At 41.4% G+C, this 57671-nt stretch carries 39 protein-coding genes (1 of these 39 only partly in view); 15 read left to right on the top strand and 24 right to left on the bottom strand.

Annotation, left to right across the window (positions count from 1 at the left end; all coding sequences use genetic code 11):
- Positions 1 to 2: 2 nt before the first annotated feature.
- From ACSZOX_RS21005 to ACSZOX_RS20980, 6 genes are all read right to left on the bottom strand, one after another.
- A complete protein-coding gene (locus ACSZOX_RS21005) occupies positions 3 to 1376 on the bottom strand; it encodes a glycoside hydrolase family 88/105 protein (RefSeq protein ID WP_437922174.1) in 1374 nt (457 codons plus the stop codon).
- Positions 1366 to 2664 (bottom strand): DUF4861 domain-containing protein, encoded by a 1299-nt coding sequence (locus ACSZOX_RS21000; RefSeq protein ID WP_437922173.1) that lies wholly within the window; start codon positions 2662 to 2664, stop codon positions 1366 to 1368. Before ACSZOX_RS21000 ends, ACSZOX_RS21005 begins: the two co-directional genes overlap by 11 nt.
- Positions 2665 to 2687: 23 nt before the next feature.
- Positions 2688 to 4469 carry a hypothetical protein gene (locus ACSZOX_RS20995; protein WP_437922172.1) on the bottom strand — a complete coding sequence of 594 codons (1782 nt, stop codon included), beginning with the start codon at positions 4467 to 4469 and terminating at the stop codon, positions 2688 to 2690.
- A gap of 87 nt (positions 4470 to 4556) precedes the next feature.
- Positions 4557 to 5561 (bottom strand): purple acid phosphatase family protein, encoded by a 1005-nt coding sequence (locus tag ACSZOX_RS20990; RefSeq protein ID WP_437922171.1) that lies wholly within the window; start codon positions 5559 to 5561, stop codon positions 4557 to 4559.
- Positions 5561 to 7150: a RagB/SusD family nutrient uptake outer membrane protein gene (locus ACSZOX_RS20985; protein WP_437922170.1), complete on the bottom strand. Its 1590-nt coding sequence runs from the start codon at positions 7148 to 7150 to the stop codon at positions 5561 to 5563. The genes ACSZOX_RS20990 and ACSZOX_RS20985 overlap by 1 nt, the downstream gene beginning before the upstream one ends.
- 11 nt (positions 7151 to 7161) lie before the next feature.
- Positions 7162 to 10281, bottom strand: coding sequence for a SusC/RagA family TonB-linked outer membrane protein (locus ACSZOX_RS20980; protein ID WP_437922169.1), 3120 nt, complete (start codon positions 10279 to 10281; stop codon positions 7162 to 7164).
- Positions 10282 to 10521: 240 nt separating this feature from the next.
- Here ACSZOX_RS20980 and ACSZOX_RS20975 point away from each other — a divergent pair, with 240 nt between their 5' ends.
- From ACSZOX_RS20975 to ACSZOX_RS20915, 13 genes are all read left to right on the top strand, one after another.
- The gene (locus ACSZOX_RS20975; protein ID WP_437922168.1) at positions 10522 to 11562 is read left to right on the top strand and encodes a LacI family DNA-binding transcriptional regulator; all 1041 of its coding nucleotides are present in this window, start codon (positions 10522 to 10524) and stop codon (positions 11560 to 11562) included.
- Between the two features lie 171 nt (positions 11563 to 11733).
- Positions 11734 to 13032, top strand: coding sequence for a sugar porter family MFS transporter (locus tag ACSZOX_RS20970; protein WP_437922167.1), 1299 nt, complete (start codon positions 11734 to 11736; stop codon positions 13030 to 13032).
- 384 nt (positions 13033 to 13416) lie between these two features.
- Complete coding sequence (locus ACSZOX_RS20965; protein WP_437922166.1) at positions 13417 to 13911, top strand: RNA polymerase sigma-70 factor; 495 nt, start codon at positions 13417 to 13419, stop codon at positions 13909 to 13911.
- Positions 13912 to 14146: 235 nt separating this feature from the next.
- Entirely contained in the window at positions 14147 to 15127 is a 981-nt protein-coding gene (locus ACSZOX_RS20960) for a FecR family protein (protein ID WP_437922165.1), read from the top strand.
- A gap of 75 nt (positions 15128 to 15202) precedes the next feature.
- Positions 15203 to 17800: a TonB-dependent receptor plug domain-containing protein gene (locus ACSZOX_RS20955; RefSeq protein ID WP_437922164.1), complete on the top strand. Its 2598-nt coding sequence runs from the start codon at positions 15203 to 15205 to the stop codon at positions 17798 to 17800.
- 41 nt (positions 17801 to 17841) lie between these two features.
- Positions 17842 to 19569, top strand: coding sequence for a hypothetical protein (locus ACSZOX_RS20950; RefSeq protein ID WP_437922163.1), 1728 nt, complete (start codon positions 17842 to 17844; stop codon positions 19567 to 19569).
- Positions 19570 to 19615: 46 nt separating this feature from the next.
- A complete protein-coding gene (locus ACSZOX_RS20945; RefSeq protein ID WP_437922162.1) occupies positions 19616 to 20905 on the top strand; it encodes a hypothetical protein in 1290 nt (429 codons plus the stop codon).
- Between the two features lie 141 nt (positions 20906 to 21046).
- Positions 21047 to 23158, top strand: a complete 2112-nt coding sequence (locus ACSZOX_RS20940; protein WP_437922161.1) for a TonB-dependent receptor plug domain-containing protein — start codon at positions 21047 to 21049, stop codon at positions 23156 to 23158.
- Between the two features lie 55 nt (positions 23159 to 23213).
- A complete protein-coding gene (locus ACSZOX_RS20935; RefSeq protein ID WP_437922160.1) occupies positions 23214 to 24092 on the top strand; it encodes a ChaN family lipoprotein in 879 nt (292 codons plus the stop codon).
- 67 nt (positions 24093 to 24159) lie between these two features.
- The gene (locus ACSZOX_RS20930) at positions 24160 to 25032 is read left to right on the top strand and encodes a heme/hemin ABC transporter substrate-binding protein (RefSeq protein ID WP_437922159.1); all 873 of its coding nucleotides are present in this window, start codon (positions 24160 to 24162) and stop codon (positions 25030 to 25032) included.
- A 39-nt stretch (positions 25033 to 25071) separates the two neighbouring features.
- On the top strand, positions 25072 to 26088 hold the full coding sequence (locus tag ACSZOX_RS20925; RefSeq protein ID WP_437922158.1) for a FecCD family ABC transporter permease: 1017 nt from the start codon (positions 25072 to 25074) through the stop codon (positions 26086 to 26088).
- 10 nt (positions 26089 to 26098) lie between these two features.
- Positions 26099 to 26878: a heme ABC transporter ATP-binding protein gene (locus ACSZOX_RS20920; RefSeq protein ID WP_437922157.1), complete on the top strand. Its 780-nt coding sequence runs from the start codon at positions 26099 to 26101 to the stop codon at positions 26876 to 26878.
- 31 nt (positions 26879 to 26909) lie between these two features.
- A complete protein-coding gene (locus ACSZOX_RS20915; protein WP_437922156.1) occupies positions 26910 to 27929 on the top strand; it encodes a hemin-degrading factor in 1020 nt (339 codons plus the stop codon).
- A 169-nt stretch (positions 27930 to 28098) separates the two neighbouring features.
- Here ACSZOX_RS20915 and ACSZOX_RS20910 read toward each other — a convergent pair whose 3' ends face one another.
- From ACSZOX_RS20910 to ACSZOX_RS20860, 11 genes are all read right to left on the bottom strand, one after another.
- Positions 28099 to 30567, bottom strand: coding sequence for a DUF4982 domain-containing protein (locus tag ACSZOX_RS20910; protein WP_437922155.1), 2469 nt, complete (start codon positions 30565 to 30567; stop codon positions 28099 to 28101).
- A 79-nt stretch (positions 30568 to 30646) separates the two neighbouring features.
- Positions 30647 to 31669 carry a glycoside hydrolase family 53 protein gene (locus tag ACSZOX_RS20905; RefSeq protein ID WP_437922154.1) on the bottom strand — a complete coding sequence of 341 codons (1023 nt, stop codon included), beginning with the start codon at positions 31667 to 31669 and terminating at the stop codon, positions 30647 to 30649.
- Between the two features lie 43 nt (positions 31670 to 31712).
- Entirely contained in the window at positions 31713 to 32765 is a 1053-nt protein-coding gene (locus tag ACSZOX_RS20900; RefSeq protein WP_437922153.1) for a DUF5111 domain-containing protein, read from the bottom strand.
- Between the two features lie 31 nt (positions 32766 to 32796).
- Positions 32797 to 34362 carry a RagB/SusD family nutrient uptake outer membrane protein gene (locus tag ACSZOX_RS20895; RefSeq protein ID WP_437922152.1) on the bottom strand — a complete coding sequence of 522 codons (1566 nt, stop codon included), beginning with the start codon at positions 34360 to 34362 and terminating at the stop codon, positions 32797 to 32799.
- Positions 34363 to 34372: 10 nt separating this feature from the next.
- Entirely contained in the window at positions 34373 to 37357 is a 2985-nt protein-coding gene (locus ACSZOX_RS20890; RefSeq protein ID WP_437922151.1) for a SusC/RagA family TonB-linked outer membrane protein, read from the bottom strand.
- 58 nt (positions 37358 to 37415) lie between these two features.
- Positions 37416 to 39905, bottom strand: a complete 2490-nt coding sequence (locus ACSZOX_RS20885) for a hypothetical protein (protein ID WP_437922150.1) — start codon at positions 39903 to 39905, stop codon at positions 37416 to 37418.
- Positions 39906 to 40136: 231 nt separating this feature from the next.
- Positions 40137 to 43940, bottom strand: a complete 3804-nt coding sequence (locus ACSZOX_RS20880) for a hybrid sensor histidine kinase/response regulator transcription factor (RefSeq protein WP_437922149.1) — start codon at positions 43938 to 43940, stop codon at positions 40137 to 40139.
- A 218-nt stretch (positions 43941 to 44158) separates the two neighbouring features.
- Positions 44159 to 45475 carry a sugar MFS transporter gene (locus ACSZOX_RS20875; RefSeq protein WP_437922148.1) on the bottom strand — a complete coding sequence of 439 codons (1317 nt, stop codon included), beginning with the start codon at positions 45473 to 45475 and terminating at the stop codon, positions 44159 to 44161.
- Positions 45476 to 45558: 83 nt separating this feature from the next.
- Positions 45559 to 47118: a beta-N-acetylhexosaminidase gene (locus ACSZOX_RS20870; RefSeq protein WP_437922147.1), complete on the bottom strand. Its 1560-nt coding sequence runs from the start codon at positions 47116 to 47118 to the stop codon at positions 45559 to 45561.
- 6 nt (positions 47119 to 47124) lie between these two features.
- Positions 47125 to 48303, bottom strand: a complete 1179-nt coding sequence (nagA, locus tag ACSZOX_RS20865; protein WP_437922146.1) for an N-acetylglucosamine-6-phosphate deacetylase — start codon at positions 48301 to 48303, stop codon at positions 47125 to 47127.
- A 33-nt stretch (positions 48304 to 48336) separates the two neighbouring features.
- Positions 48337 to 49101, bottom strand: a complete 765-nt coding sequence (locus tag ACSZOX_RS20860; protein WP_437922145.1) for a 6-phosphogluconolactonase — start codon at positions 49099 to 49101, stop codon at positions 48337 to 48339.
- A gap of 393 nt (positions 49102 to 49494) precedes the next feature.
- On the opposite strand from ACSZOX_RS20860, the gene ACSZOX_RS20855 reads away from it, so the two are divergent.
- Positions 49495 to 50532 carry a LacI family DNA-binding transcriptional regulator gene (locus tag ACSZOX_RS20855; RefSeq protein WP_437922144.1) on the top strand — a complete coding sequence of 346 codons (1038 nt, stop codon included), beginning with the start codon at positions 49495 to 49497 and terminating at the stop codon, positions 50530 to 50532.
- 104 nt (positions 50533 to 50636) lie between these two features.
- Here the strand turns inward: ACSZOX_RS20855 and ACSZOX_RS20850 are convergent, their stop codons facing one another.
- Positions 50637 to 51557, bottom strand: a complete 921-nt coding sequence (locus ACSZOX_RS20850) for a ketopantoate reductase family protein (protein ID WP_437922143.1) — start codon at positions 51555 to 51557, stop codon at positions 50637 to 50639.
- A gap of 217 nt (positions 51558 to 51774) precedes the next feature.
- Here ACSZOX_RS20850 and ACSZOX_RS20845 point away from each other — a divergent pair, with 217 nt between their 5' ends.
- Complete coding sequence (locus ACSZOX_RS20845) at positions 51775 to 52476, top strand: LytR/AlgR family response regulator transcription factor (RefSeq protein WP_437922142.1); 702 nt, start codon at positions 51775 to 51777, stop codon at positions 52474 to 52476.
- Positions 52477 to 52532: 56 nt separating this feature from the next.
- Here ACSZOX_RS20845 and ACSZOX_RS20840 read toward each other — a convergent pair whose 3' ends face one another.
- The 6 genes from ACSZOX_RS20840 to ACSZOX_RS20815 form a co-directional block, all read right to left on the bottom strand.
- On the bottom strand, positions 52533 to 53501 hold the full coding sequence (locus ACSZOX_RS20840; protein WP_437922141.1) for a hypothetical protein: 969 nt from the start codon (positions 53499 to 53501) through the stop codon (positions 52533 to 52535).
- A gap of 120 nt (positions 53502 to 53621) precedes the next feature.
- Positions 53622 to 54443 carry a sensor histidine kinase gene (locus ACSZOX_RS20835; protein WP_437922140.1) on the bottom strand — a complete coding sequence of 274 codons (822 nt, stop codon included), beginning with the start codon at positions 54441 to 54443 and terminating at the stop codon, positions 53622 to 53624.
- A gap of 22 nt (positions 54444 to 54465) precedes the next feature.
- Entirely contained in the window at positions 54466 to 54708 is a 243-nt protein-coding gene (locus tag ACSZOX_RS20830) for a hypothetical protein (RefSeq protein ID WP_437922139.1), read from the bottom strand.
- A 161-nt stretch (positions 54709 to 54869) separates the two neighbouring features.
- Positions 54870 to 55127 carry a hypothetical protein gene (locus ACSZOX_RS20825; protein WP_437922138.1) on the bottom strand — a complete coding sequence of 86 codons (258 nt, stop codon included), beginning with the start codon at positions 55125 to 55127 and terminating at the stop codon, positions 54870 to 54872.
- Between the two features lie 418 nt (positions 55128 to 55545).
- Positions 55546 to 57123, bottom strand: a complete 1578-nt coding sequence (locus tag ACSZOX_RS20820) for a DUF4434 domain-containing protein (protein WP_437922137.1) — start codon at positions 57121 to 57123, stop codon at positions 55546 to 55548.
- Between the two features lie 6 nt (positions 57124 to 57129).
- Positions 57130 to 57671, bottom strand: the end of a protein-coding gene (locus ACSZOX_RS20815) for a hypothetical protein (RefSeq protein WP_437922136.1). It continues 823 nt past the right edge of the window; only the last 542 of its 1365 coding nucleotides appear in the window; the start codon falls outside the window, past its right edge — the gene reads right to left on this strand; its stop codon occupies positions 57130 to 57132.

The raw sequence follows: 57671 nt of genomic DNA, 5'->3' as shown, positions 1-57671 counted from the left end.
ATCTAAGGATTAAATTGTACGGCAGTTTCATCGATCCGATAAGCATGTTGCTTAAGGAGACCTATAACCTCCGCTCCCGCCAAAAGGAAAGGCCCGTAACTATGAGCTGCGAATACATTCACCGGTCTGTAATAGTAGAACGCAGGATCAAATCCCATTCCCGTTCCCACACAAGTTCCCATAATCTGGCCAGAAGGATTTACCTGTGATGCCAACGCATCCCAGGCCAATAAGGTCATTGGGCCAAAGGCTTTGTAATCCAACCAACCGTTATTCATACCTTTTGCCAAACAATACGTGAAGATTGCCGTCGCCGAAGTCTCCAGATAGGAATCATTCCGATCCAACAGCTGGTGCCAGAAACCTGTACCTGATTGCAAGGCAGCTATACCAGAAACATGCGCCTTATAATAAGCCATAACGGCAGGTCGATCTTTATGATCTTTCGGCAACACATCCAACAATTCCGTCATAGCCATGATGGCCCAGCCATTCGCCCTTCCCCAATGGTATTGCGGTTGCATATCCATTTCCGTTAACCAGCCATGTATAAAGATCTTTTTATTACGATCAAACATACGTTCGGCAAACTGAAGCACTTGCTTACAAGCTTCGTCGTAATATGCTTTATCGCCTGTCAACTTTCCCATATAGGCAATCGCAGGCACACTCATAAAGAGATCATCCAACCAAACTGTATTCTTTTGAGGCCTATTTCGTGCAAAAGTACCATCAGCCAAACGATGTTCTTTGTGCAATATAAAATCGATCAAATGATCAATAACGGGACGAAAAGATAGATCGTTGGCCTGCAAACTATATTTGATCATTGCCATACAGATCGCTCCAGCATCGTCCAATGCATGTGGTTCTAAAAGCGAGTGTATTGGAGAATCTGTCCAAGACGTGCGGGGTTGTTTTTGATAATAATTAAACAAATCGCGCAATAAGAAAAGTCGTTCTTGTGCATAAGAATGGTAACGGTTTAGAGTCGTTTTCTCGTACGTATCCAACATCGCTGCATAAGTCACTCCCCATTCATAGCTTGTTAAGCGAAATTGTCCCTTTGCAAAAGCCATGGGAGCTTTCAAACGATTAGTCGCTAGGTGCTCATTTGTTTTCTTATCCACAAGTTTCGCGGGCGTAACAGATTCCAAATACGATAACACCAAATCCAGCTTTTGTTCAATCTGTTTCTGGTTCGCCTCTCCATAAGGATGAGGGTAATCCGGCTTTAAGAGATGTAAAGGGGTGTTTGCATCCGTTAATACCTCCTGTGCTAACAGGAGATGCGTAGCGCTAAGTAAAAAACTAATCCCTAAAAAGCTCACGATATATTTCATACGATATCGCTGGTCGTAATTTTTATTTTTCATGAATGGAAATTGTTACGTTGGCTGAGATCTGCCCAACAAATTCACGGAGATACTCTTCAAAATATTTTTCACTTCGAAACTGTGGATCACGCAGTTCCCAACAGGCCAATGCATAGTAAGATAAAGGTTGGTTATCCTGCAATGATAATTTTGCAAGATAGCTTGTTGCAATACGTCCCTTCGCAGGCGCCTCTATATAGCCTTTATAAACAGACCGAGGTAGTACTAAAGCCAAGCCTAGATACCATTCTTTTTCATACGTTTGCATATCGTGTGTAGACAATATGACCCATTGATCATTGGCATAGAACTCTTTCAAGGGTTTATCTGTTCTTGAATTAACCAAACCAACAAGTAACTGTTCGTCACCTTGAAGCCCACGATATTCCACCGTATTTTTATAGCCGTACATCCCTGGCCAAATCTCCACTCTTTCGTTCGCATCATAACGCCGGCCATTTGGCAATTTCCATTTTTCATACGCAAAATCCACGATAGACCGAACGGGGCCCTCAGCATATACGTTGAAAGTTGTTTTATCGATAGGCCCTAAGGTATCTCCTTCAATACTCCCCATCCGATAAAGACTGTCATCGCCAATCACTAAAGAAATACCTCCTACCCCTAATGAATTTCCCACGGCGAGAATATCTCTGCCCCAGCTTTCCATCACATGGTAGTTATCTTCCGTCACACCGTCTTTATTGATACCGACATTCCTCGGTGCAAGATCGGCAACACGCTTACCAAAGACATCCTTGGAATTTCGCCCATCTAAATAATGACGGAAACCTACTTTATCGTTTTCCCAGGATGGACCATCTGTTTGAAAAGGCTGAAAGCCAGCAACCAATGGCAACTGATGTGGTAAAAACACCCCAGTATTCGACCGTCTTACCGTATCGGCCAAAGAAGTTCGGACACCGTGACGTACACGTGTCCGGAAAGGAAAAGCAATAGAATCACTTGACCAATGCAAGGTATATTTCTGTTGTTGATTCGCATCAAGATTCACGACAAAAAACAATTCATCCCACTTCCCATCGCCGTTTATGTCATCCAATTGAGCAGCTAGCGTATCTCCTTTTTCAGAAATAACAATAGGAAAAAACTTCTCCGATTTAGGGAACTTTAGTTTAGCAGCTTCAATCTTTATGGGGTAGTCTTTCAAGACAATATCTGATTTATTTTCCAATTGCAGCTCAAAAGATGGCGAAGCAGAATTTCCACATGCAGCAAGTAAAGCAGTTGTGCATACACACAAGATTCCTTTTTTTAAATAATGCATAATTTTTCGTTATATATCTAAATCTAGCTAAAAGAAAGCTTATAGGTGAATGGTGTATATCCTGTAATGAATACACGTTGTCCTTCGGAAGGATATTCACCAAAATGCACACTGTATTTCTCTCCATCCAGTCCTCGAATCCCCTCGTGCTTCTTCAGTCCGGGGCCGAAACTAATTTGATCTTTGCCCTTCTTAAAGGTTCCTGTTCCACTGGCCAAGAAATAATCATGCGTTGCTCCTTCAACTTTTTCCACTCCAACCAGCTCCCCACCAAATTCAAAGCACAATTCTACTGTAACAGCAACGCCCACTTGTCCAACTACTTCAAACTCCACAGACACATTTTCTTCCGCGTGACGAATGCGGATTGTATTATTTAAAGTTTTTACATTACTTACATCCCTTTTATTAAAATCCATCTTGCTGTAAAAACGATCATCCGTACTCGGCGTTAGTTGATAATCGCCAGCAGCATTACGATCTTCTTTTGCTAAGGGTTGAAAATAATAAGCTTCTTGCTTTTTGTGCAAAGTATATACATGATCCTTTACTTCCAATCCTTCACTTCGAAAATGTCCCATACTAAAAAAGCGAGAAGACATACGCATATGTTTTAAGATAGCCTCTCCCTTTCTATAGCTAAAAAAGTTTGGACTGACAGATCTTCCCGATGCAATAATCAATGGCCAATCCACGCCGCCAAAAATCGTGCTGCTATTATCTCCAGTCCGAATACGGGCAAGACTACTTGTGGAGAATACTTTTTCAAATGTTGTCGGTAATTTTTCAAAGGAAGGGAATGGTTTTGTTAGCGCAGGGTTCACCATAAACTGGTATAAAGAATCCTTCACAATATACTCTTCAAAATCAGGCAGCTGTTCAATAAATTGTGTCAAAGCGGCAAAGAAACCATTCTTCTGTTGTACTGCCAAAAATCGATAATGTAGATATTGTGTCGTTATACGGCGCTGATCATACTGATCCTGCCGTCTAGAATCTACCGTCACCAAGTCGCCGTTCGGTTCCATATAATAATAGGTCATGGTCAGGTTTTTGGCCACGGGCTCGTATAGTGCAGGTCGATTTAACAGACGTCCAATGGTTAAAAAAGCACGATTCTCCACATCCGAATAATTCATACTACGTTCCGGATAGTGTCCATCAGCATCGATAAAAATCCCCTCACCCAACCAATCATCAATGCGATCTACCCATGCCTCTTTCGGATACACCGCATTAATCCACGCCAATGCGGAACAGATTTCCCAGCGATGATTTGGTGTATGCACGCCTCCCGTACGCAGTGCCTCCCCTACTTTCAGTATAAAATCTTTAATTTCATTTTTTATCGGATCAAGTGCGACATCTTTATTTTGCAATAAAATATAGACACCGGCACACAATGGCTCCATAATAAAAGCCGTATCAGGGGGCGATTCCAAATTTCCAGCATTCAACGTTCCGTCGTCCTGCTGTAACGCCTTCAACCCTTTTGTAATATCTACTAACTTCGCTATAACCTCCTTACTGCCTTTGAAACGGGAATCAGGATGACTATAAGCTGCTGCCATTTTTGCAAAATTGTAACCTAGGCTTCGACCACCATGTCTATTGGCTTTATCTCCCAGTGTCAATAGTTGCTGTACATGTTCATTATTGGCTTCAACCAATCTTTTTATCATCTTATCTGCCGCTAACTCGTTTGGAGTAGTTCCTTCAAAAGCAAAGATTGATGAACTATTTAGCATGCTATAGCTTAATGCTGTTCCTATTCCTAATTGTTTAATAAATGTCGCTCTATCCATCTTATTCACTTATTTAGTATGATTGATTCACATAAGCTATCCATAATAGTTTTAGAACCTTGTTCCTATTATTTCCAACTCTTTTGCCTATTTACTTCCGTTTTTTTCTTTCTTGGTGATCGTTGTTTGATACAATATCTTTCCATCGTATCGTATAGCATGCACCACAATTTGATCTGCCGTTGCTGAAAATAGTAAAAAACCACTTTCAGCGGCTCCAAATTTGCTGATAGGCAAAGTTCCTACTTCTGTGTTTTCAGAAGCCGCTCCAGAAACAAAATGGTGTACCCCTCCTTCAGGCAATAAATGTTGTAAGCTGTGGTCGTGACCGCAAAGATACACATCGACGTTATTTTTCGTCAGCAGATTGTGCAAAGAACTTCTAATCCTTTTGGTGTCGTAGCCTTCCCGACGCGACTGGCTTGCCGTATATAAAGGATGGTGACCTACTACAATATTCCATCCTGTATCGGCACCGGTATCAGCAATACGTTCCGCTATCCATTTTTTTTGAGCCGTACTATCCTGCGTGCGTACGTTTGGACCGTACTCAGCATTCTCATAAAATTCAGGGATCAACGGATTTGTATCAATAAAAGTAAATTTAAGTTTTTTCTTAGATCCATCGCTCAGCGCAATCGATTGATCGAAGTATCGCGCAGGCATGTGCCAGCGGCGGCTGATCTTTGTATAGGCAACTTGTGCGTCAGGATTACCCATATAGTCGTGGTTTCCCAGTATACTATACCACTCACGTTGCAGCGAAAAATCTTTATAGATCTCTTCTAGAGAATAGGTCCAATGTGGATCTTGCACACTAGCAACTCCTTTTGGGTAAAAATTGTCACCGACATTGATAAAAAACCGGACATCCGCTTGTCGGGCTGTCTTAGCCATCTGTTGCGCCACCTGCAATTGGTGATCATCGCCAAATCTTCCCCAATCACCGAAAACAATAAAATTTATGGACTTGGGAGGCAAGCTTAAGCTTGCCTCCTGTGCCATAACATTCCCTGTTAATCCCCAGCTACAACATACAAACAAGTACCTTATAGCCCAACTTCCCCATCTTAACTTGTTTATAAGCTTCATTAATATTCAGGGTTTTGCGTTATACTACCTCCAGTTAAATCAATCTCCGTGTTCGGTATCGGTCTTAGCAAATGATAAGGCTTCAATGCGTTATTTAAAGCCGCATGCGGATTATGAGCCAATGTACGTTCGATTAATTTCCCTGTACGTTTCAAATCCAGCCATCGGCTAACCTCACCGGCAAGTTCTTTTGCACTCTCGTCCAACACGATATCAAGGGTAATTTCATTCGCAGCATACAAGCGTGTCAAGCCTGCTCTTTTTCTAAGTTCATTTACTAAAGCTGCTGCTTTAGCAGTATTACTACTTTTCAAATAAGCCTCAGCGCCCAAGATATAGGCCTCTCCAGCACGCATGATGACCGCATCACGCTCTCCATCTGGATTAATTCCTGGATTGGTATACGGAACTCCTGGGTCGTCAAATTTACGGAACATTGGGTAATGAACCTGTGTTAGGCCATCCGGAGTGTAATAATTTCCGGGATTTATCACAACATATTTCTTTGTCGCTATGACTTGCTGCGACCAAGCTGTTTTGGGAAAATAAATAGCTGTATCCCCAATGGCAATTCTTCCATCTGTACTATTCACCTCAGCTATCATTGTTCTACGTATAGTTGCTGCTTCACGCGCATCACCATCCTCAAACAGCGTGTAGAAAAATGGTGTTGGCGCTGTGCCCGAACCACGATGGTATAACGTAGATCTCGTCATCCCGGGATAGACGTCATATGTAAATTTAAACTGCAAATGTTTGTTATTTCCTACCCCACGCGACACAGGATCCGAGCCATACAAAATGGAAAAGATTACCTCTGCATCCCGTTGCCCTGCTTTAGAAAATAATGTTGCAATGTTGGTCGCTAGCGGATGTTGCGTGATGACAGACTCAAATAAACTAGCTGCTTCTGTAAAATCGCTAGAGACTGCGAAAGATTTATAGCCACGTGTTAGCAATACCTTTCCTTTTAGATGACGCACGGCACTTTTAGAGACGCGGCCAAACTCAGCAGGTGTTTCATCCACCGCAGCAAGTGCATCGTCAAGATCTGTCAATATCTGTTGATATACTTCTTGTTCAGAAGCTCTTGTAAAATTAGATTCAGCGGTACGTGCTTCTTTCAGAATTAACGGCACACCGCCAAATTGTTCAACCAGATTGAAATAGGAAAATGCGCGGAAGAATTTTGCCTCGCCAAGTCCTTTGTTCTTCGCGGCATCTGTCAATCCGGCAATCGTTCCAGAACGATCAATCGTGGTGTTCGCCGCTCCGATTACAAAATACCAATTTTGCCAATTTGACTGGAAAGACCAATTAAAAGGAAGCATATTCACATAATCGTTCAACTCACTAACACCTGCAACAATATCTCCTCTCGTAAAAATATCCGTGCCTTGATGGTCCAAATCATAGTTGGTAGTCGCTGTACGCATTTTGTCATAGATATTAGCCACCAGCTTGTCAAATGAGGCTGGATCGTTAAAACTAATCGCATCAGTCAATGCTTTTCTGTTTTCCTCTTCCAAGAAATCTTTACATCCGGAAAACGACAATCCAACTAACAGTAATAATATATATCTTTTCATAATTTCAGCAATTAAAAGTTAACATTTAAACCAGCCATAAATGTTCTTGTCAAGTGTGCGGCACCGTAACTGTTTCGTCCTGCAGTTTCTGGATCCGATCCCTTGTAGTCTGTGAAGATAAATGGGTTTTGTGCCGTAGCATACAAGCGAACACTTTTCAGTTTTGTTTTTTGTAGCAGTGAATTTCCAAAAGTATAACCTAACGTGATGTAACCAACTTTTACATAAGATAAATCTTGGAAGATAACCGCTTCAGTATATGGTCCGTTGTTACTCGGTTGGTACCATTCATTGGAAGGATTATCTGGCGTCCAGTAATTCATCTTCATTGAATTGAAACGCGCTGGTGTAGAGTCAAAACCACCTCCATGAGATTGGTGCATATAACTGGTCGCTACGACACCTTGACTCGTATTAACAAAGAAAGAGAAGTCTACATTTTTATAATTAAAGGTATTGGTTATACCACCTGTCCAGTCTGGCATATTGTTTCCAATAATCACCCGGTCATCGGCATTAATTACCCCATTACCGTCAATATCTTTGACACGAACCTGTCCGGGTTTTTGACCATATTTAGCAGCTTCTTCAATCTCGTCCAATTGCCAGATACCATCAAAATCCCAAGTATAAGCCGATCCTATAGACTCACCTACACGGTGAATATAGGTACCGCTTTGGATACTAAAAATGATTTCTTCCAGATTGTTATACAGCTTCGTTAATTTATTCTTGTTGAGTGCAAAATTCAAGGAAGTCGTCCACTTGAAATTCTCACCATTTATATTCTTGGTATTCAACAACACTTCCACACCGCGATTTTGTCCTTCTCCAACATTTTCAAAAACACCTGAATAACCTGTTACTGTAGACGTCGGTCTATAAAAAATAATACCAGTATTATGTCTGTTGTAAATGTCCACTGTACCTGTTAATCTGTTTTTTAAGAATCCAAAATCAACCCCTAAGTTCCATTCTTTTGTTTTTTCCCAAGTTAGGTTCTGATTCGCCAAGTTCGTAATATAATTTGTTTGTACGACCTTATCGCCGATATTGGTAAATCCTGCTCCTACTAACGATTGCGATCCCAGAGGTGCTAATCCCCCTCCCGCACCGTTATTACCGGTCTCACCGTAACTCAAACGCAATTTCAAGTCACTCACTGTTTGCTGTGTTTTCATGAAAGACTCGTTTATGACACGCCACGCGAATGCCGCTGACGGGAAAAATGCCCATTTGTTGCCTGGTGCTAGGATAGATGAACCGTCATAACGTCCTGTGAACGTTAACAGATACTTGCTTTTATATCCGTAATTTAAACGACCAGTATACGACTCTAATGTTTGTTTTGTTAACGCACTGGTCATGCTATTGATCACAGATCCTGCGCCTACATTGTAGAATAAAAACTCGTCAGTCGCAAAATTCCGACGCTGCATTTGATAGTTTTCCGAACGATCCAAAAATAGCGAGTAAACGAATGTACCGCTCAACGAATGATCTTCACCAAGATCCGCATCGTAGTTCACAATATTATCCCAAGTCCAAGAAATACGATTAGAATTAATCACCTCTGCACGTGTATTCGCTTGATTACCACTCGTCGATTTACTGTATCGTCCACGGTATTCTCCTAGACGCCTAAATTCAATATTAGGCGAAAAATTAGTTGACAAACGTAATCCTTTAACCGGCGTATACGCTAAAGAAATATTACCGATGTAATTCAATGCTCTTGTCTCTAAAGTCCAGTTATCAGCTTCAAATAATGGATTTGTGATAAACGTTTCACCTTCTAAAGGAAAGAATTGAGGCTCTCCGTTCGCATCATAAGCAGATCCCGTCGGCCGAAGGCGATACGCACTACGCAGACCTTCTAAGCTGCCCTCATCACGAATGGCAAAAGCGACATAGTTATTGTAGTTAAACGTTACTTTTGGAAGAATTTCCGCACTCACATTGCCACGCAACGAAAAACGTTCATACTTCTCTCCTTCAAAAGTACCCTCATCCTTCGTGTAAGCCATACCCGCGCCATATGTTGCTTTATCACCTCCACCACTTACGTTAAAGGTATGATTGGTTTGAAAACCATTCTTATTTACTAAGTCAATCCAATTTGTGTAGTTACCATTCTTCATGTTCTCCAATTCATTTGGACGCATATAATCGCTTAATACAACATCATCCACAGTGAAGTCATAATTGCCCGAAGCCCATTTGTTACCAACCACGGCATCTTTTAAGTATTGCACAAACTCCTCTCCTTGTAGCATGCGAGGGAGGTGATAAGCTTCTTTTGTTCCAAAATAATTTTCGTAGGATACCACTGTTTTACCTTTAGCACCACGTTTGGTTGCGATAATGATTACTCCATTTGTACCTCGTGAACCGTAAATCGCGGTTGCAGAAGCATCTTTTAAAATATCCATGCGTTCTATATCGGACGGGTTTAAAAAAGAAATATCATTTACGAAAATACCATCCACCACAAACAACGGGTTTTGACCAGCACTAAAACCAGCATTAGATATAGATTCACTAGAATTGATGGTATTCGCACCGCGAATACGTACGTTAAAACCCGATCCAGGTTTATTATCTGCGGCCTGAATATTGACACCAGCCACCTGACCTTGCATAGCCTGAAAAGCATTTGTCTTGTTTGTTTGTTGAATAGACTTTGCGTCCATAGAAGAAATGGAGCCTGTAACATCACTCCTTTTTGTTTGGCCGTATCCAACGATAACCACCTCATCTAACGAGGTATTGGATGTTGCTAAACGGATTACCAAATCACTTGATCCATTGACAGACACCTCCTGCGTTAAATATCCAACATAAGATACCTGTAGTGCTGTTTGTAAACTTTTTACAGCCAGTTGAAAATTACCTTGTGCATCTGTTTTTGTAGAATTTGTTGTTCCTTTTTCCGTTAGCGTAACACTCGCAATAGCTTGCTGCGTTTCCGCATCAAGGACCTTTCCTTTAATGGTAAGGCCGTTTTGCGCATGGGCAGCCCCCACAGCAATCACAAACGACAAGCAAAATAACATTAAGCGTCGAAGTGACAATTTTTGTACAGCATCCCATCCTGTACATTTGTAATTGAGTAAAATCATCTTTCTCATATGAACTAGGTTTTATAATCTTAAGTACCGGTTAGCTAATGACAATTGATCGATAAGCGTTGTCCTGTATTTACGATAACAAATGACGAACAAATTATTGTATCGGACAAGTTACACTTATGCAAAGGTTTGCGTACATTTACAGAAATGTAGCTAATTTTCGACATCCAAATACTGCGATTTCACGTACATCGCAGCCATTGACTCGAAAACATAAAATTGTGGACCATATTTTTAATTATGCAGAAAACGCACCCGATAACCATTACCGACATTGCCAACCAACTTGGGGTCTCACCCTCTACAGTTTCTCGTGCCCTACGCGACCATCCTTCCATCAGTGCAAAAACGAAAAGGGATGTACTGGCCTTGGCAGAAAAACACAAATACCAACCTAACCTACTTGCATTAAGCTTATTAAACAAAAAAACAGGCATCATCGGTATTGTTGTTCCGGAAATTACGGGTTACTTCTTCGCCACAGTTATCAGCGGCGTTCAGGATATGGTCAGTAAAGCTGGATACAAACTGCTGATTTCGCAAACAAACGAATCCTTTGAGGAAGAAAAAAGACTATTGCAAGATATGACTTCGCTACGTTTGGATGGCGTACTGATATCTCCCACTTTCGAAACAAAAGACTACAAACATTTTGAACGATTACAAAGTGCCGGTATTCCACTGGTTATTTTTGACCGCGACTGTGCCGATTTTGAAGCAGACAAAGTACTTGTCGATAGTTATGACGGGGCTTATCAGGCTGTAGAATATCTGATAAAAAATGGTTGCAAAAACATTGCTCATATTGCGGGACCGATCTCCTTTCCCACTTTTAAACAAAGGCTCGACGGCTATCTCAATGCCCATTACGACAATAACCTTCCGATACGATCAGAACTCATCATCAAAAGCAATGATTTCTCATCGGATGCAGGCGTAGATGCCGTCGAACAATTATTGCGGAAGGAAAGGAAAATGGACGCTATTTTTGCCGTCAACGATGCCGTGGCTATCGGATCCATGCATGCACTACGCGAGCATGGCTATCGTGTGCCAGAGGATATATCGATCATCGGTTTCGATGACGAACCTTACGCCCAATACTACTACCCTTCATTATCTACGGTTTGGCAACCAGCCTATGAATTGGGTATGCTTTCTGCCAAAATACTCTTGGATTATTTTTCGTCTAAAGACCCCCGCAAAGCCTACCGTTATGAGATTCTAAAACCAGAATTAATGATAAGACAATCTTCTATCGAACTCAAAAATAGAACATAACGACGAAGAGATTTTAAAAATAAAACCGAAAAAGATCTAGGTTCCCATATTTCATAATATCAATTTATTTTCTAGCTTTACGGCCGGCACAGTATCATTTTGTGTCAAATCACCAATATAATACATAAACCGTACTAAAATAAATTTGATTAAATAGACCTTGATTATATCATGAATAACATTTGGAAATTCGCACTTATTGCTTCTCTTGGAGGCTTCCTTTTTGGCTTCGAAACGGCCGTTATTTCGGGCGCCGAACAAATTATTCAACGCCTTTGGCAACTCAACGCTTTTTGGCATGGGTTAACAGTATCCATCTCGCTGATCGGTACCATTCTGGGTGCTTTATTTGCCGGTAGGCTCTCTGAACGACACGGCCGCAAGCCTGTGTTAATAACTATTGCCTTGTTGTATTTGTTTTCTGCGATAGGTTGTGGTGTATCGCCTTTTTGGAGCATGTTTTTATTCTTCAGACTACTGGGTGGTATCGCCGTAGGTATAAGTTCTGTCGTTGGTCCAGTCTACATTTCTGAAATTTCACCCGCAAAAGACCGGGGTAAACTGACAGGTCTTTTTCAGATCATGATTGTATCGGGTATTTTTATCGCCTATTTAACCAATTTCTTATTTGCAGGAATAGGTGAAAGCTCGTGGCGTTACATGCTCGGGATCATGGCAATACCTGCAGCCTTATTTTATTTACTCTTAAAGAGGATTCCAGAAAGCCCCCGTTGGCTGATGCTACACAAGGATATAACAAGTGCAAACCTTGTTTTCGATAAATTAAACCTACCACATTCCGATGTCCATACCCAAGCGCCTAATCAACGGAAAAGTGTTTCCTTATTTCAAGTTAAATATAGTAAAGCCATCGTTTTCGCGATACTACTCGCTTTCTTCAATCAGATGACTGGTATCAATGCTATTTTATATTATGCCCCAAGAATATTTGAAATCGCGGGGTTTGATCAAAAACTAACATATCTCCAACCTATCTTTATTGGAGGCACCAATGTGCTATTTACGTTCCTTGGCATGAGTATCATAGATAAATTCGGACGGAAAAAACTATTGTTAACCGGCGCAGTCGGCATGTTTTGCTTCCTATTGTTAACTGCCTATGGACTGAAAGGAGAGCACTCTTCCTTTCTGCTCCTATACATTATCGGTTTTATTGGTTTCTTCGCCCTATCTCAAGGTGCTGTAATATGGGTTTTTCTCGCAGAAATTTTCCCAAATGAAGTTCGCGCAAAAGGTTCATCCTTGGGAAGTACTACACATTGGGTATTTGCTGCAGTAATATCTTGGGTATTCCCCATTATCGTAGAAGGAATTCCACAGGGCGGATTCTATATTTTTCTATTCTACGCCATTATGGTCGTTCTTTCCTTTATATTCATTTTATTCCTTCCAGAAACCAAAGGAAAATCTCTAGAAGATATGAATGAGGAACCGACAATTTTGCATTAAGAAAAAAACGATGAAAAGTTATCTATGCAATAAGCATGTATTTCTAAAGGATTTCCTTGGATAAGCAGATGAAATGTTCACGTACGCAAACCCAGTACAACAAGCTTTTTGGTATGACTGATAATTTTAAAAGAATAAGACGCAAAATAATATAGCTTATATAATACCTCAACACTGCCTAGAATAGACATTATACTGTTGAACAAGTTCTAAAAAGTCTGCTAATTTTAGAGCTTGTTCAACAAACGTAAACCAAAGCACGATAATAATTGACATTTCAATGACTAAACTATTTATTTTATTTAGAAATATTCTAAATAACAGTATCTATATTTGAAGCGGTTGGTCATCGGAAACGAACCATCGTTAACTAGGAAGCAAATTATGGATCGTAAGTTATTCGAACAGATATATATAAGTCATTGGGAAGAACTATTAAAATATGCTTATTCATTTCGCATAGAACAAAAACAAGCGGAAGAGATTGTTCAAGACGTTTTCCTTTCCCTCTGGCAAAGAAGAAATGATCTTACTTCAGATGCTGATATCAAATCCTATTTATATAAAGCGATTAAATATAAAGTATTTGACTTCTTTAGAAAAGAAAGCAGGAAACAGCTCGTCACAGACGAACTTCGTCTCCAAGTTTGCGATGCACATTGTTACACTGAGCAAGAAGTACAATTCAATGAAGTAAAAAAGCTCATAGGACATGCAATAGAAAAACTACCGTGTAGATGCAGGGAGATATATGTTTTGAGTAGAAATGAAGGACTCAAAAATAAAGAAATAGCACACAAATTATCTATATCAGAAAAAACCGTTGAACAGCATCTTACTAAAGCATTGCGTTTTCTGCGACAGAAGATTAATCAATAAAAATTTCCAATTTCCCCGCATCGCTTTCCCTTCTTTATCCTCTTTCTAAAAGCATCTATTATCTGAATCGAATAATACGACTTGGCTTTTGATTTCCCTGTGGCAGCAAAAGAGTTCAGCTTACCACAAAAAAACAATCTAATTATCAATTACTTATAAATTTATTTTTATTTATACTAAGGGATAGGTCTATTTCATACGATTACTATTATAGAATCGCAGTTAGAAGCATTATATGAAAGTAACACCAGATCTTCTGAAAAAATACCATGACGGCAGATGCAGCCTTGAGGAAAAGAATGCCGTACACGCTTGGTTGAATGAAGACAAGATCGTCACTGCTGAAGTACCACAAATGAGTGATCAGAAGATTGCCGACTCTAATGCTTCCATATGGAATTTCCTCGAACAACATATTCCCCCAGCAGCAGAAAAGAAACAGACTTTAATGGGTAGACTGAAGTCGAATTGGCCTGCTTATGCCGCGGCCTGCCTACTGTTGGTGACCATAGCTACGATAACGACTGTAAAAAACAATGTTACCCCCTATCAAAAAGAAAATGCGGTCATACATGCGCTCACCGCCCCTATGGGCAGCACAAAGACTTTGGTAATGCCTGATGGCAGTAAAATATATCTACACCCAGGTGCTACTTTAAGGTACCCCGATAACTTTGCAAAAAATAGTCGGAATGTAGAACTTGTCGGTGAAGCGTATTTTGAAATTAGTGCTGATAAAAATCGTCCTTTTATTATCGAATCTATTTGTGGTACCGAAATTAAAGTCGTCGGAACAGCCTTCAATGTTAAAGCAGAACCAAAAGAAGGCACAGTGGAAGTCGCCGTTAATGAAGGTACAGTACATTTCCTGCATACAGCAAACCGACAAAAATTCTTAGCACTGACTGTAGGGCAATCTGCAAAATATAATCATAGCACGAATCACTTTGAAGAATATAAAGCGGACACCACTGCGGTTGGAAAATGGAGAGAAGGCGAGCTTGTTTTCCATGCGGAAAATATACAAAATATTGCACAGGAACTCGAGTTGTGGTACGACGTAAAAATCAACATAAAAAACAAGGCTATACTTAACAAGCGGTATTCTGCAAAATATAAAAATCCTACATTAAACGAATTGATAGAAAATATGGCTTTTGTTTTAGGATACCGTTACAAAATAGATCAACAAAATAAGACAGTAACTATATATTAAAAAAAGAAAAACCACGGTTCCCGTCGCCAAACAAAGTACCGTGGCAAATGAGCTTTATACAGACTAATACCATACATGGATCATTTTTACAAATGTAGTAAATCTACATTGCATGGGCTATATATGCCCTTCAAAAAGAACTTATTTAACCTACTGCTGCTTACAGCTTTTATCTGTATCAGTTTTCCAGCATATACACAACACAATATTCTGGAGAAAAAGCTAACGATTACCAGTAAACCGTTATCTTTAAAAGAAGCATTAGATATTCTCCAAAAAGAAGCAAATTGCACCTTTGCTTATAGCGACGATATATTCGAAAATCAATCCTCCGTAACACTCAATTATAGAAATAAAACATTAGTAGAAATATTGACCAATCTGCTAAAGATCAATAAAAATCAACTTCGAGTCAATGGAAATACAATCCACATCCGTGTCTTCAAAGCATCTGCACAAAAAGTAAGCAACGTACAGAAAAATCAACCGAGCACCGCGGTAGACACGACTGTCGTACAAAAGACATTTGATATACGTCCCGTAGTAGTTACAGGCCAATTTCGTCCACAATCCATAAACAATTCCATCTATAGAGTCGAAGTAATAGACAAGCGAACGATCGAGAATATGTCTGTCACAAATGTGGGAGAGCTACTCAAGCAGCAAATAAATATCGATATCGAAAATCAATCCAGTACAGGCCGTTCTAAAATACGTGTACTCGGGCTTAACAGCCAATATACAAAGATTCTGATGGACAATATTCCTATTGCTGGAGACGAAAATATGGGAAACGATGTTGACCTTTCTACGATCAGTATGGATGATGTAGATCGCGTAGAGATTGTGAAAGGTGCTATGGGGGTAGAATACGGCGCGAACAGTATCGCCGGTGTAATCAACATTATCACAAAACGCAAAGCGAACAACAAGACGGATCTATCCATCGACATCCAAGAAGAAACGGTGGCCAACGAGTATAATCTAAAGATCGACGAACAAGGAAAGGGACGGCATATACAGCGTCTTAATGTAAGCCACAACCTGACTAGTAAATGGTCTATTGGCGGAGCAGTATCCCGAGATAATTTTAAAGGTTTTTGGGGAAAGTACGATGGTGCAGGCATTATCAGCGAACCAGTAGGGCGAAATATTACGACCACACGTGGATACGATTGGTCTCCCAAAGTTTCGTACAATGGCAACGGTTATCTCTCGTTTACCGCTAAAAAACTTTCTTTACTTTACAAAATCAATTATTTTCAATCTGATCTTACCCGACACGAGCGTACCGTTGAAGAATTCCACCTGAAAGACGAAAACACAACAGTAAATTTCTCGACCAATAACTACTACCGCAATCTACGCCACAACCACCACCTCAGCGCTCGGGGAGAATTTTGGAAAAACGCCTATTTTTCTATAGATGGTTCACTTCAACGAAATGGCCTGCTGCACAAACGACGTGGTATAAACCTATTTGACAACAGTACGATCCATCCTGCCAATGGACTACCAGAATACATGAAGCTAGAGCCAAACGACTGGATGGAACACTTCCAATCCAAAGGATTTTATTCAAGAGGGACGTTACTCAAACCCTTTTTACGAGAGAAGCTTGATGTTAACATAGGCTACGAAATAGACGAAACGACGGCTAACCAAGGGTATACCTTTACCTTTAATAATGTTGCTTTAATGGATCCGCAAGTACATACGCTAACCAATGGAGGAGCTTGGTTGTCTGCTGAATGGAAAGTGACTCCACGTATCGTCGTACGTCCAGGTATTCGAACCAACTTCAGTAGCGGGCAAAATGTCCGTACCAACGAGTCGCTTACAACACGCTATAAGGTCAATGAACAAAACGATATCCGTCTTATTCTAGGTACCTCTACACGATTTCCAAATTTTCAGGAGATGTACATGTCCTTTGTCGATGCTATACACGAATATCGCGGCAATCCAGACCTCCGTCCAGAATATGGACAAACAGCCGAACTGCAATGGGGCCACCAGCGCGAGGTCCGATCTGGAATCTACTTACAAACAAGTATAAGTACAATGTTTCAATACATCGAAGATCGAATTGTAAACATTGTATATCCAAGTGAAAGACAAGGCGTTCAAACAGGACTCAACACGTACACAAATGAAAATAGATATCACGGTCTGGCTAATCAAATAGATGCTAAGCTTGTATCCGAAAATTTCCATTTTTCCATTGCTGGATCAATTGTTGGCTACAGAGGTAGCGACGATGCTTCCGAAAATGAATATGCAAAGTTTTTAATCAATTCACAAGCCAATGCGCAAGCCACCTACAAACTAAAAAACGATATCAGAGTGGCGCTATTCTACCGGTTCGTAGGCAAACAACCCCAATATATTTTCCTCCCAACGAGTGAACCTGGAGCACCTGGAGAAGAACCTGAAGGGTATTACAAGATACTTGCTCAAACAGAACCTTACCATAATATGGATTTAAATGTTGCCAAGAGTTTTTTCAATCGAAAATTTGATGTAAGGGCCGGCATACGTAATCTATTTGGCGTTACCGATATCACCTACGCCATGGTTAATCCTCCGGCACATATCGTGAACCGCGAACTAACCCCAATTCGGCTGTATTATGGTCACACCTACTTTCTAAAACTTACCTACAGAATCTAATGCAAATACAAATTCAACTTATTAATAACCAGATAAAAAAAATGAAACAAATACAAACTAAACAGTTAAAATTAAATGCGCTCTCGCTTTCGGCAATACTCCTGAAAGTGAAGCCCGGCATTCTACTTCCCTTATTGCTTCTTAACCTTTTCTGGGCTTGTAAAAAAGACATAGAGCCAAATATAGATTACAACGTCCTAACCGAACAACGTATCCTCGAAATTTCGGAGCAAACGACCATCAGTGAAGACGATATCGCAACGCTAGAACGCCTTAATGGAAGCGTAACAGACAACAGTCTTAAAGCAAAATATACCGAAATGATCGCCGGAGTAAAGATTCTAAAAGACTTTATTCCAAGTTTCAATGAGTTGAAAACGAATCCCGATGTAATCTTTCAAGACCTATATGCGCAACTTGAAGAACAAATCAAGATGGTGACCGATAAATTGCCCCGTAAAGCAAAAATACAAGAAGAGTTGGCGAGTGCTTTAGCCAATTACAACACAGAAGAATATGAATACTTAGATATCATATTAGAGTCTTCGGGATTAGGACTAAGAAACTACCTCGCCAACACCTATAATATCCACCCTGTTTCAGGGAAACCAAACCGTTATCTTAAAGCAGATATTGAACGTGTAGACAAGCTTATAATCCTACTCAATAGAGGGGAAGATCAAGAAGGCTTATTAGCCTCCGTATTAAAGACTTTCAAAGGTTTAACGTATCTTAATGTCTCTTCATTTATCGAAAAAACAATTGATCTCAACCATCTCACTAACCTCGAAACACTCATTGTAAATACAACGAGACAACCTGCAGGATGGGAACTCAAAATCGACAATCTTGAAAAACTAAAACACCTTATCGTTGAAGGCGATGGTGCGGCTACAGGAAGTTCTCCATTTGGTGAAACCATAGACTTCACCAATAAGTATCCACTACTTGAGACCTTGGATCTTCCACTGGTTGTTACCCGGCAGCTGACGAGCCTGCTACTCCCCAATAAACAATATTTAACCAAATTAACTTTACCAAGCTTTGAACGCTATCCATTCCAAAAATTAAAACGTTTGGTGGTTCAAGGAAAAGAAATAGGTCCCCAGGCAAATTTTGTATTAGGCTCGTCCGAAAATACCGAAATGGAAGAAGTTACTTTATCAGGATTTGGTGGTGCCGCAAAAGATGATCAAAATCCGACCAACTTCAGTATTGGCGGATCCGGTCCTGAGAAAGTAAAAATAAAAAAACTTTCCTTGTCCAACATTAGCGTAGCCAGCGGTGGCTTCAGCAATCTAGACATCGATCAACTCGTCTTAGAAAACGTAAAGTTAGGAAATGACCAAACATACAGCGAAGACACCTATGTCGTTGTTGGTTTCAATAACGTTGATTTCCCACAAAAACCAGACTTTCAATGGATTGATCTTAGCAAAGTAAAAGCACTCACAATTCAAGATATCAGCGCAAATGGTACCAAATTAACTTATGCGGATATCCAGCCTATGCTCTTAGCCGCTACCAACGCTGAAAACTTAATGGAACTCATGTTAATAGGACTTACCCCCTACCCCGAAAAAACAATCGATGTGCGTCAGTTTAAAAGCTTGACGAGCCTAGTGGTCAATACCGTAGACCAAAGTGGTACCTATCTAGAGAAAGTAATAGTCAATAAGGCTATGGAAAACATTTTTGCTGTCATTCACTGGAATGACGACTGGACGATTCCTGAGCCGAACATAGAAATCGAATACGTTAACTACTAGTAATAAGCCCGGAATACATTTTATATCAACTAAAAAAAGTAAAAAAATGAATAAAAGAGCATTATTAACAACTGCAATCGCAATTTCACTAATTGCTTCATCCTGCCAAAAAGAGCAAATAAGCAGTGATCAATTATTAAAGGTAAACGCTACCGCATATACCGCTGTAACTGAAACGCCTACCACAAAAGCAATCAATGCTTCTGTTTTAAGCGGGTTCACATCCTTTGATAGCCAACAGGCCTGGTTTGATTTTACTACGGTAAGTTCTACTGACAAGGGCAAAGCTTCAGCTCGGAATGCATGGCATTTAGGTTTCTATTCGCAAGAAGACAATTTTCCTGTAAACGGAACAGCGAGCAACCTTTTAGCCTATCTCAATTATTCGGTCAACACACAAGCAAAACAAATAAACAATATATCTAGTTTAGCAAATGGTGCTTTAACACCGGCCATACAGAACCAGCTGAACGCGGCGGTAGCACTTTTTGACGGTGGGACCTTTAATATGGGAGATTTAAGCACTTTCGATTTTCACCGCGAGGGGCAATTTGTCATCGGTACCCCAAGTAACAATTTCCGGTTCTATTTAATTCGCACTGCAGAAGCTGTTCAAGTGCACCCTGAGGATCCAGCAACCACCAATTTTGTCATAGCGGCCATTCGTTGGACAGGCTCTGCCTATGCGGTATCGTACCGACCAGTGAACCAATCAGGCACAACCTGGGCATGGGCAAATCTTGCGAATCCAGCAGTCAATGCAAATATCTCGAAAAACTCAAATCGTCAGTCCGTATTTCTCAATTTTACTACAGGAGCTACAGACACGATCCAGCCATTAATCAACGATTGGAATCTAGGACTTAGCGCCGTCATCCTGAAACGCTATATCAACCCTGATTTCGGAGGAGGAGCCTATCCATTTGCCATAAAAGGTGTAGTCCTTAACAATAATCCAGCTGTAAAAGTTTATCGTGTGCAAACCACGACTGCTGCAGACAGTGCAGGTGCTACAGGTCCTTATGATCCGAACTACAACTGGCAAAACGATCCGGCACTAGCAACAGCCAACGATATTACGACTCAATTTGATAACTTCAACGCAGCAAACATTGATGATACCAAGTTCAGCGGAAACAGTCAAGAAGAAATAGGTCAATACTACCGTTATCTGGATATGGGTAACTATAAAGTATTTGTAGACCGTTTCTATGTCATTAAACTACAGAATGGCGCTGTCTATAAGCTACGCTTCCAACAGTTGGGTGGAGGCTCCAGTACACCTGTCAATAACGGCATACAAATTAAATACGCCAAAATTGCAACTACACCTTAACCATTAACGTAATTTTTATAAGAATTCAACGAATACCGGGCTTTCTGAAATCCAGGCTATAGAGACTTCCTCTATAGTCTGGATTTATGACTATGCAACGAACAGCCTACATCAATACATTATTATAAGCGTTTGCAAGCCATGCGACAAAAAAGTTTACTTCCGTTGTTCCTGTTGTTCCTGACGGCACAATTACTATTCGCACAATCTGGCGACAAGCGGATAGAGCCAGACTTCGGACTACATAGTGGGTTAATGCCTCTTCGCGTGATAGATAAAGAAATGCTTCTTGGTTTATCTGTCAATAATCTTGCCGAAGCATTACGATTTGAACTCAATTTAGAGCTAGAACTAGCTCCAGAAATCGGTGGCGCACGAACACGAGCTTTCGACCTGAACAGTCGTTATACGAAAATACTGTTAAATGGTGTTCCGCTATCGGGTAGCGATATGTTTGGAGGGCATGTAGACCTATCCTCTATACCGATGAACCGCGTAGAACGTATAGAGATTTCGAACGCACCATTAGGCGTGGCGTATGGAAGTGGTACACTTTCGGGCGTAATCAACGTCGTAACACGTGCTGACACGGTACAAGTTGGCACTTCCGCTTACGCAGGCGTCTATGAGCAGAGCCTTGCTAGCGAATACAATTTGAAAAAAAATTACGGTGCAAAAGGACGACATGTACAGCAGTTTGGCATTCAACATCAGACCCGCAAAGGACTGCTTTTTGGTATGGATTTACAGCGTGATGTCTTCAAGGGAGTGTGGGGCGAGTATCAGGGAAATTTACGTCAGGAAGGTTATACCCATAGCCGTGGGTACGAATGGTCGCCCAATAATACATTGAATGCACAAGTTTTCTTTGGATACGCAAACGATAAACTCTCCATTTACTACCAATATGCCATGTACGATAGGGATCTCACTGTTTACGGACATATCAACAACCTCGATTATCGAGACAACGATTATCTTGACTTCTATACCGTTACAGATCATAAAAACCAATACCGTCGTCAGCTGCATCATTCCCAATTAAAAACGCTACTGTGGCGAGATGCAACGTTAATCATCGATCTTTCATATCAGAACGCAGATACACGAAAAAGGAACGATTGGGTGCGTACAGCGGACAACATTCCATTAGAGAAAAGTCCGGAAATAACGCTATACGATACAGAGACATGGCATAGCAAAGGTAGGCTAGAAAAGCCTATTGTAGCGAACAAATTGAACTGGACAGTTGGTTATGAGCTTGATTGGACAAAGGCTCATATCGCAGATGAACCGGGGACATACACTACGCAAGAGATCAACCACAACATGAGACATATTAGCGGCTTCACCTATCTACGTTGGAATCCGATCCGATTCATTACGATACAGCCAGCTTTACGAGTCGCCCATCATCGAACAATTTCCTATACAGATCCCCTCCCCTCTATATCAATAGCTTATAATAAGGGGAAACACCATCTGGGCTTGATCGGTGAAAAAGTAAACCGACTTCCCAACCAACGCGAATTGTTCACCTATCTAGACAGTGAATTCAACCTATTGGAAGGAAATACGAATCTACGTCCCGAGCACGGTACGTCGGTGTTGGCTGATTGGAACTATCATCTTCTCGCCAAAGGGAATTTACAACTACAAACCAACATCAGTTCTGCCTATCGTCAATTAAAAGATCGTATTGTGATTACTGCTGTACCACAACTAGATGCTCAACAAGAACGCTACCAATATAGCAATAGCCAAAGCCACAAATCGTGGTCGAACAAAATCGAGGTGAAAGCCGCTACGCACCGTTGGCGTATCCAAACAGCATACAGTCTGTTGGGATTGAGGGGGAATGATTTTTCCGACAGTGAACGGTATGACCGGTATCTTTTCCATTCTGAAGTTGCGTTACTAGGACGTTATAATCTTCCGAAAAACTCTTGGGTGCAACTCAACTATCGTTGCGTGGGACGACAGTCTACCTACTCTTTCGAACGAGCATACGGAAGCACGGAAATAAACCGAATCCATAACGATGCCCCTAGCTACCATCTTGCAGATCTACATATAGGCACCTCGCTATTAAACCAACGGCTGAATCTCGTATTGACCGGAAACAATCTATTGGATTCAAAAAGTGTTCATTTCCAGGCGACAGATGGACAAGAACATTATAGCGGGGATCTAAGAACAATATACACAGGATACGGAAGGAGCTTCTGCTTTAGAGCCAGCTACCAACTTTAGAAAAGCACAACCGTTTCATAAGACAGAAAAAAAACAAACTTTCAATAAAAATAAAATGCGACATATCACCATACAACTAGCACTGTTACTATTCATGCTTCCCATAGTCTCCCTCGCACAAGATAGCCTTCACAGAATCTATAGTGTAAAACTTCGTCAAGAGATTACCTTAACAGAACTGATAGAAAAACTAAAAGATGCAGATGTCGTATTTTTTGGCGAAGAGCACAACGATTCCGTCGCACATCTACTCGAACTGGCAATATTCAAAGGACTGCATCAGCATTATGGAGACGGTTTAACACTATCGATGGAGATGTTTCAGACAGACACACAACCTGTACTAGATGAGTATCTTGCGGGATGGATTACAGAAAAAAATTTAAATACAGACGCACGTGTCTGGAAAAATTACAAAGACTATAGACCATTAACAGAATATGCTAGGGAAAATGGTCTTCCTGTAATTGCTGCCAATGCGCCGTCGCGTTACACGAACAGGGTCAGCCGCCTCGGGATAGAAAGCCTAACAGAACTACCGAAAGAAGCGAAAAAATGGATAGCACCCCTACCCTTCGATACACTAACAGGAAAATACTATGAAAAATTCGTTGGCTTACTGGGTGGGCATGAAGGAATGGGAAACATGAAAATTTACCAATCGCAGAATCTTTGGGATGCGACAATGGCTTGGCAACTCGCATCAGCCGCAAACAAAAGCTCTGTCAAACAGATATTCCATTTGAATGGTCGTTTTCACAGCGACGAAAAGCTCGGCACCTATGCGCACCTTAAGCGTTATGCTAAAAAACTGAAATTGTTAAATATTTCAGCCTTCAGCCATGATAGCTTCAGCCAACCAGATTGGAAGGCATGGGAACATCTGGCTGATTTCATCATCGTGACGAACCCATCCATCAAACGGAGTTTTTGATATACAACTTCATTGACCCTGAAAAACGTACAATATATTTATGACAAACAATAATCCCTATACTAAGATGAATAAACTAAAAATCTATCTTATTGGCCTATACATAGCTAGCCTATCGATTACGCTTCATTCTTGTGTTTCCTCGAAAACCGATCAAGACAGCCTTTTGGATTCTGCACGTATTGTTTCCGTAAACGGAACAACTTCTGAGATACTCGCGGCATTGGGCTTAACGGACAAAATTGTCGGTGTAGATCTTGCCAGTACCTATCCGAAGAGCCTGGCAGACATACCCCGCATCGGACATAGTCGCAAACTGTCTTCCGAAGGCATTCTTGCGCTAAATCCCACGTTGGTTATAGGCACGAAACAAGACATTAATCCAGAGCTTGCCGATCTACTCAGTTCTGCTGGTGCCCGGCTGCTATTATTTGATCAGGAATTCAGTGTAGCGGGCAGTAAAAAACTTATACATGCCATAGCCGACAGTCTTGGCGTACCCACAAAAGGGGATTCTATCGTTCGCGTATTGGAAACCGATCTGGATCAATTTCCAACCCACGCATTCGAAAAAGAAAAGCGTAAAGTCCTGTTCATCTATGCACGTGGTGCAGGTACGATGATGGTCGCTGGCGAAGATACGCCTATACAACATGTTATAGAATTGGCCGGAGCACAAAATGCTGTGCAAGGTTTTAAGGAGTATAAGCCCCTCACTGCCGAAGCTCTTGTAGCAGCTAATCCTGACGTCATCCTATTATTTAACTCTGGCCTAGAAAGTCTCGGAGGAATTGAAGGTCTCCTGCAGGTGCAGGGCGTCCAAGAAACAAATGCCGGTAAAAACAAAAAAATTATAGAAATGGATGGCCAGTTGCTCACCGGTTTCAGCCCCCGTTTGGGACAAGCCATAAAGGAACTTTGGACAAAGATTTATCAGTAGTTAAACCGCTTCAAATTGAAAAACAGTGTAATATTCTTCATGTTATCGACCATTCTCATTGGAGTCTGCCTACTTTCGCTCTGCTTAGGCGCTGTAAAGATCAGCTTTTCCGAATTATGGTCTATTATCATGCACCGTGTAGGTATCGATAACGGAGCCGCTTTCCAAGCCCAACAAGAAGCTGTATTTTATAACATACGTTTACCTAGGGTACTATTGGGCGTTTTTGTTGGAAGCGCGTTGTCCATTTCTGGAGCAGTGATACAGGGGCTTTTTCGCAACCCACTAGCGGAACCAGGCTTGATAGGTATATCATCTGGAGCCATGTTGTTTGCTGCCCTATTTATTGTATTGGAAATTCCACTCTTTCTTGCCGTAAAAGCTTATTTAGGATACTATGCGTTAGCTTTCGCCGCTTTTTTTGGAGCCTGTCTTACTACATCGATGATTTATCGTTTAGCTACGCGACAAGGAAAAGCAGATATCACCACCCTGCTTTTAGCGGGTATAGCCATCAATGCATTAGCAGGGGCATCAACAGGACTTTTAATTTACCTCGCCAACGACGAGCAGCTCCGAAACATCACTTTTTGGAGCCTCGGAAGCTTGGGTGGAGCAAATTGGAAAACCGTATCAACCATGTTGCCATTTGCCATTATTCCCTTGATCATTCTTCCTTTTTTAGCAAAATCCATGAATGCACTCGCACTTGGCGAGTCACAAGCTATGCATATGGGCATAAATGTCTCCAAATTGAAACAAATTATCATCTTACTTGCGACCTTAGGTGTGGGATCGTCGGTCGCTGTAGCGGGAATAATAGGATTTATTGGTTTAGTTGTACCACATATTATCCGTATTATATTTTCATCAGATCATCGTTTGCTACTTATCGCTTCTTCTCTATTGGGAGCGATTGTATTGGTTCTAGCCGATCTATTGGCTAGAACCATCGTGTCACCGGCAGAACTACCAATAGGCATATTGACAGCAATGATCGGAACACCTATCTTTATCTACATTATTGTACGCGAGCGTAGAAAAAAATATTTTTAACTCTTCATCAATGGAAGCACTTACTGTAAAAAATATTGGATATGAGGTTGCGAGGAAAGTATTACTACACGATATTTCCTTTATGCTCCCTCAGAACAAAATGCTCGCTGTGATCGGGGCTAATGGCGCTGGCAAAAGTACCCTATTAAAAATACTATCCAAAGAGCTAGAACCTACGTCAGGCAGTATAGACATCTACGGTAATCCCTTAGAATCATACAGCATAGCCGAACTCGCCCGCTTTCGATCCGTGTTGAGCCAACAAAGCACGTTATCAATGTCTTTTCGAGTAGACGAATTAGTGATGATGGGGAGATATCCACATTTCAGCCAACGGCCAACAGCAAAAGATTACGAAATCGTGCGAAATGTTTTATCCGAAACAGGTATACTAAGCTACAGTCACCGAGATTATAATACCCTTTCGGGCGGTGAGCAACAGCGCGTACAGCTTGCCAGAGTATTGGCTCAGATATACGGAAAAGAAAATGCATTGCTTTTCTTAGACGAGCCAACCACCGGTTTAGATATCCTGTATCAACAGCATATATTGCAAGTCGCAAAAGCGTTAACAAAAAAAGGATGCACAGTCATCAGCGTACTTCACGATATCAATCAGGCCTGTCAATATGCTGATCAACTGCTACTCCTCAGACAAGGTGAGCGAATCGCCTATGGTACGCCTGGGCAGGTTGTTACTGAAGCAAATATCGAACACGCATTCCAAATCAAAATCAAAAAGATCCTGGTTCCAGATTTTCGGTTCCCACTCGTATTTCCGATTTCGTAGTCATTATAAAAGCAAATTAAGAAAATAATAAATGGATAAATTATCTGAAAAATACCACAGCTTACGTCAAGAAAATCCTAAACTCCGTATTCGGGACGCGGCAAAAGAATTAGCTGTAAGCGAAGTAGAATTAGTTGCTATCGGCACACAAAACATTCGTTTAAGAGCTGAATTTGAACAAATTCTAAACGAAATCCCCAAATTAGGGGACGTCATGGCACTGACCAGAAATGAGCATGCCGTCCATGAGCGCAAAGGCATTTATAGCGAGCCTAGCTTTGAAGGAAAAATTGGTCTTGTTGCCAATCCCGATATTGATCTTCGCCTTTTCCTATTCCAATGGAAATTCGTGTTTGCGGTTTTAGAAGGCGAGAGAAAAAGTATACAGTTTTTTGCAAAAGATGGTTCTGCAATACATAAAATATACCTTACGGACAAAAGTATCGTTCATGAGTTTGATACGATCGTAAAAACATTTCAATACGAAGACGAGACAACTTTACAGATAGAAACCAGTACCAAGCAAGCAATCCAACAAAAAAAATCGATGGTAGCTGCAGATATAACAACCTTTCAAAATGAGTGGCGCGCCTTGGAAGATACCCATCATTTTTTTTCTTTAATTAAAAAATATGATTTAGGTCGAGTCCAAGCTCTCCAACTAGCGCCAGAAGGATTTGCACAACGCATCGACAGCACATATCTAAAAGCGTTGCTAGCAGCTGTATCTACGCAGCAAATACCAATCATGGTATTTATTGGAAATTCAGGATGTATTCAAATACACACTGGAACAATAACTAAACTTCTGCAGACCGGCCCTTGGTTCAATATTCTGGACGAACTATTCAATATGCATTTACGTGAAGATCATATTGCTGAGGTATGGATAGTAAAAAAACCAACTAGAGATGGTTTGGTAACCAGCGTAGAGGTATTCGATGCACTTGGGGAAATGATTGTGCAGTTTTTTGGTAAAAGAAAACCAGGTATTGCAGAATCTAAAACTTGGCGAGAAGCAATTACCTCGGTACTACCTATTACGACTTAAGAGAAATTTCATAAAGGAACATACCTACATTCTTAACCTAAATTCAGTAGCCAAAATAGCTTCTTCTCAAGTCTATTTTGGCTACTAACTGCTATTTTTAAAATCTAAGAAGCATCGAACAAGCAGGATAATATCAATCGTTTTTCTTATTGTACAATTGCTAATATTTTTACAAACCAACAGATTCAATCCGAGTCACACCTCTTTTCAATCCCTTAGCCTTTGCTACCACTTCAACAATACCACTAGTCTCAGTAGCTTGGACAATCAATGTCAATTGTCCATTGAACAGTCTCATCTCTGGCTTGTGAAAAAGCTCAAGACTAGTGGGGTCACCGTTGGCTACTGCCTTAAACTTTCCCGCCCCCTTCACCTCAAATTTAACTAGAGAACTATCCAATGGGCACAGGTTTCCTGTTTTGTCTACAGCCTTCACGCGGATGTAGGATAAGGCACGTCCATCTGCCTCAATCGATTTTTGTGCGGGTTCCAATACTACTTGATAGGGATTACCCGCCGTACGCACAATCTCTTGAGCAGCGACCTTTCCATCACGATCATATGCCACCACTTTGATTTCTCCTGGTTCATACACGGCATCCATCCACATCAATCTATAGCGATGAAGCAGCGTTGAATTATTTTTCTGTTGTACTCCCTGGCTCTTACCATTGATAAAAAGTTCTGCACTTGGATAGTTGGTATACACGAAAACCGGAGTCTGCTGACCTACCCGATCCGGCCAAGTCCAATGCGGTAGAATATGTAACGTATTCTCCTTCTTATTCCAAATACTACGGTATAAATAATAGCGGTCTTTGGGAATACTCGCCAAATCAATAATACCAAACATGGAGCTATGGTTAGGCCAAGCATCCGTATCATAAGGCGATGGCTCTCCAAGGTAATCAAAACCCGTCCAAACAAATTGTCCCATTGTCCAATGATAGTCGTCGGCCAACGCAAAATCCTCATCTGGCAAATTTGACCAAGAACAGTATTCCATATCGTAAGATGACGATTGATGATCAGTATACAATGCATCCGCGCGCTTCGTTACCGGAAATTTATAAACACCTCTCGAACTTACCGTCGATGCAGTCTCCGATCCCAGAACCATATTCTGCGGTAACTTCACATATGCCTCTTGATATCGTTGCGTGCGATAGTTGAATCCAGGAATATCAAGCATACTCGCAAAACCATTTTCCAACACACAGCTCACCTGATCCATCCCACAGGTTACTGGACGGGTTGGATCCTCCCGATGGCAGATTTCCTGTAGATAACTCGCCACTTTGTAACCATCGGGACTGCATTGCGTCGGCACCTCATTTCCAATGCTCCACATCACCACAGAAGGGTTATTCCTAAAATGATGAATCATATTTATCATATCACGTTCTGCCCATTCGGCAAAAAAGCGGTGATAACCATTCGCGCATTTAGCAATTTCCCATTCATCAAAAGGCTCAATCATCATCATCAATCCCAATTCATCACAGAGATCAACCAATTCGGGAGCAGGCATATTATGTGCCGTACGTACAGCATCACAGCCCATATCCTTTAACAGTTGCAATTGATAGCGCAAAGCAGAAACATTGATAGCGGCTCCCAAGGGCCCTAGATCGTGATGATTGCAGACCCCTTGAAACTTACGAAGTTCACCATTAAGATAAAAACCTTTATCTGCTACAAAGCGAATATCTCGAATACCAAAACGCGTTTTGAACGTATCCACTAACTTTCCATCTACAAAAATTTGAGAAGAGGCATAGTAGAGACTAGGATGTTCTGGACTCCAACGCTTTGGATCAACAACCTCGAAATGTTGAACAAAAGGCTTTCCATAGTTCAATTTTTGCTCATTTTCTTTATGCGCGACAACCCTTCCTTGTTCATCTAGGATATCCGTAAGCACACGTATCAATTTTCCGTCCGCATTTTCCAATTTCGTTTCCAACCGCACTGAAGCTGTACTATCAGAAACGAAGGGTGTTGTAATATAGGTTCCCCAAACTGGAACATGAATTTCGTCAGTTATAATAACATGCACATTACGGTAAAGGCCCGCACCTGGATACCAACGCGACGATTGCGGTTTATTTTCCAACCGCACAGCAATTTTATTATTCAGACCATTTTTATGAATCAGATCGGTTACATCACAATGAAAAGCATTGTAGCCATACGGCCAAAAACAAGCTTCCTTTCCATTTACATATACACGCGCCTCGCTCATCGCTCCATCAAACTTTAATAGCACACGCTTCTTCTCTTCAGCGAACCGCGGTACATCAAAATTATTGCGATACCAGCCTATTCCCACATAAGGTAGTCCTCCTGTTCGTCCGGTTTTCACTGTCGCACGCTTTTCTCCATTCTGTGTGATAGCAACTTCCTGCAGATCATGATTTCGATCGAAAGGTCCGAATATAGCCCAATCATGAGGGACAGTCACCATTTTCCAAGCGCTGTCGTCGAAAGCAATAGCCGCAGCATCAGCAATATCTCCTTGAGAGAAACGCCAATTCTTTTCCAGCATAAAAGTCATCCTTGTTTGCCCGAACGACAATACAGGAATGAAGAAGGCAAAAAACAACAAGTAATAAGCAATACGCTTCATTTTATTCATCGGTATAATTATTTACAGGTGTAGGAGCCCATTCCTATAAACAAGCTCCTACGTACTATTTGTTTATTCGTTTCACTATTTATTTAAATGCATTGAATACCTTCGTCGGTCGACCACTATCATCGAATGCCCCAAGCGTGTAACCGTTCCATCCACCGTAGGCAAGAGGCTCCCAGTAGAAAACTCCGAGTACCTTTTCATTGGTATCATTTCGTAGCGACTGCAACAAAGCCGTAAGCCAACGTTCAGCCACATCTGCCTCATCCCAGCTCATCCCCACCTCACAAAGCATTACCTCTTTACCATAACGATTTTGCATATCGTTAATATTACTAATACAAGCAGCGTTTCGCTCTTCCCAGTTATCTTTGGAAGGATAAAGAGACATGCCAATTACATCCCATTTTCCGCCATTGTCTTTCAACCCATCAAACAACCACCGAAATAAACTATTATCATAGCCATTATGTACGTGCACAATGACCTTTGTTGTTGGAAACACTTCTTTTACAGCATCATAACCTGCATTATTTAAAGCTGCATAATTCGCCATACTGACCGAAGCCTTCCCTTCTTCCCAAAGCATACCGTTACCCGTTTCATTTCCGACCTGTACCCATTCTGGCGTAATACCATTGTCTTTCAACAACTGCAAAATTTCTCTACTGTGCTGAGCAACCGCATTTTTTAAGCCGTCAAAAGAAAGATTGGTCCACGCAGCAGGCTTTGTCTGCTGACCAGGATCGGCCCAGGAATCACTGTAATGAAAGTCAATCATTAATCGCATGCCCAAATGCTGTGCTCTTCGGGCTTTTACCAAAAGATCTTCTTTGTTACACCAACCATTTTCCGGATTCACCCAAACACGGAGACGTATAGCATCCATTCCTAAGGATTTTAAGAGCTTCATTCCATCCATCGTTACACCCGCGTTATTGTAGAATTGAATACCGGAAGCCTCCATCTCAGTAATCCAACTCACATCCGCACCTTTAGCCATAGTGTCCGAGTTTTGCACGGGTTCTATTTCTGTTTTATTGTCGCAAGCCCATAGGCCCAAGCAAAGGCAAAGTAATCCTATATATTGATTAAAATTCTTCATGTTGTCTTTTTTATATTCCTACAGCAAAACCGAAAATTCGCCATTATTCTACCACATATCTAAACGCCTGTGGATCGCTAAGATCAAGTATGAGCGTATGTGTCCCCACTTTATCAAATGCAAAACCACTCGCATCCGAGGTATACAAGCTACAGACACCTTCCTGCTCCGCGGCACCAAAAAACCAAGTCCAACTTCCATTAATAAGCACTTTAATTCCCCATTGCTGTGCAGCAGTTGTGGTTATACTCGCTTTCCAAACTTTAGCAGATGAATCATAAATCATAGGAGTAGCCGTGGTACTCCAACCATTAAAATCACCAGTCACCGCCAACGATTCAACAACCGTTTCTTTCCAACTCAATTTATTCACATCAGCCGACAAATACAGATAACCTCCATTCGTGGTCCAACAGTTCCAACGGTCATCGCCACTATACAAAATGTATTGATTTCCATTCACTGGATAAGAACCGTAAATGAGCGAAGCACTGGCACTCTCTTCATTGGTTAAATAGAAATTATACCAAGGGTCCACTTTTACAAAGCCATCATAAACGCCATCTTCCTTTCGGGAGCACAACTTCCAAGGAAACTGTGTCAACTCTTTGTTAGCTACGTACAGGTAATTTGCATCAGCAACCGGTTCATACGCTGTTATGTCGATTGCTAACACGTTGCTATATACCGCTTCGCTGTTTCTCGACAGACTCGAAACCACGCGCACGTACAACGTCTTCTTTTCGGCAGGCAGAAAACCCATTCCTAAAACCAAGTTATTCAACTGCTCGTGTGTATAGCTTAACGAGGCAGGAACTTGTTCCACGCTTTTTGCAATAGTAGCAAACGAAGCATCTATTGACAACTGCAGCGTATTTTTAAGCGCAGAAGCAGCGATTGGTTGTTCTGTATTCAGAGTTGCTTCATTCCATACCAATTGCAATGCGACTCCCTTTCGTGTTGTCACATCCAATTGTATATCGTCGGCACTACTATGGAGCACTGCCCCTTCCAATCCGGATATAGTCGGCTGTTCACCTTCTTTCTTGCACGCCATCACAACTAGTGCCAGCGCACAGATTATTATTTTTTTCATTCTAGGTCTAATTTGTTAAACGGTATTAGCATTAGTAACCGACATTCTGTATCAAATTCGGGTTCGCCGTCATATCCGTGGTTGGTATAGGATAAAGATTAAACTTTGCATCCACACTACGTCCATTTACATCGCCCCCCTTCCATTGCCAGAGATATGTATTCCCTGTAAATCGGCCAAAGCGTATAAGGTCGGTACGTCGTGTACATTCCCAAAAGAGTTCACGTCCACGCTCTTCAAGGATAAAGTCCAAGGTAAGCTGTGCCTGACTGATTGAACCTAAGGTACCAGCAAAAGCACGCTGTCGGATCTGGTTAACCAACTCGAGCGCTTCGGTCGCACTTCCACCACCACCGCGCAATACAGCCTCTGCATACATTAAGTACACATCAGCTAAACGAATCATCGGAAAATCTGTACTCACCAAACCTTCATCCGTTTTATACGTTCCATCGTCGTTCAGATTCGTAAACTTTACCAAACCGTAACCTTGGCTGGAGGAAGAAGGATCATCCACATCGAGTGACTGACCACTTTTCCAAAAGTCACCACGTTTATCATCTGTACTGAAAATAGCGACAAATTCCCGAAGTGTTCGAAAGCTATTCCACCCAGATAGTACCCCATAGTTAGTAGCCTGCATACTCCCCACAATAGGACCGTTCACCAAATAGGTTGTTGCCCCCCAAGTTGTGGTATGTTCTACATCCGCTTGTATAGGGAAAATAATTTCGTTGGTGCGCTTGTCATTATCTGCATTGAACAGTTGTTTGTAATCTGCATTCAAGCTATAACCACTTTCAATGACCTTTTTGCTGTAGTTTACACAATCATCATAACGAGGCGTCCCCGTATAAACCGCTGCATTTAAATAATTTTTTGCTAAAAGTGCCCATGCCGCTGCACGGCTCACCCTACCGTACTGATTTTGGAACGATTCCGGTAATATATCCGCAATACCAACAAGCTCTTGTTCGATATAATTAAACAAATCATTTCGTGTGATACGAGGCGGAAAAAATGCAGCAACAGCATCTTTTTCGGTTACGAAAGGAACATTTCCATAGAGATCCATAGCATGACTGTAAGCCAATGCACGCAGAAAACGAGCTTCCGCTGCAAAACCTTCAATATCCAAGCGCTCTGCATCGGTAAAACCTGCTAGTTTTTCTGGAGTCGCGTTGCGAAGGAATTCATTACACAGTGCCACGGTATAATAAATTCTATAGTACATTGCATTTACCCAAGTATCAGAAGCACCCCAGGTCATATACTGCAATTCCACCATATTATCGCCTCCCGCCCACGTATAAATTACTTCATCGGTAGGGACCTCCTGCAAATTGAAATAAACCCGTAAATATCCCCATGTTGCCGTTGTCCCTGCCATATCCGGATCAGCATCCCCGCGGCCATTTCCTGCCACGGCGAAGGAACCATATAACTTCGCCAGTACAGCACGGTATCCGTCCACGGAAGTATAAACAGCTTCCGAAGTTGTCTCTATTGTGGGGTACTGGTTCAGATCCTTAGTGCAGGATACCAGCAATAGAAGGATGGACAATATCCCACAGCCGTATATTTTAATATTTTTCATGATAAACCTTTTAAAAATCCATATTTAAACTCAACGAGAACGTACGCGAACGCGGATAGAACGAGCTATCAAAACCACTTGGCACCTCTGGATCTATGCCGCTGTACTTGCTTATTACAAATACATTTTGCACGACTGCGCCAGCGCGCAAGTTGGAAATTTTCCAAACCTTTCCGAAGTTATAACCCAAGGTTATGTTTTCCATCCGAAGAAAAGATGCATTCTCTACATAATAGTCTGAATAATACTGTCTGGTCTGAAATCCTGTGTTCAAATAATCGCGGTGCAAATTATTCAATGCCGCATCCACATACTGCACCGTTTCCCAAGCACTTAAATTCATTTTCGTATTATTGAAAACATAGTTACCAACGTTGGCACGTAGTGTTGTCGCTGCCGACCACTTCTTGTATGTCACCTGCGTATTAAAGCCAAATAACCACTTCGCCGCGGGCGATTGATAACGATACAAATCACCTTCATCAATAGCCCCATCCTCATTGAGATCCGCATACACGCCTTCTAGAGGTTTCCCCGCCTCGTCGTACATCTGTTTATAGACATAGAACATATACGGCTGGTAGCCTGTGGTCAATATTTGAATTCCGCGACCGCTTACTGATGGTCCGACATAAGTCCCGACAGACGACGCATCTTGTACCAGCGCTATATTCGTTACTTTAATATCTTGGTTCGTTGCATTGACATTCACCTCCCAGCGAAGATTTTCTGTTTGGACAGGTACCGTATTCAATTGAAACTCCAATCCACGGCTTTCCACATTCCCGACATTGATCGTTGCATTCTGATCAAAGTTTGTTCCCGCTGCCACAGGCACATTGGCCAACAAATCATGTGTTTTACGCGTGTAGTATTCTACCGCACCAGAAACACGGCCTTGCCAAAGCGAAAAATCCATACCATAATTAAATGCCTTTGTAGTTTCCCATCGCAAGTCTCTATTGTATACCGAAGGACGATACACCAAATGGTATTGATCGCCAAATCGATACTGTGCATATTCGGTTCCTAAGTTATATACCGGCAGGTATTCATAATTTCCAATACCTTCCTGCTGTCCCGTTACGCCATAGCTCGCTCTTAGCTTCAAGTCATCCAAGAAAGAGACTCCTTTGAGGAAGGATTCCTCCGATAGGCGCCACGCCAAAGCCAACGAAGGAAATGTTCCCCATCGATTCTCCGGGCTAAAACGAGAAGTGCCATCTTTACGAATAGTCGCGGTCAACAAATAACGGCTGTCGTAATTATAATTTAAGCGGCCATACCAAGAAATCAGCGTATGTCTTTCGTCTGAGCCTATTGCTGTAGAGCGAACCTCAGCAGCATCATTATAGTACACAATCGGTGGGCGTGTTGCACTCCAATATTGATAGTCATGACCAGCAGTAACTTCAATTGTACTCTTGATCTCTGGAAGCGCTTTGTTATAGTTCAGATAACCTGTAAATAGTTTGTTTTTCAAGGTTTGCGCATAGGTGTCATAGGCCCCTCCGATAGTGAAGTTATTTGCCGCCGACGCTGGAATATGGTTAAAACCATCTCCTTTTGCGTAATCGTAACCCAAAGTTACATGCGCCTTCAATTCAGGCAAAAAATGAAACTTATAGTCCACATCCAAATTACCTATACCACGATTGACATTGCTACGGTGGCGTTCCTGCCTAAGTAAGCCTAAAGGATTCAAATTCGCACCAGTTGCCGGAAGTCCCGCATTATCCAGACTCTCGTAGTAACCGCCATAAGCGTCCACCCCCGAGTAAATAGGCTGCGTCGGATTGAACGCTATTGCCGACCAAATAGCATCCGTATTCGCAAAACGATTGTTATTTCTAGCTCCTTTTAGGTTCAGATTTACCGCGAGGTGTTGATCAAAAAAAGTAGGATTGAGCACCAACGATCCCGTCATGCGTTCACTTCGATCAGTCCGCAAGGTTCCTTGTTGATCGTAATAGCCAACCGAAGCACGAAAAGGCAATGCCTTGGCTATTTTACCCTGCAAACTCAAGTTATTATCTGTTCCCATTGCAGATTGAAAAACCTCTTCCAACCAGTCCGTAGAAGACTCACCAAGCAAGCTTTTCTGTGCGGCAGTGCCCCGACTATTGATTAAGTCGGCAAATTCATCGCGAGACATCATATCAGCAACACCCATTGCCTGTTGCATGGAAACAATAGATGAAAAACTAAGTCGCAGCGCATCACCTTTTCCTTTCTTTGTTGTAATGAGCAATACCCCGTTCGATGCACGCGATCCATATATTGCGGTAGCCGATGCATCTTTCAACACGGTCATACTTTCAATATCATTGGGATTGATCAAGCTCAGAAAATTCCCACTGTTCCCGCTTATCCCACCCGTTTCGAGAGGTACACCATCCAATACGATAAGTGGGTCATTACTGGCACTTAACGATGCGCCCCCACGAATACGGATAGTGCTCCCAGCTGAAGGCGAACCGCTGTTGGACATCACTTGTACACCAGCCGTCTTTCCATTGATCAGTTGTTCAGGTGATCCTACCAAGCCGCCATTAAAATCCTTACTCGACACTGTATTGACAGCACCGGTAAGGTCCTTCTTTGTCGAACTTCCATAACCTACAATCACCAATTCCTCCAATTCATTTCGCAATGCCGTTAACTGCACGTCCAATGTCCCACCTGTAACCGTCAAGGTCTGGCTCGTATACCCCAGCAATGTAAATACCAATTGCGACTTCCCCACAGGCACATTAATTCTGTAGGAGCCATTTTCATCCGTAGATGTCCCTACAGTTGTACCAGCTACCAAGACCGTAACACCGGCCATCCCTTCTCCATTTTCATTACGCACTGTGCCGCGGACTTCCTGCTGCAGTGCCGAGCCTACCCAAACGCTATGCGCCGTAGTAGCAGCGTGCAAATCAGTCACCTCTCCCAAGCAGGATAGCAAGGACAAGCTCAACAAACTTGTTTTAAATGCAAAACCCTTCATTTTATTAGATTTATATTCGTTTATAATTTAGCTTTTACTATTTATAGGCTTCCTCCACCTATTCCATCCATATTCCTCCGATACGGAATTTCATCTCCTCGACAGCGACTTCCGTTGTCGCTATAAGCAACTTTTCTATTTGTTCTTTCCGAAAAGGAACGCTCACCTTCGGTTGGAAATACCTTTCAAGAAAAGCAGGATAAGGAGCCGGCAACAATGCTGTAGGCTTCAATTCCAAATCATCCAAAGAAATACGCAAAACCGTTGCATTCGCCGAATCAGGATTCACAATCTTGCTATATGTATAGCCCTGAGTCGTGACAAATCCAATTTCTAAAGGTCCAGTACCACTTTCCAATTGCAAGCATAATTCTTTTACCTCCTGCAATCCTTTCGGCCTATGAAGCAGCGTACTTCTGATATCCTTAAGCCAAAAGAAGCGAGTTAAGGAATCTATTCCATGAAAGCTGTAATTCCAAGTCGGCATCTCGCTATAGTTGTCTTGAGCACGCTTTGCAGTAAGGTAAGCCGTTTCCGGAATTGCATAATGTTCGAAAGGTACCTGTTCGCTTCCTGCTTCCACCAATACGATAGCGGCATGAATATCCACAAGTTTACTCGACCAATAGTGTTCAACTTCATAATCCCAATCCAGTGGGGTGCCCACACGATTATCCGGAAATGTAAAACGCTTTCCTGCGACAAACACAGTAACCGTATACCGCAACAAATCGCTTTCCAACGCATGAGCTGGCAAATCAACCGTATAGCCATAACGATCCATTTGTACCAGTTTATAATAAGGGTTATTATCTTTCCAAAAAGAGATACCATCGGTCTGTAAAATTAACGAATCAGGCTGTTGATCACTAAGAAGACGAAAATGCAAGCGTTGCGTCCTCCCCTTCTCTAAAACTGGAGCCGCGACATGTGTCAGCACAGGTTCCACGAAGAGTGAAGCCGCTGGAGCATAAAATTCGCCCAGTTTACCTAAGTTCCAGTCGCTATCAGCAGTCCAATGTTGAGCAGCTTCCAAGCCCGTTCTCCGAAGCAGGTACACACCAGGCTTCACACGAAACAGCGTCTTTTCCGAGGGGTTCTTTTCCACATACCCTTTTACACATTCCACGTCAAAATCTTGTTCCAAATCTGGCAAACGCACATCCATATGCTGAACGGTATACCCAATCTTCATTGCTTCCCGTTGAAGAGACGGTTTTGCAAAAGGATCAGCCACCTGTTCCACATCCGGCATAAGTTCCAAACGCCAAACCCCTTCTTCCAAACGATCCAAGAAGTAAGCGCCCGATCCTGTATATCGTATCAAAGGCGAAGAACCATGCCCCGCAACCTGCTTTAATTGTTCTGGACTTACTGGCTTTACCGACGTTTCATTGCTGTAGTAATATTTTTCAGCTGTATTCATTACCGCTAGATCTTGGACATAGCTTACGCTAAAATCGCCAAATACCGTATCTTGCGGATAACCCGGAAATTGCTTTCCACGAGGAATACGGTAAGCCACTTCCGCAGCAATCAACATGCTGATCGCCTTCGCTGGTGTATATGCTAAATTCAAGTAATGAGTCTGATATTCGGTATTATAAGCGGCTATATCCATTGGATCATAGGCAAATTGTGTAATCCACTGAAATCCAGCAGACCGGAACGTACGACTCATTGCAGGGTGTATATAGCTATAAAGATTGTCGGCTGGATCGTACTCATAAACCGCTTTTACTTTGTCTGCAAACCCCTTAACATCCGAAAAAGGAATTGCATAGTTATCCACATGGGGTAAAAAATTTCCCTGTCGTGTGCGTCCGGCAACCAACCCCATAGGATACCATTGATAGGTCGTTCCCTGTATATTGGAATTAAAGTAAGCCGATACATGATCCTTATTATGACTGACATTGTAAAAAACGGGTTTCTTATTTCCCGCCTTCTTCATCGCCTCCAGCATCGACTGTATATAGTTTTCTGTGACCTTAGGACTAACACTATGACAAGGTTCGTTATTAATTTCAAACCCCACCACATAAGGATCTTCTTGATAGGAATAACCCGTATAAGGATTTACATGGCACAACAGCTGTGAAACATATCGTTTTTGTGCTTCGACAGCCTGAGGATTTGCATGTATATCGCATTTATCGTACATGTAAGAAAAAGCACCTGTCTGTTGATTTCTCTCCGGATACCCATTGCCAAAGTTTGTCATCGTTGTAATGAGTATACGCATATTCTTCTCTTGTAACTTTGCAAACAAATAGTCCAATAGATCCAAGTGTTCATTTTCGACCAGGTTGCCCTCTCCATCAGAAATTTCGACGTCCCAAATATGGATACGGTAGGCATTAAATCCCAACCGGGCCAAATGGTACACATCCCGATCAATAGCTTCTTTGTGGTTTATACCTTTATAGGAAAGTGCACGATAAGCATGTGCAAAAGGGACGGTATAATTTGCTCCGTAAAAAGAAGCCTCTGCTTTGCTATCTGACCAACGCATTACACCAGCCTTATCTACAAAGATCGTTGGCACATTTTTTTTTATCTGCGAAAAAGAGGTAAAAAAAGCAAGGATAGCACAGCTACATAAAATACTTACACGCATGGAAAACTCGATTTATAATTTTGGTTGCAATTCTGATTACAAATCTATAAATCTCTCACCTTGCCAACGAACACATATCGGACAAAAAACAACACAAAATAGACAAAACGGCTTCATCCCCTCAAACAACAAGAAAACAAAAAACTGTAAATCAGCACACTACTTATTTTTATCCACATAAGCCTTGGGAGTCATCCCAAATTCCGCCTGAAAGCATTTTGAAAAATAGGAAGCGTTGGAAAAACCAACCATGTACATCACTTCAGCGACAGTGAATTTTTTCTGTTGAAGCAAAAGTGCCGCTTTTTTGATGCGTATCGTCCGAATATATTCAACCGGCGTATACCCCGTAAGCTGTTTTATTTTGCGATACAGCTGTTTAGGAGCCAAATCAACTTCTTCGCTTAACCGTTGCACAGAAAAATCAGAATCATCGATATTATTTTCGATAACCAATGTCGCCGCGGTCAAGAACTTTTCATCCGGAGATTCTTTTTCGTTCCCCAGTACGGGCTTACTGATCTCATCTAGGCGCAGCTGTGCCACAAGTTTATCTTTCTTCGCCAAGAGTTGTTCCAACTGCAGCTTAAGCAAATCCAGATCAAAGGGTTTTGCCATAAATGCATCAATACCCGCCGATACCCAATCGCGCTGGATCTGTTCGTCATTTTTAGCGGTCAGTAATAAAATAGGTATAGTCGCTGTTGCCGCATTTTGGCGCAACTTCTTGGCCATCTCAACGCCCCCCATAATAGGCATCATAGCATCCGAAATAATGATACCTGGCATGAAATTATGGTTTGATACCAACTGCAAAGCCTCCTTTCCATTACGTACAGCCAAAACCGTATAAATTCCATCTAGGGCGACCTGAAGAAAAGAAGAAAGTTCCTCATTATCTTCCACAATAAGCAATCGTTCTCTGTTATCCACCGTGTTTAATAAAAACGATTCAGATTGAACAGCCGCTTGCGGAATAGTAATACGAACGGTAGTCCCCTGTCCGTAAATTGACTGCAGTGCTATTTCCCATCCCATTTGCTCGCAATAGTTCTTTACCAAATACAATCCTACTCCCGTACCTTCCACTGCAGTGATCTCCTTTGCCGACGAACGGTAAAACTTACTGAAGACATAGGTAAGATCTTCTGCACTAATCCCCTGTCCCGTATCAGTCACCTGAAATACGATAGCATGTTCCATCTGCTCCACGCACAACTCTACGGTTCCCTGATCCCGATTATATTTGCAAGCGTTAGAAAGTAAATTATGGACAATGGAGCTCAATTTTGAGACATCTGCTCGCAGAAAACAACTTTCTATGGCTGTAGAAAAGCGCAAATGAAGCTGGGAGGATATGGGCATGCGTTGCCATTCTTCCAATGTATTCTTCAAAAAAGGAATAAGGTCAATTTGTGACGTCAATAAAGTCTGAGCGATCAGATCCTGCCCTTCTCCTTTGTCAAAAGTCATCACTTCCTGGATAAGGTTATTAATTTTTAGTGCATTTCTATGCACCCCCTCCAACTGCTTCTTTTTCTCAACATTCTTCGTTTGCAAGATCAATTGGCTTATCGGTGCCAAAATCAAACTTAAAGGTGTTTTCAGTTCGTGCGATATAGCCGTTAGAAAATCCATCTTCATACGGGTCAACTCCAACACTTTATGACGTTCTCTACGTTCCCATTTCAAGATATTACGCACACGAAAGAAATTAAACACCCAGAATATCAACCCTAAAGCAGCTAACCCATAAAGTGTTTTAGCAAAAATTGACGCATACCAAGGGTACTTCACTACAATATGGTAGATAGAAATCGGCGATACTACTTCTCCACTCATATCTACTTTGGCAAGTTGTAACTCGTAATCGCCCGAAGCTAAGTTCGACAAAAGCACTCTATTGTCACCACGTTCCAATGGTATCCAGGTTTCATTTTTCCCCTTAAAGGAATACGCCAGTCTGTAGCCCAATAGATTTCCATAGTCCAGATCCGAAAATTCTAAACGTAAGTTATTTTGCGTATGCTGCAGTACAATCTGATTTCGATAACGCAAGCCATATTCATAATTGCCAAAGGCTTCATTGTTGACATACATGGCCGTCAGCACAATTTTCTGGGCATCCTTTATAGCAGGTAAGGCAATAGCGGCGGGCAATACCGTTATCTCATTTATCCCTCCCAACAACACCTCGGCACGTTCACTATCGTAATACATCGAAGTTACATCCTGTCCATAGTGTAATAGTTCACTCTTTAAACTCCTCTTATCCAAACGCCATACCCCCACACTCGTTGCTATCCAAATGTAATTACCGACCTCCACCATCGCGGTTACTTCCCCTCTAGTCACCGGATCAAACATAAGCAGGTCATCTGCGCCTTTATCTCCCAATCGGCGAACCTCGCCATGCTGCCCTATCCATACGGTACCTTCCGCATCTTTAAGCATAAAGGTAGATTGATTAAGCACATGCCCCGTTTCATCTTTCAGTTCAGTTGCCTGATTCTTTGCGATATTAATTCGGCTCACTCCTTTATTATAAAACAAAGCCAGTACATTTCCGTTGCCCTCTTCTACAAGTTGGTTCGCAAAATCGGCTAAAAGACCTTGCGATCGGTTATAATTCCTTGCTGCGACAAAGGTTCCCGAAGAGGCGATCAACTTTTCTTTATCCAACACAAAAATGCCCCCCATATAGCTCGCCAACCAAAGGTTACCCTGTTTATCTTCTAAAATATTATAAGCCCATTTAGCATTCTTTTTCCCACTGCTATCTCGAATTGTAAAACTCCTGAACTGCTTATTTTCCGGTGAGAAAAGGTTCAATCCTCCATCAGAAGCCATCCAAAGGCGTCCCTCTCGGTCTTGATAAATATCACGAATACGGTTATGCGGTAAAGGATAAGCCGTGGCATCCATCCGATACCAATAACTTTCGAAGTCTTTAGCCCCCAGCCTTCGTGTACGAATCAAACCATTATCACCACCTAACCAATACCAGTCGGCCTTATCTTTCATTATTTTATAAAACCTGTTACCGTCCGGGCTATTGGTAAACTGATAAATAGGGAGCCGTTTCTCCACGAGTTGCTTGGCCCAAAGCGAAAATCCAAGATCAGTCCCCACCCATATGTTTTCTGAACGGTCCTTATAGATACTCCATACAATGTTATTGGCCAATGTGTGGTTATTGCGCGAATCGTGTTTTATACGGCTTAGCTTATTTTCAAGCGGACGATACACAAATAGCCCATCATCCGTACCGATCAACAAGGTATTAGCATCCTTCGCTATAATGGATTTAATTCCATGATTCTGCAATACGGTTGCTTTCCTAAGATTTCCGTCTTTGTTATCGTATACATAGAGGCCATACTCTGTTCCGATAAACGTAGTCTCTGTTTTCGGCAAAGTCAAAATAGAATTTACAAATTGGTTGCTTCCATTTCTGTAATCAGGAAGCGGAAGCGCTGTCAAGGTCTTCGTCACTGGGTCAAAAGCAAAAAGCCCGTTATAGGTCCCGACAAGCATCTTATCCGCAAGCTGTGCCAAGGCATAAATTGCTTGATTAGTAAAGGATTTATCCAAAAGTCCTTTATAATCAACTAGCTTTTTGCTTTCCGTATCGTAACAAAATAATCCAGAAAGAGAGCCAATCCATAGTTTGTTACCTTGAAGCAGCAAAGACCGGACATCCGAAGGCCCTTCTTTTGGAAAATCAAGATAACGATCTTCACGATAGTTGTATAACGCCAATCCTTTACCTGTGCCCAAGGCCAATAATTGCGCATCAAGCACCGTTATCGCATAGACGAATGTCTGGTACTGCTCAATCCTCGCCGTGGGCGCTTGGAGCGCATATCCATCATAACTGTACAGCCCGTTGTTGCTTCCCACCCAGAGCATTCCCAAACTGTCCTGAGCGAAGCAATGCACTGTGCTCGCCTTGGCTCCCAAGGTTATATTTCTAAAAAATTGAAATTCTAGGGATTGACTGCTAACAGTAAAACCTACTGTCAAACAAAAGAGTACGAGAAAAAATCGAACTGACCGCATCATAATCAAGCTGTGGCTACAAACATAGTTATTTTGAATCGCCCACACAACGGAAAGGATCAGTTCGTCTCCGTTACCAGCATCGGTGCAAGATATGTTAAGTCATTAAACGCTTGATTTTAATGCCATTTTTTCAATTTGAAACCCACATACGCATAAAATATCAGGTATAAATAACAAGGTACCAATACCCAATAGGCTGTCCTAAGGCCAGATACATCGCCCAAATAACCATACAAAAGAGGCATTATGGCATTTCCACAAAGCCCCATGATCAACAAAGAAGCGCCTATCTTGATAAAACGCCCTAAGTTATCCAACGCTAGTGGCCACACGCCCGCCCAGATCATGGAATTGGCAAAGCCTAAGAGCACGACAAACCATACCGACACATCCGTTTCATGGCCTAGGAAAGACACTTTACCTTCCACAAGCAAGATCATTCCACTCAATATAAGTCCTGAGATCGTACAAATTCTCAATGCCGTCAGTTGGCTCATAAACTTTGGAATAAAAGCAATACCCAATACATAACCTATAATTGTTGCCGTCAAGGTGTACGACGGAAAAACCTTCGCTTCCAAAAAAGACATCCCTGTTTGTGAAGCATAATTGATAATGCTATCTACAGCAATAACCTGAGATCCCACATGAAAGAAAATTGCTATCGCACCCAACACCAGATGAGGAAAATCGAGAATACTTTTTTTATTTGCATTCGACACAGCCATCAGTTCATCTTCGCTATCCGTATCAATTTCAGGTAAAGGTGAATACCGCACAAACAATCCGAGCAACAAGAGCACACCTGAGACAACTGCATAAGGGGTGATTACCCGAGCAATCAATCCATCAAGTGCGAGCTCCTTCTCAACACCTTGCATCTGTTTTATCTGCTCAAACAGCAGATTGTCCGTCGGACGCAAAATAACCGCAGCAAATAACAAGGGAGCAATAATTCCCGCCAGTTTATTACAGATCCCCATTATACTGAACCGCTGTGCCGCACGCTCTTTATCACCAAGAATAGTTATGTAGGGATTTGCTGCCGTCTGCAATATGGACAAGCCTATGCCTAGTGTGAAAAGCCCCATTAAAAACAGCGGATATGCCCTCGAAAAGCCCGCTGGAACAAATAACCCTGCCCCTATTGACATCAGCAAAAAACCAATCATCATCCCTTTTTTGAATCCAATTTTTTTCAAGAGATATCCGGCTGGCAACGACATCAGCAAGTAGGCGATGTAAAATGCAAAGGCTACAAGATATGATTCAAAGTGGTTAAGCTCGCAAGCAATCTTAAAATAAGGAATTAAAATAGCGTTTATCCACGTTACAAAACCAAAGATAAAAAATAACCCACCGATGATTACCATCGAGATCAAGGTCTTTTCTTTACTGAGCTCAGCCAGGCTCAGCGTTTTCTTATGCGCCATAGATTATCAATTACTTACACCTGTCATGTGACATATAAATTTATTTAACAGCAGTAAACAGCTTACACTTAAAATATTGTTTTCTATTTTTCAACTTTCTGTGTTCTGTTTCTAGCCAAGCGTTCATATAAAACACGAATTTTACTATTTCGCAGTTCATTTTCCTCCGCTATCTCTGCCGAATGTAAAAGTGTACCGTTTAAATCTTCAAACCTTCTATCCAAGTCCGCCGTATCAATCGCTTTCAGTTGTTCCAATAATAGCGGAATATCTTCCGTCCTAAATTCGGGGGCATTAGCCTTTAACTCCATAGCCATGTAAGTCAGGTACTGCAATCTGATATCCGCCATCAAACGATAATGCTCAAATTCAGCTACATGCTGATGTGGTTTCAAGTCATGGAGGATTTCAGAAGCCCAATTTACACTATCCCGTAATGATTCAATATCAAGGTCTTTCCTACTGATTTCACCCTGATTAATCTCCTCAGGAACAGCGCGTAATGCCATCCAAAATTTTACGGCCTGTTCCTTATTAAAACCATATTGTTTTGCTGCGTATGTATGCACAAACGTATCTACGTCTAAGGCGACCCCACTATCAACACTTTTGAAATACGCATCAATCAACATATTAAATCCAGAAATTGGATAAACGCGGCGAATCGGATAAAGCTCCACAATATCGCGTGTTGATTCCCAAGTTGGAGCGTAGAGACCGGAGGTTGACCAGGATGTCATCACGATTCCCTGATAGCCAAAACCACGAGCCAATGGTACAAAATCACGGATATTATTAAAATGCTTCTGCCACTGCGTCAGGAAATAATTGTCCGGATGGCTTCGTATCGAGGGTGCTCCCCAAATTTCAAAACCACTTTTCAGAAGATTTTCATGTTTGCCAAACATATTGATATCCCATCCATAATTCCAGTCCACGAAAACCGTTTCTTTAGGCAGACCTTTCAAGGCATCAGGATATTTTAAAGCAATATCAGCCCAGAGAACAGGCCGTTTCCCGAGACTGACCACGAGGTCGCATAAAATTTTGATGTAGTCACCATACAGGCGTCCTTTACCCACTGCTTCAATTTTTTTCTTCGATTCGGCAGAATGTCCCAACAAATAGGTTTCATCACCACCGATATGAATATAATCTGAAGTATGTGTCGCTATCAAGTCCTTATAAAGCCCTGTAAACAATTCCTTCGCCAATTCTTCCCGCAGTGGGTTTATCTGGGAATAATCTTTTTGGTCTTCACGAAGTTCCTTAAATCGGTAATGCCGCAAAATATATTCCACATGACCAAAGCTCTGTTGCAGAGGAATTACATCAAGCCCCAATGTGTTGCAATAAGCGATAAAATCAGTGACCTCCTCCCTGCTGTAAGCATACCTGTTCGATATAATGGGATAATCCTTGAAAGGATAAGTCGCCTCCCATTCCATAATTAGGGTATTCAGGCCATTATCCTTCAGTTTCTTTGCAAACTCCTTTAGCGCAGGCATTTTCATGACCTGAATGCGAAGATCCAAATGAAAGCCCTTTACCTTGAAATCCCTCGCCATATTTTGCTGCGCCGATACCGTGAAAATACACATCAACCAGACGCCGATCAGCAACGTTATACTTTTTTTCGCCATATCATTTTAATATCTTATTTGTCCCGCAATGATTACGGATTTAATCGCTATTTCATCATCAAAAAGAACGATATCGGCATCTTTCCCGACCTCCAACGTCCCTTTGTTTTGCAATCCGAGTATACGGGCAGGCGTTGAGGTCATCATTTTCACCGCATCCAAGAGTGAAACTTCGCCTAGCTGCATCATAGTCCTTACTAGGCGATCAGCAGTCGCAACGCTCCCTGCAAAAGCGGATCTATCCATTAGCTTAGCCACCCCATCCTCCACAATCACTTTCATCCCATCACGCTTACTCCCCAAGATACTTTCACCCTCCGGCATACCTGCAGCACGCATAGCGTCCGTAATTAAGGCAATCCGATCAGTCCCTTTTATTTTAAAAACAAGACGTAGTAACGGAGCCGGCAAATGAACCCCATCGGCTATAATCTCCACATCCATATCATCGATGAGGTAACCGGCCTCTACTGCCCCAGCGTAGCGATAAGCATTCCGCCTTGTCACGCCAGACATCGCCGAGTAGAAATGCGTGGCCAACGTATACCCGTTATCAAATCCCGCTTTCACTTCTTCATAAGTCGCATCCGTATGCGCCAGTGCTACGATCTTACCCTTCGATTTGACGTATCTGCCGAATGCTATCGCTCCTGGCAATTCAGGAGCGGCGCTCCATCGAACGATATCATCGGAGTATGCGAGTATCTTTTCATATTCATCAGGATCGGGGTTACGGATATATTTGGGGTCCTGCGCTCCTTTTTGAGATAAAGCAAAATAAGGCCCTTCCAAATGCATCCCCATAAATTGAGCACCTTTTGTATTCACCTTATGAGCAGCCTTATAAGCATCCAATAATTGAAACAAGGATTCGGTTGTACTGGTCAACGTTGTTGGGCACAAAGCGGTGGTGCCATATCGGACATGCGTTTCTGCCACCCCCAAAAAGGCCTCAACCGTACCATCCATAAAATCGTACCCACCGCCGCCATGCACATGCATATCGATAAACCCCGGAGCGATATATAAGCCCTTTGCATCGATCTGAACCGACACCTTATCCCTATAAGATGCTTTCCCAACCCCTATATCCACAATCACACCATCTTCGGCATATAAGTAAGCATCGTCCGAGACGCCTGTGGCATCTATCCGTCTTCCATTATATATTAGTAAGCTGCGCATTCCGTTAAATTTAATCATAAAACAGCAAACAAATCAAGCCCTTATGACCGCCACATCACTATACGCTTCATCGTCGAAAAAATATTGACAATTACCGTGTTGCCGCAAGACCGTCGCTGGCCAAGTCGTACTGACAGGACTGCGCAATGCATGCCTAACAGCCTCTTTTTTATGTGGACCTACCACTACACAAAAGAGCGCATCTCCGCGCATCAAAGTCGGTATGGTTAAAGTCACAGCCGTTAACGGCACCTCATCTAAATCAGAGAAGCATTTGTCATTAACCTGCTGCTGTCGGCATACCAGATCCAACTCCACTAATTTGATCACATCGGGATCGTTGAAATCTGCCACAGGCGGATCATTGAATGCCAAATGACCATTTTCTCCGATCCCCAGACATACAATATCAATAGGTTCACTTTCTAACAATTCCGAAAAAAGAGCTATCTGATCCAGCACATTCCCCGACGTAGATATCGTATGCTTCTCATGGATAGAAACCTTCGAGAACAGATTCCTCTCAAGGTATTGGGAAAAAGATTGTGATGCATCCGCTGCCAATCCCACATATTCGTCCATATTAAAAGCCGTAATCTTATGCCATTGGATTTTTTCAGAACGAGTGAGGTACTCTAACATAAAATCCTGCGAAGGAGCGGCAGCAAATATCATCCGGATCTGTGATTTCTGCTGTTGTAAGGTTAAAATTTTTGCTTCAATCGCCCTTCCTGCTGCATAGCCCGCTTCTTTTACCGATGGAAAAACATGAACATTCTTTAAATCATCCGACATCATTTTTTACTTTTTTTTAAAACCTACTTTTTCAACACGAATTAGAAACACCAACCCTCCGACTACATCATTCCCTTTTTGGCAAAAGAAATTTTAGGCTTGGTCACTCGCATCATCTATCATCTACACCTATTCAACAATGTGATTCTAAACTAAAAAATATTATTATTTAATGCAAACAATTGCATTAAATTTTACTAAAAAAAACAAATAACAAACATAAATAGTTAAAAAAAACCATTAAATACATAAAATAAAATGCAAACGTTTGTACAAATAAAAGACAAAACCTATACCCCATTAAGATTTTAGTTATCTTTATTGGCGCTACTGTATTGTTCAGCAGATTTTACATCCAGCGAGGCAATACAAACATATACAGCATAGTTTTGACAGATGGAAAATAAAAAAACAAGCATGCCAACGATTAAAGATCTGGCAAAAGAACTCAATCTTTCGCCTTCAACCATATCCAGGGCCCTTGCCGATCATCCAAAAATAAGCCAAGCTACCAAAAAGCTTGTTTCAGAAAAAGCCAACGACATGGGCTTCCGTCTCAACGCTATTGCGTCAAGCTTTAGAAGCAAACGAACAAAGTCCATAGGGATTATTGTGCCACGGATAGATATTGATTTCCATTCACGTGTCATCAGCGGCATTGAAGAATATGCCCATAAAAGCGGATATCATGTTATTATTTTCCAGTCAAAAGACTCTTACCAGCTAGAAAAACAGATTATCCAAAATCTACAGAACATGCTCGTAGAAGGAATGATCATATGCTTAGCTATGGAAACGGCGAATTTCGAACACCTCAAAACGTTGATCAGGACGAAACTTCCTATTGTTTTCTACGACCGTAGCCCAGAAACTTTCAATGTCAACAAAGTCACGATAGACGACTTCGAATCCGCGTTCAATGCAACGGAGCATTTGATCAGGATGGGTAGTAAAAACATTGTACATATTGCGGGAAATCAGTCGACGGATATTTTCCGCGCGCGATTAGAAGGCTACAAAGCTGCGCTGCGCTCCCACAGTCTCCCTGTACAGGAAGACCATATATTTATTACCGATAAACTAACCTATCAAGAAGGACTTGCTTGCACTGCTGAACTTCTATTATTAAATCCCTTGCCAGATGGCGTATTTTGTGCAAACGACTATACAGCGGCTAGCGTCGTTCAGACACTCAACAAGCGCAATATAAAAATACCCGATCAAATTGCCGTCGTAGGTTTCAGCAATTACCCCATAGCACAAATCATCGAGCCAAATTTAACGACGGTAAACGATAGGGCCATACAAATGGGGGAAGCAGCGGCGAAGATGTTAATCCAACATATTCAGGACAATGATTTTGATATTATCGACCATCAAGTAGTTACGATCAAGACAGAGCTAATCGTTCGCGCCTCTTCTGCCAGGAGATAATCTCTGCGTTAAAACAGCACCATATCAGAAACAGCTATGCGACCCTGAATTAAAAAAATAGGGTTGCATAGCTTAAAGGTCAAAAATAATTGACTTTATAGCGGCTAACAAAGTTCATTATACATCTCTTGGTATTTTGGCAACTGTAAGTTATATTTTTGACCTTCAGCAAGAATATATCCTGTCAACGAGTGCACTTCTGTCGTTAGTTTACCCGATTGATAATCTGCATGCATCGACGTTGTTTTTTCAGGAAGAAGCCCCACAAATAAACTCCAGACACGCTCTTTCACATCTGAAGGCAAGGCAATGTTCTTTGCAGCGGCAACGACACAACACTCCTCTATCAACTGTTTTACATCATCTGTACAAGTTGCACAAGCCTGAATCTCTCCAAAATTCTTATTATAGAAAGAGGTCACGGTAGCCATAACCGAAATAAAAATAAATTTCTCCCACACAATGCTCGCTATATTGGCAGAAAGTTTCGCTTCAATCCCCGCTTGTTTAAAAATATCGAGCAAAAAGTCCAGACGAGGATCCTGTTTACCCTGCACGCCAAAGAATATCCGTTGTATAGTACCCGAATTATGCACTTTTCCAGGAGCAAGCAACCTGGAAAGAATATATGCGCCACCATCTGCAACCAAATGGCCAGGAAACAACGCTTTAATTTTTTCACTACTATCTACACCATTCAACAATGATAGAAAAACCGTCTGTTCGTGCACACAATCTTTTAATATCTTCACCGTCTCTTCAATATCATAACTCTTCGTACACAAAATTATATAATCTACCTTACCAAAATCTTTCGGATCATCGGAGACGACATCTGGTATCGCATAAAATTGATTTCCCGGCGCCTCTACAGAAAGCCCATATTCCTGAATAGCTTTGAGATTTTCCCCTCTCGCCATAAAACACACAGATAAACCTTCACGCCCTACATAAGACTTCGCCAGCATTCCACCAAAGTATCCGCCAACAGCACCAATACCCACCACCAATATTTTCTTACTCATATATCTATATTTAACACCTCATTCAAATATAGAACTATTAATTTGCCCTGCTTTATTTTAGGAGACAAAACCTATAAGGTTTTGGTCTAAAAAAGACGCACTTTCGTATAAAAAAAGCGAATCATATCTTTATAAAATAAAAATTAGACGAAATTTGTAAGATTGATACGGAAACACGACCAATACGGGAGCGTAAAGATACCGTTGTAAAAATAAGATGAAGTGCATAATTATTGATGACGAGCCTCTAGCGAGAGAGGGCTTACAGAACGTGATGTTAAAATTTCCAAACGTTGAGATCAGAGGTTCCTTTCACAACAGCAGACAAGCGCTACAAATGATCGAACAAGAAGAAATCGACCTTGTTTTTTTGGATATAGAAATGCCACAGGAGAATGGATTGGTCTTTGCAAAAAAAATACCAGATAAAACCCTAATAATTTTTGTGACAGCTTATCCCCAATATGCATTAGAAGGCTTTGAATTAGAAGCCATGGATTACTTAGTCAAGCCGGTTTCTGAAGAACGATTTGCCAAGGCAATTGCAAAAGCACAATCCCAACTCGAACTGTTAAACCCTCAAAAGCAACTCTTTGACTTAAGTACACAGCAGTACATCATGGTAAAAGCCGATCGTAAATTACAACGGATCTACTACAATGACATATTATACATCGAGGCATTGAAGGATTATTCTGTGCTACACACCAACAATGCCAACAAGATAATTACAGCTTTAAATCTTAAAACCCTTCATGCAAAATTGCCGGATGATATTTTCATACGGGTAAGCAAGTCCTACATTGTCCAGAAAAATGCGGTCGACTCGTTCACCAATTCTGCTATCATTATCGTAGAAAATGAAATTCCACTAGGTAAATCCTACAGAACTGATTTCTTTAAATTCTTTTCTTCATAAGAGATTACTGCAGAAAAGATATAAAAAAACGCTTGTCAAGAAGCGTTTTTTTATATTTAGAATAGGCTATAAGAAATGCCAACATTCGTATAAAAAGTTGTATTCTGCTTATTCTCGGAAACATAATTACTAGCCCTTTCTCCGACCTCGACGATACGTGCATTAATAATATCAGAAACTCCCGTTCTCAACATCACATATAAACGTCCAAAAAATCGATGTTCGTAAGTAATACCGCTCTGCAAAGTTGTTTTATTATATTCATAGACACCGTCGAAGTTACCCGTATTCAACTGGAAAAAATTTCGGTCATTAAAAATTTCAGTCCCTACGAATAGCAAACCGTGTCTGCTCACCTTTCTTTCCAACATCAGCTTTTTAGGAAAAAAAACATCCAATGTCCAAGGACTATCTCCGAGAAGCCTTTCGTAACCAAGCATCGGGATAGCAGGAATTCGAGATGACTGATCAACCAGACCAATTACTCCAACAGAAAATTTCTCGTTGGCACTCCTTTTCAGCAGCAATGTTCCCGTCACCAACCCTCGAACCCTTTGTATATCATTTTCATTACCATCTGTGATTAGGGACCCCGTAAAAATCAGCATTTTTTTCTTAAAAGAAGTTATATAAGTTGTACCAGCACTAGCTGACCAATACTTCAAATCGAACTGGTGAGATAACGTCATGTTTTGATCATCAGACCGCTCGAATTCACCTTTTGTTTGCGTATATAAGCCAGAAACACTGAACAGTAACTTCTTATTTATGTTAAAAACAGGAAGATTGGCAGAGGCTTTAAATCGTTCCATATAATTAAGTTTACCATCGGTTTGTTCACCAAAGGAAACATTTTCAAAATCACTTCGTTCAAATCTTTCATATTGTACGCCGAGTGTACGAGTAGAAGGAAATCTCTCGATGATCGTGCGTATCTTCTTCCGGGAAATCGAGTCGAGCTTTTGCGCCTTCGAAAAAGCAGGTAGCAGAAATAAAATAAGAAATGTGTAAAAGGGTATCTTCATCTGACTTTTTAAATTTTCATCAAAAAAAGTCAAATTACAATACATTTTAGTTTTTATTATACATACCTCTTATTTTATTATACCAAAGGCAATAGGATTAATTTTTATCAAAAAAATGCTTTAACTTTCAAAAGGATAGCTTAGGTCTTCAATTTTTAAAAGCACGCTAAAAACACCTTCTTCTTGTTTCTTTACAAAAGAGAAGTTTTTTCCATATATAAGTCTTAATCTCTTTATTGCATTTTTAAGTCCCACTCCTTGTTTCTCAACGCTAGAGCGAATAATAGAAGAATATGAATTTTCACAAAGGAAAATGAGACGGTTGTCTTCTAAGCTAAATTTAACGTGTATGTAGGCATCATCTAGAGCAAACGCACTATCCTTGATCGCATTTTCAATAAAAGTCACCAAGATATGAGAACCTACCCATACCCCTTTCTTACAAGCATCCGTATAATCAACCCTAAAAGAAAACCCTCCTCTTCTCAAAAGTTCTAGATTTAACAAATCTTCTATAAACTTAATTTCTGACGACAAAAGCACTTTTTCCTCGTTTGCTTCGTACAATTGATAGCGCAAACAATCCGACAACTTCGTAATCACCTGCGATGCTATCGCAGGATTCTTATTGCATAAAACATTTACACTGTTCAACATATTGAATAGAAAATGAGGATTGATTTGATTTCGAAGCGCTTTAAGTTCACTTTTTAGGTTTTCTTTTTGCAAAATATTCATTTTATTCTCGGTACCTATCCATCGCTGAAATAGTTTCAATGTAGTAGAAGATAACACGAGTGGTATAACAAGGCCTATTGTATATACACATTGCTTAAGAAAATCTATTCGATCTTCTTTTTGAAAAACGCTATATCCCCATAATTGCTCAGTGACAAATCTATTTACTAAAAGAGCAAATGTGGTGGCTAAAATCAATAACAAACAGTACCTAAGATATAAGTTCTTATACAGGATATTGGGCACGATAATACATATTAAAATAGAATAGCGATACGAGCATCAGATAGGAACAAAACCTAAGATAAAAGTCTTCATCAACGTACTGCGCACGAAAAGTTCCATTAATCAGTGCCATAAATAAGTATACCAATATTACTGCATGCCTAAAAACGCGAAACTTTCGTAACGTTAGGAAATCCAGAAACAATATATTGCTTTTTTCTGCCGTATGTTTCGATTTATACATACCGATTTTGTTTAGTCAATATTAAAAAAATACTTTGGACGAGCGACGAGACCTCACGCGTCAAATTCGAGATAAAAATGCAAAGAAAAATTCACAGAAGAGGGACCAATTTAACTTACATCATGTAAAAACGTAGAAAAACACTATATATATATTACACACTAGATACACTCCTTACCATCCATAAAAAATCCCAACAACACGGCCTCTACTCCATTTTCAGCAAGCCGTCTACGGATTTTACCGACAGCAATACGGTCACTTTCCAATCGTAAAACAGCATCTTCGTCACTGAGATCTAAAGAAACCCGTTCTATACCCGCAAATGCTTGTTTTAATTCTTCCATAATGTACATCTTTTCCTCCTTGGTTGAAACCGATGTTTTAAATACAGCAACTTGTTTTAGTGTCGTTCTCATTTTTTCAATCTGTATTTATCGTTAACGGAGCAATTTGCAGCTATTCATCACTACGCTTAAAATTCTTGAGCTGCGAAGCTATATAAATAGCATCACAGCCCAAGAATTTATTATACCAATACACTTATTTATTATACCAACTGGAAAAATGAAGACGAATGCTTCATTTGGCATCAAAAACAACAAGGATAGGAATGACATTGTATTTGCATACCATGTCATTCCTGTCCTCAAAAACGAATTTAGTTTTATTCGCGACTATCTTTAGCAAAACACGAATTTTCTGCTGAACAGTCTAGATCGTTTCGTTAAGGATCACCTGTTTAATCTTCACAGATAATACCAAAGATATGTTTTCAACTATTTTTATCATCGAAACAGATATCCAAACCTAGAATTTGTAAGGTGATACTGCGTATTATAAAGATGCTGTAGGAATTTCAGGATTAACGAAGATCTCGTCACAAAATATTTGATATTCAGTTTGCTGACCTGCTACAACTTTCACATAACGTCCCTCCGCACGAAGCTCCTCACAAAAGGCAATATCGATCCAACAGTCATGCCTGTCGTTTGTTGCTGCAGGCATCACTACCGTTTTAATCTTATCAAAATGTTTACCATCATTAGACACATAGAAGCATACCGTTGCAGGTAACGAAATCCCTGCAGGACGATAATGTAAAAAGCGCGCAGCAAGTGATTTTATCGGCTTTTTATTTTTCAAATCCACCACCACACTCATCTGACCGTTCTCAAAGCCCAACCAAGCATCCTGCTTGTAATTTTCATCACCTAAACTTCCGTCTGTCAACCTATTGCTCACATTTTTCAGGAGGTCTTTTTTATCTACTTTGATTAAAGCACCTACCGCATCATGACTGACAGGCCCTTTAAATGTTGCCTCCAACAAAGGCCACCGTCCTTTTCTTTCCTTCCAGTCGGTAAAATCCAGAAAGGCTTGTGCAGAGGCTATCGGTTGACCTATAGGCATCGGAGAATGAACATCATCAATAATACCATACACCGAAAAGCTAATCACTTTTTCCGCTCCAGCAACTGAAGCTGCTACAAGCTGAGATAGATAACGCGGAAACGCTGCGGGAATCAAGGCCGACTGCCGAGAGTTATCTTCCTTTTCCCAAGTAAAAGACTCAATATTTGACCAAAATTTTATTCCTGTCTCCTTATGGATTTCGCCCAATTTTTTAAAATTTTCCTTCACCCGAGGCAGTGGCATAGGTTCGCGAACACAACCTACCTCATCTTGGTAAGCGATGATGTCTACCTTCAATTTCTTAATCTGTTCGGCAAACCTAGGATCATCAAAAGCCGCATGACAAATACCATAGGGCGATATCATAACCTTCTTTTCTGGTGTTAAGCTCCTTGCTAAAGCTGTCAATGCATTCGCTGCATGTACCGCTTCATCCGGAAGAATAGGTTCCATGCTGTCTTCTACGGGAAGATACCAACCGTAAAATGATGACCTTCCTCCGAACAAAGCTGCTGTTTCCTGCATAATACGTTGTTGTATCGTTTTGATTTTGGGATCACGTATGTTATCATCTTGATTCACGGCCCAACCACAACTCATAAACACCTGCATTCCACATTGATCAGCAGCCTCCATAATTGCTTCCACTGGACTCTGCTGCCCATGAGGGTATGCCTGAGGTAAAAATTCAGACGGATAAAATGCTTTACCTTCATTCGCTACTGCCATAATCACCAAATGTGAAAGTCCCATCTGTGCATATTCACGGATTTTTGTTTTCCAGAATTCAGGTGACGTACCGTCTACATGCGCTGGATTCATATACTTATTCCGAACATCCTGATAAGGAAGATTAAGCCAAGTACCTTTCAAGGGCTTCACGTCTTGTGCATAAAGCTCTACTCTAGAGGAATAAATACTCCCCAACAACAAAAGAAACGGCAATAGTTTAATGAAGCTTGATTGCATAAAATAAGGATAATATCTTAAGATAAACATAAAAAATCAATTGAAGTAAGCCCAGCCTAGCCCATGAGCCGTATAGACCAATTTCCAATGAGCATCCTGTTCGTTGATGATTGCTAGCGGAACTGCAGCCTCGGCAACAACAAGCGATTGCAGCGATGCTTCTTTATAAATCTTTAGCGCCTTGGCGTCCACAGCACTTTTCTTAGGCCAAATATCCTCCTTTTTAGAGAACGCGTATTCATAGGCTGTATTTGTGTAATAACCCGATTTCAGTGAAAGGTCAAAAAAGCGAAGCCACCACGCAGGATTCCTTTTTTCTACAGTCGGATTACCGTAGCCTAGCGAAACGATATCTGCTTGGATACTCAAAGCCACCTTAGGATTAGCCTCTTGCACAGCCTTAGCCAAAGGAGCATATTCCAAAAGGTAGTCCCAGGCAAGTTGAGGATCTAGCCAATCCTGCGCAGAAGTCTGCAGCACTATAACATCAGGTTGCACATATTTTGCAAGCGCAGGCATATCCAGTCCATAGTGCTCACGAATTTCAGCGATGGTTCCCTTGCGCACTCCCATTCCCC

It is taken from the genome of Sphingobacterium sp. LRF_L2, from assembly GCF_965644235.1.
Lineage (GTDB): Bacteria > Bacteroidota > Bacteroidia > Sphingobacteriales > Sphingobacteriaceae > Sphingobacterium.
The sequence above is the reverse complement of the archived record's forward strand: the minus strand, read 5'-3'. Positions and strand labels throughout refer to the sequence as shown.

Bases quoted from the DNA above. Each gene is read 5' to 3' on its own strand.
- ACSZOX_RS20915 (WP_437922156.1), top strand. From the start codon at position 26,910: ATGGATAAATTATCTGAAAAATACCACAGCTTACGTCAAGAAAATCCT.
- ACSZOX_RS20905 (WP_437922154.1), bottom strand. From the start codon at position 31,669: ATGAAGAATTTTAATCAATATATAGGATTACTTTGCCTTTGCTTGGGC.
- ACSZOX_RS20875 (WP_437922148.1), bottom strand. From the start codon at position 45,475: ATGGCGCATAAGAAAACGCTGAGCCTGGCTGAGCTCAGTAAAGAAAAG.
- ACSZOX_RS20960 (WP_437922165.1), top strand. From the start codon at position 14,147: ATGAAAGTAACACCAGATCTTCTGAAAAAATACCATGACGGCAGATGC.
- ACSZOX_RS20825 (WP_437922138.1), bottom strand. From the start codon at position 55,127: ATGAGAACGACACTAAAACAAGTTGCTGTATTTAAAACATCGGTTTCA.
- ACSZOX_RS20980 (WP_437922169.1), bottom strand. From the start codon at position 10,281: ATGAGAAAGATGATTTTACTCAATTACAAATGTACAGGATGGGATGCT.
- ACSZOX_RS20955 (WP_437922164.1), top strand. From the start codon at position 15,203: ATGGATCATTTTTACAAATGTAGTAAATCTACATTGCATGGGCTATAT.
- ACSZOX_RS20910 (WP_437922155.1), bottom strand. From the start codon at position 30,567: ATGAATAAAATGAAGCGTATTGCTTATTACTTGTTGTTTTTTGCCTTC.
- ACSZOX_RS20845 (WP_437922142.1), top strand. From the start codon at position 51,775: ATGAAGTGCATAATTATTGATGACGAGCCTCTAGCGAGAGAGGGCTTA.
- ACSZOX_RS20860 (WP_437922145.1), bottom strand. From the start codon at position 49,101: ATGATGTCGGATGATTTAAAGAATGTTCATGTTTTTCCATCGGTAAAA.
- ACSZOX_RS21000 (WP_437922173.1), bottom strand. From the start codon at position 2,664: ATGCATTATTTAAAAAAAGGAATCTTGTGTGTATGCACAACTGCTTTA.
- ACSZOX_RS20985 (WP_437922170.1), bottom strand. From the start codon at position 7,150: ATGAAAAGATATATATTATTACTGTTAGTTGGATTGTCGTTTTCCGGA.
- ACSZOX_RS20840 (WP_437922141.1), bottom strand. From the start codon at position 53,501: ATGAAGATACCCTTTTACACATTTCTTATTTTATTTCTGCTACCTGCT.
- ACSZOX_RS20935 (WP_437922160.1), top strand. From the start codon at position 23,214: ATGCGACATATCACCATACAACTAGCACTGTTACTATTCATGCTTCCC.
- ACSZOX_RS20945 (WP_437922162.1), top strand. From the start codon at position 19,616: ATGAATAAAAGAGCATTATTAACAACTGCAATCGCAATTTCACTAATT.
- nagA (WP_437922146.1), bottom strand. From the start codon at position 48,303: ATGCGCAGCTTACTAATATATAATGGAAGACGGATAGATGCCACAGGC.
- ACSZOX_RS20965 (WP_437922166.1), top strand. From the start codon at position 13,417: ATGGATCGTAAGTTATTCGAACAGATATATATAAGTCATTGGGAAGAA.
- ACSZOX_RS20995 (WP_437922172.1), bottom strand. From the start codon at position 4,469: ATGGATAGAGCGACATTTATTAAACAATTAGGAATAGGAACAGCATTA.
- ACSZOX_RS20950 (WP_437922163.1), top strand. From the start codon at position 17,842: ATGAAACAAATACAAACTAAACAGTTAAAATTAAATGCGCTCTCGCTT.
- ACSZOX_RS20895 (WP_437922152.1), bottom strand. From the start codon at position 34,362: ATGAAAAATATTAAAATATACGGCTGTGGGATATTGTCCATCCTTCTA.
- ACSZOX_RS20930 (WP_437922159.1), top strand. From the start codon at position 24,160: ATGAATAAACTAAAAATCTATCTTATTGGCCTATACATAGCTAGCCTA.
- ACSZOX_RS21005 (WP_437922174.1), bottom strand. From the start codon at position 1,376: ATGAAAAATAAAAATTACGACCAGCGATATCGTATGAAATATATCGTG.
- ACSZOX_RS20940 (WP_437922161.1), top strand. From the start codon at position 21,047: ATGCGACAAAAAAGTTTACTTCCGTTGTTCCTGTTGTTCCTGACGGCA.
- ACSZOX_RS20900 (WP_437922153.1), bottom strand. From the start codon at position 32,765: ATGAAAAAAATAATAATCTGTGCGCTGGCACTAGTTGTGATGGCGTGC.
- ACSZOX_RS20920 (WP_437922157.1), top strand. From the start codon at position 26,099: ATGGAAGCACTTACTGTAAAAAATATTGGATATGAGGTTGCGAGGAAA.
- ACSZOX_RS20855 (WP_437922144.1), top strand. From the start codon at position 49,495: ATGGAAAATAAAAAAACAAGCATGCCAACGATTAAAGATCTGGCAAAA.
- ACSZOX_RS20990 (WP_437922171.1), bottom strand. From the start codon at position 5,561: ATGAAGCTTATAAACAAGTTAAGATGGGGAAGTTGGGCTATAAGGTAC.
- ACSZOX_RS20975 (WP_437922168.1), top strand. From the start codon at position 10,522: ATGCAGAAAACGCACCCGATAACCATTACCGACATTGCCAACCAACTT.
- ACSZOX_RS20890 (WP_437922151.1), bottom strand. From the start codon at position 37,357: ATGAAGGGTTTTGCATTTAAAACAAGTTTGTTGAGCTTGTCCTTGCTA.
- ACSZOX_RS20820 (WP_437922137.1), bottom strand. From the start codon at position 57,123: ATGTTTATCTTAAGATATTATCCTTATTTTATGCAATCAAGCTTCATT.
- ACSZOX_RS20870 (WP_437922147.1), bottom strand. From the start codon at position 47,118: ATGGCGAAAAAAAGTATAACGTTGCTGATCGGCGTCTGGTTGATGTGT.
- ACSZOX_RS20830 (WP_437922139.1), bottom strand. From the start codon at position 54,708: ATGTATAAATCGAAACATACGGCAGAAAAAAGCAATATATTGTTTCTG.
- ACSZOX_RS20925 (WP_437922158.1), top strand. From the start codon at position 25,072: ATGTTATCGACCATTCTCATTGGAGTCTGCCTACTTTCGCTCTGCTTA.
- ACSZOX_RS20970 (WP_437922167.1), top strand. From the start codon at position 11,734: ATGAATAACATTTGGAAATTCGCACTTATTGCTTCTCTTGGAGGCTTC.
- ACSZOX_RS20850 (WP_437922143.1), bottom strand. From the start codon at position 51,557: ATGAGTAAGAAAATATTGGTGGTGGGTATTGGTGCTGTTGGCGGATAC.